We start from the raw sequence: 55,749 nt of genomic DNA, 5'->3' as shown, positions 1-55,749 counted from the left end.
GTCATCGTCGAAGCCACCGGCGTCACCCCAGAAGCACGGATCTCCGAGAAGGACCTGGGCCTGTGGAACGATGAACAGCGCGACGCGCTGATCCCGGTCGTCGACTTCATGCACTCCCAGGGCGCGGCCGCGGGAATCCAGCTCGCCCACGCCGGCCGCAAGGCCTCGACCTACCCCGAGTGGGGTACTGACTTCGAGGGCAGCCTGCCCGAGAGCGAGGGCGGCTGGCAGACATCGGCCCCCTCGGCGGAGGCCTTCCCCGGTTTGGAAGCCCCGCGCGAACTGAGCGAAGCAGAGATCGGCGAGATCGTATCGGCGTTCGCCGCCTCGGCCCGCAGGTCGATGGAAGCCGGCTTCGACTTCGTCGAGATCCACGGAGCCCACGGCTACCTGCTCCACGAATTCCTCTCCCCGCTGTCCAACACTCGCACCGACTCCTACGGCGGATCCCCGGAGAACCGTGCCCGTTTCCTCCTCGAGGTCGTCGATGCCACCCGCGCCGAGGTGGGTGAGGACGTTCCCGTGCTCGTGCGCCTGTCCGCCACGGATTGGACCGAGGGCGGACTGAGTCTCGATGACACGGCACAGTTGTCCGCGTGGCTGAAGGACCACAGTGTCGACCTCGTCGATGTCTCCACCGGCGGCAACGTCATGGCCACAATCCCCGTTGGCCCCGGTTACCAGACGACCTTCGCCGAAGGAATCCGCAAGCAGGCGAGAATCCCGACCGCCGCCGTCGGACTCTTGACTGAGCCCTTCCAGGCCGAGCACATCCTCGCGACCGAACAGGCGGATGTCGTTCTCTTGGGTCGTGAGTCGCTGCGCGATCCGAACTTCCCGATCCGGGCAGCGGATGCTCTGCGGCATCAGATCGACTACAAGCCGGCGCAGTACCACCGCGCCTACAAGTAGGTCGGTCGGGAACCGGTAATAGGTGCCGGTGCGGGTGGAGGGGCAGCTCTGCCCGCACCTGTCACGTCAGCCCGCCGGCCCACAGCCCCAGCCCGGCTGCCGCGGTCGCGAGGACGAGCGTGCCCAGGGCGCTGACGAGGCCGGCGGCCCATCTCCGCTCCTGGATGAGGCGGATGGTCTCGAAGCTCGCGGTCGAGAACGTCGTATAGCCGCCGAGAAACCCCGTGCCGACGATCAGCTGCCACGCCTCGGGCAGGAGCTGAGCGCTCGCCAACCCGGTGAGCAGGCCGAGCACGAGTGAGCCGCTGACGTTGATGGTGATCGTCCCCCACGGCACGGCGCCGCTTACACGCGATTTGATGAGCCCGTCGAGCAGCATTCTTGCCGAGGCCCCGATGCCCCCGGCCAGTGCCAGGGCTATGAAGACCAGTGGAGTCATCGCGAATCACCACTCCGGGGTGCATCCAACGTTCGTCGCCTCGCCACCGCGCGGGATCTGCCATGCAGTACAGTCGCCGTGGCGATGCCCGCCCACGTGGCGAGACCGCCGACGAGAACTGTACCCAGGCCATAGGCGATCCCGACACCGACACGCCCTCCCCCGAGGAGGCCCGCCGTATCCGCAGCCAGTGCACTGTAGGTAGTGAACCCGCCCATGAACCCGGTCCCGACCATGATCCGCATCCTGCGCCTGCGACCCTCGTCGGGGCCCATGCGTGCCAGTGAGTCGAGAAGCAGGCCGAGCAGGAACGCACCGAGGACGTTGACGGCGAAGATCGCGTAGGGGATGTCGCCTGTCGACGTGAACGTGAGTGTCAGACCTTCGCGCACGGCAGTGCCGAAGGTGCCGCCGAGGAGGGCCAATCCCAGATAGGGCAGGCGCAGGTGAACGGGGCGGCTCACTTCCCGTCCCCGATCTCCGGCGACTCTGCTCGCAGGGGAACGACGACCAACGGTCGATGCTGTTGGCGGGCCAGTTGGATGGCGACCGAACCGTTGAAGAACTCGTGGAGGGAGCCTCTGATCCCCGCCCGACGGACTCCGACGACGATCATCTGTGCATCAAGCGCCTCGGCGAGGTCGGTCAGCTCCCGTGCGGGCGCACCAGCCAATGCACGGACCGACCATTCGACGTCGGAGCTCTCCAGCGCGGAGGCGATACGGGTCCGCAGTTCGGGATCGAACTCGGCGCTCGCCTCGGCGGTGGTGTCGGGATCGATGGGCATCGACACGGCCGTCCCGTCGGAACCGGCACTGACGGTGTACCGGGATTCATCGACGTGGGCGCAGAGGAGCTCGGCACCGAATCTCTTCGCGTAGACGGCAGCGGTGGACAGCACCTCCGCGGGCTGATCGGGGACGACGCCGACGATGATGGAGGCGTGCGCTGGCGACTCCGGGCGCGCGGGCATTGTGTCGGGGGCACTGGTCATGGTCACTCCTACCTTCTGGGCATGCTGACGCCGGTCGAGGTAGGGACTGTTGTCGGAGAACCGAGGTTGGGAACGGCGAGCCCCACCGCCGTGACACCTGAGGCGTCTGCGGTCATTCTGCCACAGAGGGCATGATGCCAGACAGTGTTCATCAGGTGGACCGGTTGCGCGCTGACTTAGAGTTGAGTCCATGGAATCCCCGATCCAGAGCTACCTTGAGCAGCTGCTCGCTGACGTCAGCGGCGAGACCATGGGCACGCCCTACCCGATCCATCCATCAGGCAGTGCACCGGACCCGCAGGACTTCGGAATCTGCCTGGCCACCGTCGACGGGTACGTGTATTCGGTCGGCGCCTCGGACAAGCGCTTCTCGATCCAATCGATCTCCAAACCCTTCAGCTACGGTCTGGCGATGGCCGACCACGGAATCGAGGCAGTCGACGAGAAGGTCGACGTCGAACCCTCGGGGGACCCTTTCAACGAGATCTCGCTGGCGCCGGGCACGGGACGGCCCGCCAACGCGATGATCAACGCGGGAGCACTGGCGGTCGTGTCGATGATCAAAGGCAGCGGAGGGAAGACCGCTCCACGGCGCATCATGGACTTCTACTCCAAATGTGCCGGTCGACGACTGGCCGGAAGCAAAGCTGTCTTCGACGTCGAGATGCGCAACAGCGACCGCAACCACTCGCTGGCCTACCTGCTGAGCTCGTTCGGGGTCATCGACGACGATCCGACTCGGGCGCTGGAGAACTATCTGCGTCAATGTTCGGCGCAGGTCACGTGCCGGGACCTGGCGATGATGGCGGGGACCCTCGCCAACGCCGGCACCAACCCGCGCACCGGTGAGACCGCACTCGAGATCGAACAGGTCGAGCGGGTGCTGTCGGTGATGATGACCTCGGGCATGTACGACGATGCCGGTTCCTGGGTCAGCAGCGTAGGCATGCCGGCCAAATCGGGCGTCGGCGGCGGCACCCTCGCCGTTCTGCCGGGACAGGCCGGGCTGGCCGTGTTCTCACCGCCGCTGGATGCCCATGGCAGCAGCGTGCGTGGAGTCGAGACGTGCCGCCGGCTCTCCTCCGATATGGAGATGCATTTCGTCCGCGCCGCGACCGGCGGCAACTCGACGGTGAAGACCGGAGTGGGAATCACCCAGCTGCCTTCGCGGATCCGTCGCACCGAGGAGCAGGCCGAAGTGATCGAGCGCTTCAACGGGAGATGCCGCATCATCGAGGTCACCGGCGACCTGGCCTTCGCCGGCACGGAATCGTTGGTCCGCGCCGTCAGCGATCTGGACGAGGAGGTGACACTCGTGGTGCTGGACATGCAGCAGGTCAACGAAGTCAGCAGCCTGGCCGTGCAGATGCTCGACGACCTCGAGAGGCGACTGGCCGCGAACAGCCGACAGATGATTCTCATCGAAGGCAAGGGCCTCCTCGACGATACGCGACTGTCTGCCGACCCCGGAGTCCCGATCTTCCTCAGCAGAGGCGGAGCGGTCGAATACTGCGAGAATCGGCTTCTCGTGGCCCTGGGAGCGGACATCGGCGAGCCGGACCGCGTTGTGGTCCCGGACAGTCCCGCGCTTTCACCGTTGGACGAGTGGCAGCGAACCCGGCTGGTCGGTTATATGGAACCCCGGAACCACGAGGACGGCGACATCATCCGCCGCGTCGGACAGCGATTCGGCGGAGTCCACTTCATCGTCTCCGGTCAGGTCAACACGATCGCGTCTGACCCGCAGGGCGACCGGGTGCGGCTGAACACCTTGAGCGCCGGAATGACCTTCGGCGAACTGGCCCTGGGCAGCGACGACCGCCAGGAGACCACGGAGAAGGCCGTCGGCTCCGTCGAGCTCATGGTGCTCACCCCCGAGGCGATCGAGGATCTCGAGGCCGCTGACCCGCAGCTGGCCCTGCTGCTGTGGCGGGCGCTCACACGAGACGCGTACCTGCTGGTGGATCGCTATCTGCGTGAGACGGCGGTGCGCTTGATCTACTGACCGGAGTCTGGTCGGGGCTGCGACAAGCCTGGACAATGCGTTGGGCTCGGCTGGGAAGTTCGTGAACTACACTGTCATGCAGTGCCGTGTGCCCGGCTGTCCGTGTCGTCGATGAGGAAGGTAGACCTATGGGGTTCTTCGAATTTCTCGTCAAACGTGCCGATGACATGCTCGAGCTCGGGCTCGCCCACGCGATCGTCGTCGGCGCTGCGGTGATCATCGCCACCGTCCTCGGCGTGGCCATCGGTGTGCTGACCTATCGGAACGAGCGCGCCCGCGATCTGGCCCTGGCTCTGACCGGTTCCTTCCTCACCATCCCGTCGTTCGCGCTCTTCATCCTGCTGCTCAGTCCCCTCGGTCTGGGCTGGCGTCCTGTCCTTCTGGCGCTCGTCCTCTACGGGCTGCTGCCGGTGGTGCGCAACACCATCACCGGCCTGCGAGGAGTCGACCCGGCGATCATCGAATCGGCCAAAGGCATGGGGCTCAATCGCCGCCAGCGCCTGATGCGCATCGAACTGCCACTGGCCTGGCCGGTCATCATCACCGGCGTGAGAGTGGCGACGCTGGTCCTGCTCGGCATCGCCGCCATCGGCGCGATCGTCAACGGTCCCGGCTACGGCGAGCTGATCTTCACCGGTCTGGCCCGAGTCGGCACACCGGTCGCTGTCAATCTGGTGCTGTGCGGAGCAGTCGGTGTGATGATCCTGGCGGTTCTGTTCGACCTCATCTTCTACGCAGTTCAGAGACTCACCACTTCGCGAGGTATCCGATGACTCAGACCACGAATTCCACGCCCGGTTCCGGCACCGACTCCAGTGTCATGATCCGTCTCGAAGGGCTGACCAAGCGCTTCCCCGGACAGAAGGTCAATGCCGTCGACGCGCTCACCATGGACATCCACGAAGGGGAGATCGTCGTTCTCGTCGGCCCGTCCGGCTGCGGCAAGACCACCACGATGAAGATGATCAACCGGATCATCGAACCCTCGTCGGGGCACATCATCCTCAAGGATCAGGACGTGACGACGACCAACGCCGACGATCTGCGTCGGCAGATCGGCTACGTCATCCAACAGGTCGGCCTGTTTCCCCATATGACCATCGGCGAGAACATCGCCACCGTCCCCAAGCTTCTCGGCTGGAGTGCCGAACGCGTCCGCACCCGTGTCGACGAACTCATGTCGATGGTGAACATGGACCCGGACGAGTACCGCGACCGATACCCCAAGCAGCTCTCCGGCGGTCAGCAGCAGCGCATCGGCGTTGCCCGCGCACTCGGCGCCGACCCGTCCGTGATGCTCATGGACGAGCCCTTCGGGGCGATCGACCCGATCACCCGTGACCGGCTGCAGAACGAGTTCCTGCGTCTGCAGTCCGAAGTCCGCAAAACGATCGTGTTCGTCACCCACGACATCGACGAGGCGATCAAGATGGGGGACCGGATCGCGATCCTGCAGGAAGGCTCCCGGATCGCCCAGTACGATACACCCGAACGGATCCTCACAGCTCCGGCGAACGACTTCGTCAAAGACTTCATCGGATCCGGTGCCTCGCTGAAACGGCTCAACCTCTCACGGGTCGGCGAGATCGAATTGGGCAGCTGGCCGACAGTGACCAACGAGGACACTCATGAGCGGGCCCATGAACTGCTCGCCAACTCCAAGCACAGCGCGGTCCTCGTTCTCGACGAGGAGCGCCGGCCCGTGCGGTGGGCCGGAGCCGACGACCTTCGCCGCGGCGCGGGGGAGCGGCTCGACCAGGTCGGCTCCGTGCCCCAGGCCGTGATCGAACCGCGAGCCACTCTCAGCGACGCGCTCAATGAACTGGTAGCCGCCCGCTACGCCGTCACGGTGGTCGTCGACGAACACGGCCGCTATCAGGGTGTGGTCGATATCGACCAGATCAACGAGGCGATCCGCACGATGCGCAGCTCCGCCGTCGCCGAGGCGCGCACGGAGTTCACATCGGATGACGCCGCAACTGCTGCACCCGTGAAGGACGGCTCTTCGGGGGCCGGCCCCGCGGAGGGATCCTCATGAGTTCCTCGGCAGCTGAGAACAGGACACCCGAGAACAGCGTCGACGGCGGAGTCGTCACCCAAACCCCGTCGGCATCCCACCGCCGGACCTGGATGGGCTACCTCACCATCCCCGTGATCCTCGGACTCGTCTGCCTCGGCCTGTTCCTCTACGTGCAGAGCAGGGAGCTCGACTCGATCGAGCAGCGGTCCCTCAACGTCGGTGCGATCACCGCGGCCCTGCAGGAGCACGTCGTACTCACTGCTGTGTCCACCATTGTCACGCTGATCATCGCTGTGCCACTGGGGATCCTGCTGACCCGACCGCTGACCCGTCGGATCCGCCCATTCATCATCGGCGTGCTGACCATTCTGCAGGCCGTTCCCACCATCGCCATCCTGGTGCTGCTGGCGGTGGCGTTCCTGTTCCTCGGGTTCCAGGCGGCCATCGTCGGTCTGGTGCTCTATGCGATCATCCCGGTGCTGCTCAACACCATGGTCGGTCTCGAACAGGTCGATGGGAATGTGCTGGAGGCCGGACGGGGAATGGGCCTGTCGCGGATGCAGGTGCTGCGTCGGCTCGAGCTGCCTCTGGCTGTGCCGGTCATCTTGGCCGGAGTGCGCACCGCACTGGTGATCAACGTCGGCACCGCAACGCTGGTGACCTACATCAACGCCGGTGGTCTGGGTGACATCATCGTCGCCGGTCTGTCGACCAACCGTGTTCTCGTCCAGATCGTCGGTGCGGCGCTGACTGCGGTGCTCGCGCTGCTCATCGACTACATCGCCGGCATCGCCGAGGACTTCCTGCGTCCCAAGGGCCTATGAGGAATCCGACGCAGTCAATCGCCCACTCCGTGGCGCTATCCGAGAAGACAATGTAGAGAGGGAACTTCATGTTCAGGAAATCGATGTGGGGCACCGTGGTCGGCACGGCCGCCGCGGCCACGCTGCTGCTCAGCGCCTGCGGGGACGGAGGCGGCGAGAGCCCGAACGCAGGACTGCTCGACGGAGCCGAGCTCACCGCGGGATCGAAGGAATTCACCGAATCGATCGTATTGTCGCAGATCACCTCGAAGGCTCTCGAGGATGCCGGCGCATCCATCGAGGACCAGACCGGCATCTCCGGCAGCGCCACTGTGCGAGAGGCCCTGGAGAGCGACGAGGTCGACTTCTACTGGGACTACACCGGCACCGGTTGGGTGAACATCTTGGGACACACCACCAAGGACGCGCCAAAGGATCTGTTCAAAGCCGTGTCCGAGGCCGATGCGAAGAACGGCATCTCGTGGTTGGATCCGGCACCGTTCGAGAACACCTATCGGATCGCGGTCAAGAGCGACTTCGCGGAGAAGAACGGTCTGGAGACGATGTCTGATGCCGCCAAGTTCATCGGTGCCAACGAGGACCAGGGCAAGGTGTGCGCAGCCAGCGAGTTCATCAACCGCGACGACGGTCTGCCCGGTCTTGAACAGGCCTATGGGTTCGAATTCTCCGATGTCGTGGAACTCGACCTCAATCTCATCTACCCGCAGGTCGGCGAGAAGTGCCAGTTCGGCGAGGTGTTCTCCACCGATGCCCGGGTCAAAGCGAACGACATGAAGGTGCTCGAAGATGACAAGGACTTCTTCGTCCAGTACCAGGGTGCGATGACCCTGCGCCAGGAGACTCTGGACGAATACCCGGAGATCGCGAAGATCATGGCCCCGATCTCGGAAAAGCTGACCGATGAAGTGGTGATGGAGCTCAACGGCCGAGTCGACACGGAAGGCGAGATGCCCGAAGACGTCGCTGAGGAATGGCTCGAGGACGAGGGGCTCATCGCCAGCTGAACCCCGCCCGAATCAGTAGAACCCCAGGCCCGTGATGTGCGGACCTGGGGATTCTATTCGGTAGGCAGCAGGATCAGGCGTCGACGAATCTGCCGACCGTGGCCTGCGCATCGACTCCCGGCAGCGAGGCAGCGAATATCCTGTAATAGGCGAGTTCCTCGAGGGTGCGCAGCCGCGGCTGCAGCACATCGGCCTCCGCGTCGAAATCTTCAGGGGCCACCGTGTCTTCGAAGTGATCACACAGCACGGTGTTCATTCCCGTGCCTTCACCGAACTGCTCCTTCCGTCGCCACAGCACCTCGTCGGGCAGCCAGCCGTCGAAGGCGCGGCGCAGCAGCCACTTGGCCGGGCGGTCTCCGGTGACGAGCTTCCACTCCGGTGCCAGCGCCATAGCCAACTCCACCATGTCGAGGTCCAGGAACGGCAGTCGGGGTTCGACGCCGAGAGCGCCGGCCACCCGGTCCACCCGCTGCAGTCCGCCGATGTGCATGCCCTTGAGCGTCTCGAGCAGCTCGGCATGCAGCTCTTCGCCCACATCGTGACGACCGTAGTGTGTGTATCCGGCGAAGAGCTCATCGGCCCCCTCGCCGACCAGCACGATCTTGACATGACGTGCCGCCAGCCGGGAGACGAAGTAGTTGGGAACTGCCGAGTGGACGAGAGTCGGGTCGAAGGACTCGAGACCGGCGATCACCTCGGGCACCACTTCGATGGCATCCTCGGCCGTGTAGACGAGCTCACGGTGATCGGTGCCGCAGTGTTCGGCCACCGACCGGGCCGCGAGCAGATCGCCGCTGCCTGCCAGTCCGACGGCGAAAGTCTTGAGCCTGCGGCCCGCGTTGGCACTGTGGCGAGCGGCGATCGCCGTGATGATGGATGAATCGACCCCGCCGGAGAGCAGCACACCGACCGACTGCCGGCTGGTCACCGACCGTTCGACGGCCCGGATCAGAGTCTCGCGGACGGCATCGAAGATCCACTCCGGTGGGTCTTCGTGCGGGGCGCGACTCTGCAGGAGGACGGGTGAGGCACCGGGGAACTCCCGGAAGGCTTCGAGCCCTCGTTCCGGGGTCCAGACATGTCCGGGAGGGAAGGGTTCGACGTGTGTGCGCAGGCTCTTGTCGAAGGCCTTGAGCTCCGAGGCGAAGAGGACCGAGTCGCCAGCCTTCGCCCAGTACAGGGGCGACAGGCCCAGCACATCCCGGCCCACAGCGAACCGACCGCGAGTATCGGCGATGGCCAATGCGAATGGGCCCCACAGTCGTTCGAAGGCGGCAGGCCCGTGGTCTTCGAAGAGGACGATGGCAGCCTCGAGGTCGGAGTCGGTGTAGAAGCGCTCGTCGCCCAACTCGGCGCGGATGCGGCGATGATTGTGGATCATTCCGTCTCCGACGAGCCAGATGTCGCGATTCGCACCGCCCGACAACGGCTGGTCCCCGGCCTGCGGATCGACGATCGACAGGTAGCGGTTGCCCAGCCACGCCTCATCCAGCTCCTTGTGGCCCGAACCATGAGGGCCACGATGGACGAGCCTCTCCACCATGCGCGAACCCATTTTCGAGTCGAACCGACCGTGAGCCGCAACCAAACCTGACATGACCGTCCTCTCGTTCGACTTCCAGTCTATGTCCTCTGCCGCCGGGGTCGGACCTGGGGAGCCCCGCCTCAGCGCCAGGCGGCGATTTAGCGCCGAGCCCCGCCTCAGCGCCGAACCTCGCCTCGGCGCCGGGCGGCGACTCAGCGCCGGGCGAGGCCTCAGCCCTCGCGGATGGTCATTCGGCTCAGCCTGTCTCCGGCAATCGCGAAGGTGAACGAGGACCGGCCGTTCGCGTGGGTTGAGCGCCAGTCGCCGACGACGGTGACCTCATCGCCGTCGACCGAGACCTCTTCGGGCGTGAGGACGCCGGTCGCGCCGATGAATTCCTTGTCGCTCCAGGCTTTGATGGCGTCGCGGCCGGTGAACTCGCGTCCCCAGTCGTCGACGGTGGCGTCGGCGGTGAATGCGTCGAGGAAACCCTGATCGTCGTGGGCATTGACGATGTCGATGAAGCCGGCGACCGGTTCGGGGATCTGCAGATCTGACATGGTTGCTCTCCTTGCTGGTGAACTCTGTGATGTGCGATTGACGTGCGTGCTGCTCGGGCGCGCGATCCGCGGCGCGGGACCTCGGCTCAGCGGGTGGTGTACCCGCCGTTGGCGAAGATCGTCTGGCCTGTGATCCACCAGCCCTCGGTCGCGAGGAACCGCACGATGGGAGCGATGTCCTCGATCTGGGTGAGCTGATTGCCCATCGCCTGCGATTTGTGGAACTCTACCCGCTCGGGCGTCTCCTGCCCATAGAAGAAGGGCGTATCCATGGGGCCGGGAGCGATGGCCGTGACCGAGATTCCACGCTCCGCATTTTCCTTCGCTGCGGCCCGGGTGAAGTGCTCGACCGGGCTCTTCCCTCCGGCGTAGGTCGAGTAGCCGTCCGTGAACGCCGCGAGCAGCGCGGTCACGATCGTGATGATCTTGCCGTTGTCGGCAATGTGCTTCCCAGCCTCCTTGATGAAGAAGAACGCTGCTTTGGAGTTGATGTCGAACATCGCGTCGTACTCGTCCTCGGTGGTCTCCGCCATGGGTTTGCGCAGCACCTTCCCCGTTGTGTTGATCGCAATGTCGATCGTCCCCAGCGCCGAGGTGGCATCGGCGAACAGTTTCTCGACGTTGGCGGGCCTGGTGAGGTCCCCGGTCAAGAGCACCGCCTTCGCCCCGCTGGCTTCGACCGTGGCGAGGGTCTGTTCGGCCTCGGCACGGGAGGAGTCGGAATTGTAGTGGATAGCGATATCGGCTCCCGCCTCGGCAGCCTGCCTGGCGATGAGTCCGCCGAGGTTCTTGCCGCCTCCGGCGATGAGAACAGTCTTGCCCTGAAGTGTGCGTTCGGTCATGACATCTCCTTATGTAGCGGTGGTACATCTGACTATAGCGACAATACACGATAGTATAGCGATATGACAGAGACGGTGTCGCACGATACACGGACCCGGCTGCTCAACGCGGCCGCGGACCTCATCGCCGCGGCTCCCGGCGAGGACTTCTCGCTGCGGGCGGTCTGTGACGCCGCGGGCGTGAAGATGCCCACCCTCTACCACTTCTTCGGCAACAAACAGGGGCTCATCGAGGCCGTCATCGAACGCGGCTTCGACATGTACCTCTCGGCGAAGTCCTCGTCGGAGTCCAGCGGTGATCCGATTCATGACCTGCGGATGGGCTGGGACGCCCACGTCGCATTCGGTCTGGAGAACCCCGGCTTCTACACGCTCATGTACGGCAAGGTCCGACCCGGGTATTCACCCGAGGCGCAGTCGAAGCCCAGCGAGATCCTCCGCTCTCTGACCTCTCGGGCAGAGGCTGAGGGCCGCCTCGTCGTCGACCATGAGCAGGCCGCGGCCCATATTCTGGCGACGAATATCGGTGTGACTCTGCGACTGATCATCCAGGGCAGGGACGATCCCGAACTTTCGGCGGGGGTCCGCGAAGGAGTGCTCGCGGCGATCACCGGCACAGCGCGGGCCGACGACTATCGAGAGCGCTTGGGGCACTCGGTCATCGAACGCGCAGCCGCGCACCCGGAGATCCTCGGGGCAGCCGAAACTGCGCTGCTCATCGAATGGATCGGCCGCCTCGGCGAAGGCAAGCGATAGCACGCCGGACCTCGGCGTGCTGCACACGACTGCCTAGTGGTGGGCGCGTGAATGTGGCGTCCGGTGCTTGTCGACGGCGGAGCGCAGACGCTGCAGGCCCTCGTCGATCCGATCCGGGGCATTGGAGGCGAAGCATAGCCTCAGGGCGTTCGTGAAGGCTCCCGCAGGCGAGAATGCGGGCCCCGGGATATAGGCGACCCCCTCGTCCAGGGCCGCCGGCAGAAGGTTCTCGGTGTTGATCGAATCGTCTTCGAAGGTCACCCACAAGAAGAATCCGCCGTCGGGGTCGGTTGACCTGACCTCATCGCCGAAGAGCTGGTCAAGGCCCGTGGCCATGGTCTTCTTGCGTTCCAGGTAGGCGTCACGCAGGTGATCGACGTGGTCGTTCGCACCGCCCTCGCTCAGCCACTGGGCGACCATGTGCTGGGTGGGGACGCTCGTGCAGGTGTCCATGGTCTGCTTGGCATTGATGGCGAGCCCGCGGATCTCGGGGTCGACGTCGATCCAGCCGATGCGCAGGCCCGGTGCGACGAATTTGGAGAAGGTGCGGACGCCGAAGATGAGCGGATCGTTGGGGCTGAGCTGGCTGAGAGTGGGGATCGACTCCCCGGAGAAGCGCAGAGTGCCGTACGGGTTGTCCTCGAGGATGACGGAGTTGTGCCGGTGGGCGAACTCGAGGAGTTCCTTGCGGCGCTCGAGCGACATCGTCACTCCAGCCGGGTTCTGGAAGGTCGGGATCGTGTAGATCACCGCAGGTGAGCGACCGGCCTGCGCGACGAGTCCCTCGAGCGCGTCGACCTGCATGCCTTCGTGATCGACGGGGACCTCGACGACCTCGGCCTCATAGCTCATGGCCGTGGCCGAACCGTTCGTATAGGTCGGCGATTCGCAGAACACGAGGTCGCCCGGGCTGACGAAGAGCTTGAAACCCAGGTCGAGGCCCTGCATGCCGCCCGAGGTGATGACGAGGCGCTCACGCTGACCGAAGTGCTCCTCCGGGATCTGGGACGTGTCCTCGAGGTATTTCAGCAGAGCGTCGATGAGGACCGGCTCGCCCTGGGTCTCGCCGTAGGTGAAGCTCTCCGGGGAGAAGACGCTCTTCGCGATCCGGGCGAATTCGCTGGAGGGAAGCATATCCGGGGCTGGGGCACCCATCCCGAACTTCACGATGTCGTGGGTATAGGAGGCCAGCAGACTGGTCGAGGAATCGATGACCGATCCGACGAGGCTGTCGGCGCGAGTGGCCAGCGGCAGGGTCGGACTTGTCGGGGATGATGCTGACGAGCTCACGGTGGACATGGCAACCTCCAGCAGGCGTGTGCCCCCGGACCTCGACGTCACCGGCGATGTTCAGGAGCATGATGCCCGAACGACGGTACTAATGGTGACCTCAGCATAAGTACCACTAGCTCAGCGGGGCAAGGGTCGTGGTCCGGTGGGTGAGTCGAGGCAGATCTCGCCGGTGTCGGATTCTGTGCGTCGACGGTTGTCGACCCTGCGTCTATGGCGCCGGGACGGGTGAGCCGGGTGCGCCCGCGATGAAACCGTGTTGGATTCCGGCAATGCGCCACTCGTCGTTGACGCGCACCAGATGGAATGTGCTCCGAGTGGTCGGCAGCGGATTGCCACGGGCCGATCCGCGCGTGTTCAGCCGAGCAACGGCGAGCGCTGAGTCGGAGTACTCGCGGGTGCTGACGTCGGTGAGCGAGAGCTCCTCGTAGTGCAGCTGAGCGTCAGTGAGCCGCTGGAGCCAGGCACCCTTCGGGAGTTGGAAGCCCACCGGTCCGATGCCGAGGAAGTCCTCGGTCAGGAGCTCGTCCGTCGTTGCCGCATCGCAGCGTCGTTCCGCGTCGGCCCATGTGGTCAGGGTGTCGTTGATGGTGTTCATGACTTCTCCTTCGGTGTGTTCGTGTGCTGGCGAGTGCGGGGCAGGAGGAAGCCTGTGGCCACGATCCAGGCGAGGGCCGTGAAGCGACCGATCGGGATGAGGACCATGAGCGGCTCGAGAGCCATGGTGAGGATGCTGAGTTCGCAGATCGCGGCGATCGCGAGACCGGCCCAGGCCAGGGGAGCCGGCAGCAGTCGCAGGATCAGACTCGGTACTGCGATTCCGGCGACGAGCAGCCCCAGGCCGAGCAGGTGAGCGAAGCCGCCGGTCCCGAACGCGAGGAATCCCAAGGCGCGGGTCAGCTCGGGATTTGCGGCGATGACGTCTTGGCCGGCTGTCCACGTGACAACAGCCGAGATCGCCAGCAGCAATGAGGCGCTGGCGCCGCCGACGAGAGCTATCACGGGTCCGGGCACTCGTACGCCGAGCCGCTGGAGGCGGGCGTACATGGTGGCGGCGTAGATGCCCAGGGGCACAGATGACCCCAACTGCAGCAATGCAGACAGCCGTGCCGCGAGACCGTGCTGTGAGAAGAAGTCCGCTGAGTCGTCGGCAAACGGGGAGATGATGGTGCCTCCATTGCTGAGGGCTGCCATCAGTACGAGGCTTACCACGAAGAGACCGATGCAGACGGTGCCGACGATTCCAGGGTGGGGCCCGTCTGGTCGACGTCGCTGCCCGTCGGATCGGTTGACTCGTGAGGTCGCATTTTCATTCATGGGAAATATGATACACCCTATGAATGGTTTAGCAAGAGGTCTATTATGGGACAATGACATCCATGTCGCAGCCCCATCATCGAATCGCCTTCCTGCTCTCTCAACTCGGTGCCGATGCCGCCAGCGGTTTCGAACAGGCATTGCAGTCGTTGCATATCACCCCTTCAGATGCAGGTCTGCTCCGACTGATCGGCCGCACTCCCGGAGTCAGTCAACGCGTACTCAGTCAGCAGATCGGGGTCGGGCCCAGCCGGATCGTTGCGGTGCTCGATCGCCTCGAACGGCGTGAGCTGATCGAGCGCCGTCGCAGCAGGAGCGATCGACGCAGTCACGAGGTCAGTCTGACCGCAAACGGTCAGGAGGTCCTCGCCGAGATCAGGCCGCTGGCGGAGGCTCACGAGCAGGCATACACCGATTGCCTGAGTCTCGACGAAGCCGACCTTCTGCGCAGCCTGCTGGGGCGGATCGCGGACTCTCGCGGACTCTCGTCCGAAATCCATCGCGGCACCGCGGTTGGCTGACCGATTCTAGGAGGCCGCTATGAGCTCGTTCATGGCTGCGGGGTAGGCCGGGCTCTCGAGGTCCGCCCCATGGAGAAGGCCCGGGGCCCCGACATATCTGGCATGGGAGATGGCGGCAGCCATCTGCTGTTGCAGCCCACTTGCGAAGATGGGATCTCGAGTCCCGCCGAAGACCAGTGTCGGGCACGAGATGTCTTCGAGGACGCTGCTGTTGTCGACCGAGAGCAGCCCCTCGAGGAGTCGTTTGAATCGCTCAGGGTTCTTGGGGCGAGACAGCGCACCGAGGATCGGCTTCAGTAAGGGGCCCGCCCACTGGGCGCGCAGTGCCGAACGGTAAGTCCTGACGGTGGTGTCCCATGTGAGTTCCGCCCACTGCCCGCTGTCGACCATCGTCAACCAACTGGTGAAGACCTCGTGGGCGCGGGCATCGATCCTGGGGGCGGTCGACGCCAACACAAGGGCGCGCACCAGGTCCGGTCTATGAGCAGCAATGAGCTGTCCGATCGGGCCACCCGCGGAATTGCACTCGAGGACGACCGGCCCGAACCGTAACCGGTCAAGCGTTTCGGAATAGTCTCGAGCATGGTCAGCGATGTCGTATCGGCCGGGAATGTCTTCCCGGCGGCTGATGATGTGCAGCCGCTGACGCGGTGTGCGTGAGCGAAAGAACCATGCCATATTCCATGCTGCATCATAGGCGGTCGACAAGCCGTCGCCTGCCCCAGGGATATAGACGACCGGCGTGCGACCGTGTCCTATGGTGACGATGGGCATGAGCGCCCCATTGCTCAGTCGCAGCTTGGTTCTGTCGAAGCTGGGCAGCATTCCTTGTCCCTCCTGTGATTCTGCGGTCGCCGTCCAGTCGGCTCATCGGCCGCAAGTTCATGCATTCCGCAGTTGGCTTGAACCGGCGGTGCTGAGTTCGGTGATCGAGCGAGACCCCTTGGGAAAGAGTGAGCCGGTCATCACCCGACTCATGCCGGGGATGCGCATGGCGCGGAAGCCCCAGCGTCGCAGCAGCAGCGTGCGTTTGGAGCGCGGAAGGAAGACTTCGATGACCTGGTTGCGGGCCGCGCTCTGGATCTGAGTGGCCGTGGGCCGCCACCGGCGTTCGTATTCCGCGAGGGCTTCAGGGACAGAGCGGTCCGAGGCGAGCATCTCTGCGAGGATGTACGCTCCGGCGATTCCGAGCGAGGCGCCCTGCCCGGCGACCAGCGAGACCGCGTAGGCTGCGTCGCCGACCAAGGCGACCCGGGAGGTCGTCCAGTGCGGCATCACGATCTGCGCGACTCGATCGGAATACATCTCCTCAGACGGGGGACAGTTGGCCAGTGCGCGATCGACCAGAGGACCGACTCCGGAGAAGGCCGCACGCACTTCCTGCCGGGCGTTGTCGGACGAGGCCGGTTCATCGCAGCGATGGACGGTGAATGCCGCCACTCGTCCGTCGTCGAGACCATAGAGGCCCATCTGCCGGTTGAGTGTTTCGGTGAGCACGAACTGGTCGCGCACCTCGTCGAAGATCGCCTGGTCCTCGAAGACGAAGGCGCTGGTGTTCATTCCGAGGTCCCGCAGGTAGTCCGCTTCGGAGCCGAAGGTCAGTGACCGGATGCGAGAGTGGATGCCATCGGCTCCCACGATGAGGTCGGCGTCGATGGCGGTTCCGTCCGAGAGCACCGCCGTGCTGTCAGTCACCAGATCGACCGTGAGTTCGTATCGGAGATCGACGCCGTCCCCGAGCGCTTCCCGAAGCATCTGTTCGAGGTCCGGGCGCATGATGCTGACGATCTGACCGCCCAGAGCCTTGACGAAGCGATCATAGTCGAGACTGACGGTCGTGCGCCCCGCGTCGTCGATATACCGGAATCTCTCCACCGAACTTGCCATCTGTCGCAGCCGGGATTCGAGCCCCATGGCGGTGACAGCTTCGAATCCTGGGCCGGAGAAGTCGATCATGTACCCGTGGCGACGCGGGCCTGGTGAGTTGTCGACGAGAGTGACGTTCCAGCCGTGGTGTTCGAGCCGCCCTGCCAGCGTCAGACCGGCGATTCCGGCTCCGCATATCAGTGCTCTCATGAGTGCTGCCCTGACTGTGGGGCTGAGGTGAAGGTGCGCAGAAGCGCGACGGCGTCGCCGATGTCGAGTTCGTCGTCGAGGCCCTTCTGAAGCGTGAGTCCATCGAGCGCGGCCAGGATCACCAGTGCTGCCGCTTCCGGGTGGGGGACCCCTTGATGGGCCAACGCGGATATCAGTGCGCGACGAAATCTGTCGACGTTCTGCGCCAGCTGATCCTTGAGCAGCGGATCCCGAGCAGCGGAGAGGTAGGTCTCGATCATCAGCACCGACTTCGCATCGGAGCCAGCAAAGTCCTCGGTGATGGCCAGCAGCGCTGCGGGCCCGCCCCTGATATTCGCCTCCTCGTCGAGGAGCGCATCGACGACCGACTTGAACTGCGCCAATGCCGCTTTCCTCAGCAGGTCCTGCAGCGAGTCGAAGTGGTAGTGCACCAGACCGGAGCGAACTCCTGCGCGATCCGCCAGGCCACGCGTGGTCACCGCGTTCCACCCGATCTCGCTGATGAGTTCGGTCGCGGCCGACTGCAGCTTCGCGCGAACTGCTCGTCCGCGTTCGGTGCCGGAACTCGGACGGAAAGATTGGTCATCTGCATTGGTCATATGGCCAAGTTTGCGGTGATGTTCTTCGCCTGTCAAGAGCCGAGGAGAGGCGCTGGCCGTGGGAGGTGCCGAGGGGAGGGAGGACATGAGGCGATCTGCCCGGTTCCGATCCGACCTGCTCGCTGTGGCGTCACGGTGACGCAGTAGACTAATGCGGTAATGACATCCCCTCCTTTCACTTCGAGGTGAACAACTCTCATGCCAGCAATCGTTGTCGTCGGCGCTCAATGGGGCGACGAAGGTAAAGGTAAAACGACCGATATCCTCGGCACCAGCGTCGACTACGTGGTCAAGCCCAACGGTGGGAACAACGCAGGCCACACGGTTGTCGTCGGCGGTGAGAAGTACGAACTCAAACTCCTGCCGGCGGGCATCCTCTCGCCGAACGTCACCCCGGTCATCGGCAACGGCGTCGTCGTCAACCTCGAGGCGCTCTTCGAGGAGATCGAGACCCTGGAATCGCGTGGGGCAGACACCTCGAAGCTGCGGATCTCGGCCAACGCCCACCTCGTCGCGCCCTATCACCAGACCCTGGACAAGGTGACCGAACGATTCTTGGGCAAGCGCGCCATCGGCACCACCGGCCGCGGCATCGGCCCGGCCTACATGGACAAGATCGGGCGTCTGGGCATCCGTGTCCAGGACATCTTCGACGAATCGATCCTGCGGCAGAAAATCGAAGGGTCGCTGCGGCAGAAGAACGAACTCCTCGTCAAGGTCTACAACCGCAGGGCCGTCGATGTCGAAGAGATCGTCGAATACTTCGAGCCCTTCATCGAGCGCCTGCGCCCCTATGTCGCAGAGACCGAGCAGCTGCTCAACGACGCCCTCGACCGTGACGAGGTCATCGTCATGGAGGGCGGTCAGGCCACGATGCTCGACGTCGACCACGGCACCTACCCGTTCGTGACCTCGTCGAACCCGACCGCCGGCGGATCCTGCGTCGGCTCGGGCGTCGGCCCCACCCGCATCGATCGCGTCGTCGGCATCGTCAAGGCCTACACCACGCGTGTGGGCGCAGGCCCGTTCCCGACCGAGCTCTTCGACGAGATGGGCGAGCTCCTGCAGAAGGCCGGCGGTGAGGTCGGCGTCAACACCGGGCGCCCGCGTCGCTGCGGCTGGTACGACGCCGTCATCGCCCGCTACGCCTCACGCGTCAACGGCTTCACCGACTACGTGCTGACGAAGCTCGACGTGCTCTCCAACATCGAACGCATCCCCGTCTGCGTGGCATACGAGGTCGACGGCGTCCGGCAGAACGAGATGCCGGTCTCCCAGACCGAGTTCCATCACGCCGAGCCCGTCTTCGAGTACTTCGACGGCTGGACCGAAGACATCACCAATGCCCGGACCTTCGAGGATCTGCCGGTCAACGCACAGAAGTACGTCCTCGCCCTCGAGGAGCTCTCGGGCTGCCGGATGTCGGTCATCGGCGTCGGTCCTGACCGTGAGCAGTCCATCGTCAGGCACGATCTGTTGGACTGATCCAGGCGTGCCGGCGGCTCAGTCCAGTCGCTGATGTGTGCTCACAGCGAGCCGGTTCCAGACATTGATTGCTGAAATCGCCATGAGCAGCTCGACCATCTCCTGGTCGTTGAAGGCGGTTGAGGCGTCGTTCCAGGTTTCGTCGGAGACGCCCTCGCCGATCTCGGTGACCTCTTCGGTCAGCCGGATCGCGGCGCGCTCTCGGTCACTGTAAACCTCGGCGGCTTCATCCCAGCCTGCCAGAACATCGACCTTGACCTGGTCGACGCCTGCTTTCCTGGCCTCCTTGGCATGCATGTTCAAACAGAACGCGCATCCGTTGAGCTGCGAAGCGCGCAGTTTCACCAACGCCAGAAGACCTTCGCCGAGGCTGCCGCCATGGATGTACTTCTCCATGTCCAGCAGCGGCGCATAGGCCCGCTTGTCGACCGCTGAGATATCGAGACGCTGAGTCGTAGACACTGTCATCATCTTCTTCCTGTCGATGAGTTTCACTTGCTTGGCCCGGAGAGTTCTCCGGCGGCCGATGTCATTGGCGTAGATCGCGGATGGACTCGATCGCACCCTCATAAGCGGCATCGAGGTCGGTGATGTCGATGCGTTCCGGGAGGTCGGACGAAACCTGGTGCTTGAGCATGAATTCCACGACCGCACGGGCGGTGGCTTCATCGTTGGCGAGGACACCGTCCGTTGCGTCTTCGGCATCGGAGAGCATGAGCACCAATTCGCTCGTTCCCGAATCCGTGTGGATGAGAGCGAGGAACTCGCCCGTGTCCTGCATTTCGATATCGATCCGATCTGCTGCCATGATCCGACTGCCTTTCTCACGTGACGTCTCTCAGAGGCTTCTTCAATCAGCATAGACCTGACACCGAGGTGAACCGAAGGGCAGAGATCCGCACCACCGAAGAGTTTCCAGGCACTGCGACCTCAGCGAACTCATCTCATATTCGCAAGAAATGTTGAGAGCGTGTCCTGCTGACTGCTAGCGTCGAACGCTATGTTCACTACCCTGTTCGCGCCGAAGCGAACATCGGCCCCGTCGTCGGTGACGTGCACTCTGCGAAGGCCCCTGGCAGGCGCCGTCGCGGTGCTGATCGCCATGTCGACAACGGCCTGCATGCCCGACATCAACCGGAACGAGGGGTTTCCTCCACCGCGAGTCACGGCCATTGCGGCGGGATCGCCGGGAGGCGGACTGGATCTGGCCGCTCGGATGACCAAGGACGGCCTCGAAGCCGCCGGCGTCGAGAGTCTGATGACGATCGAGAATATGGGAGGAGGCGGTGGCAACCCCGCGCGGGCGGCAGTCCTCCAACGTGAGAACGACGGGACGAGCGTGGTCGTCGAATCCAACCGCGTCTTCCTGTCCCACATCACCGGCACGACCGACATGTCGCTGGAGAACTTCACACCGGTCGCGCAGCTGACCACCGACTACGAAGTCTGGCTGGCCAAACCCGGATCGGAGTTCGACTCGGCGCAGAAGGTCCTCGACAGCGTCAAAGACGATCCGAAATCGGTGAAGTTCGGGATCGGCACGGTCCCCAGCGACGATCAGCTCAATGTCCTCCGCCCGGCCAGCGAATATGGAATCAACGACCTCGAGTCGCTGAACCTCGTCGCGTTCTCCGACGGTGGCGACCTCAACAACGAGCTGCTGGGCGGTCGCGTCGACGTCGCCTCGACAGGACTCTCGGAAGCGATGGAACTCGTCGAATCCGGAGACGTCGAGATCATCGCGGTCTCAGCACCCGAGCCGCTCACGGAGGGCCCGGCCAAGGGTGCACCGACCTGGCACGACCTCGGCATGGACATCACCATCAACCACTGGCGCGGAGTCTTCGGACCCGCAGGCATGTCCGATGAGGCCGTCCGCTGGTGGCAGGACTCCCTCGAAAAGAGCGTCGAATCCGAAGAATTCGCAGATCAGGCAGACGCGCTGGGCATCGATCCCGCATATATGCCAGGCGATGAATGGTTGGAGTCGGTCATTCTGCCGGAGAAGGAAGAGTCGACCGAGGTGCTCGAGAAGGTGGGACTGGCGAAATGACATCCGATCCGACACAGACAGATGCCCAGCGAGCAGACCACGCCGCGGAATCCGGCCGCGCAGGACCCGGCCCCGCAGGGCCCGGCACTACAGCACCCGGCACTGCAGGACCTGAGGCTGAGAGCACCAGAGCCTCGACCGGCATCGCATCCGTCATCCTCGTGGTCCTTGCCGTCTTCTACCTGATCAACGCGCTGCTTCTGCCCAACGCCGAAACCGACGAGGGCATGGGGCCCAGGACCTTTCCCATCGTCGTCGCCGTCGTTCTGACCTGCACCACCGCACTCGGCGTGCTCACATTGCTGCGCGGTCGGGTCGAGGTGCGGGCCGTATCGGGGAAGGAACTGCTGCGAGTCGCGATCTGCATCGTCCTCTTCGCGCTCTTCACCGCTTCGATCTTCCTCATCGGATTCGCCGAGGCGGCGGCGATCTTCTCCGTCCTCACCACCGTTCTCGTGTTCGGGGTCCGAGTCTCCCCCACACGTGCGGCGTGGCTGCTCTTCGTCGGGCTCGTCATCGGATTGGTGCTCTTCCTCGTCTTCGACGTCTGGCTGAACGTGCTCCTGCCCGTCGGCTGGATCGAATACCTGCTCTTCGGAGGACTGAACCTATGAACACCTGGACCGAACTGCTGGGCGCGCTGGGCACGATCACCACCTCGCCGACCCTGCTTCTCGTCATCTTCGGCGGCGTGATCCTCGGGACCGTCGCCGGGCTGCTGCCGGGCGTCGGACCGTCGACGGCGATCGCACTGCTCCTGCCGGTGGCGATCACCATGCCGGCCGAACTGTCTCTGCCGCTGATGGTCTCCCTGTACCTGGGTGCTGAGTACGGAGGTCGCATCTCGGCGATCCTGCTCAACATACCGGGTGATCCGGGGGCGATCATGACCACCCTCGACGGTCACCCCATGGCGCTCAAGGGCAAGGCCGCCACCGCCCTGTCGATCTCGGCCCTTGCCTCATTCGTGGGCAGCATCATCGCGTTCCTGGGATTGGCCTTCATCGCCGGGCCGATGTCCGAACTCGGTCTGGCCTTCGGCCCCGCCGCGTACTTCGCCGTCGTCGTCATGGCACTCGTGCTCAGCGCCACCCTGGTCGGGAATGCGCCGATGCTCGGTCTGACCGCTGTGGTGCTGGGCGTCGCGATCTCCACCGTCGGCATCGAACTCCAGTCCGGCCTGCCGCGCTTCACCTTCGGAACGTTCACCCTGCTCGAGGGCATCGACCCGATCGTGGCGATCATCGGCGTCTTCGGCGTCGGTGAGATCCTCGCCAGCACCATGATGGGAAGCTCCGGCCAGAGCCTGTCCCGCCTCACCGGTCGCTTCTTCCCGACCAAGGCGGAGATCAAGCAGGGGACTCTGCCGGGGCTGCGAGGCTCGGTCATCGGGTTCATCGCCGGAGTTCTCCCCGGTGCGGGCACGACGATCGCCGCGTTCTTCTCCTACGGTCTGGAGAAACGACTCGCGCCCGCCTCGGCGGGAATGGGCAGAGGAGCGGTGCGTGGACTCGTCGCACCCGAGTCCGCGAACAACGCTGCGGTGTCCGGGTCGATGGTTCCGCTGCTGACACTGGGCATTCCGGGGTCGGGAACGACCGCCGTGCTGCTGGCCTATCTGATGATGTACGGGCTCAACCCCGGGCCCGGATTCTTCGACGCCAACCCGGCCCTGGGGTGGTCGATCATCGGCGCGCTTCTCATCAGCGCCGTCCTCGGCGTCGTCATCAACATCACGGCCTCACCGCTGCTGGCCAAAATCCTGGCGATCCCGATGCCCTACATGGCACCGGTGATCCTGATGCTGGCGCTCATCTCGTGCTACAGCATCCACAACTCCGCGACCGACGTCTACATCGCCCTGGGCTTCGGCGTGCTCGGCTATGTGATGCGCTTGGTCGGAATGTCACCGGCGCTGCTGGTGATCGGACTGGTCCTGGGCGAGATGCTCGAACGCAACCTGCAGCAGGCACTCGGACTGACCGGTGGCGACTTCGCAGCAGTGATCTCCCAGCCGATCGTCATCGTGTTCCTGGCCATCGCCGCGCTGTCCCTGCTGACTGCGCTGCCGTGGAAGCGGATGTTGGGCAGGCAGGACGCTGTGGGCGAGAAGGCGTCAGTGAGTAAGTAGATCATCGTGTCCCGGCAGTGATACGGATGGATGGCACCCTGGAGCAGACGGAAGGACACCACATGTCGCCCGAACCGCGATTGACCGAAGCCGCCTATCAGGGGCCTGCTCTCGAAGCCGATCGTGACTTCTACTCAGCGCTCGGGGAGGATGCCGAGAATCGTCACGTCGTCGACGAGTTCACCATCCCGATCCGCTCGGGACAGGCATGGGACGTGCCTGCCGGGCACATCTGCCGGATCTCGACCGTCGAGGGCCCGCAGGTCGGCGATCTCAACCTCTGGAACCGTCACGACCCCCGGGAGAGGTTCTGGGCGTCGCGGACCCGCCAGCTCCAGGCCGCACACCTGTCGACGTTCGACCGCCTGTGGTCGACTCTGCCCTTCCTCCGTCCGATGGCCACGATCGTCGGCGACACGTTGGCCGACTACGGGACGGATGCCGAAGGCGGACGCCTCCACGACACCTTGGGCACACGGTGCGACCCTTATGTCTCCACGATGCTCAATGGCGTCGACTTCGACTACCACTGTCATTCGAACCTTGTCCGCGCCATCCTCCCGTTCGGCCTGACGGAGTTCGACGTCCACGACGTCCTCAACGTGTTCCAATGCACGGGACTCAACGACAACGACGAATACTTCATGAAGACCTGCCCTGCCAGGCCGGGCGATCACTTCGAGTTCTTCGCAGAACAGGACCTGCTCGCAGCCCTGTCGACCTGTCCCGGCGGAGACCTGTCTGCGCCGTTGTTCGGCGAGAACAGCGACGACCCGGTCGGCAACTGCCACCCACTCAAGGTCACCGTCTATGCGCTCGAGGAGAACCTCCTCGGCGATTGGAGCGAACCGGCATCACCGAACTACCGGGGGCAGCACGGGCTGACTCCCCAGACCTGGGGCTCGACCCCATGACGCAGCATTCGCTCCTCAGCCGCTATGCGGATCGGCTCGGGTTCGGTGGTTCCGTCCTCGACCTGCACCGACGTGCTCAGGGGACGCGCGAGCAGGTTCTCGGACTGCTCGACGAGATCCTTCTCGCGCACACGCACGCGATCTGCTTCGAGAATCTCGACGTCGTCGCCTACCGTGCCCGAGGGGACCTCAGAGCCGTTTCCATCGATGTCGACGGAGTTGCCGAGAAGCTGCTCGACGCCGGCCGAGGCGGTTACTGTCACGAGCACGCGGTGCTCATCCGAGCGGCCGTCACCGAGTTGGGGCTGACTGCGCATCCGGTCCTTGCGCGGGTCCACCTCGGCGGCCCCGGCGACGCACCGGGAGGACTGACGCATCAGGCGACGATCGTCGAACTCGATGGGCGTCGGTATCTCATCGACCCGGGATTCGGCGGCGGCACACCTGAAGCCGCCCTCGAACTGTCCGGGTCCGCCGAAGCCAGGACGACTCCGCACGGAGAGCATCGTCTGGTCCCGGCCACGACGGCTCTGGAACCACAGCTGCGTGCCGACAGTGACTGGGTGCTCCAATCGCGGACCCGCAGTGACCAGGACTTCCGCACTGTCTATGCGTTCAGCGAGGCCCGACGTGCGCAGGCGGATCTCGAGCTGGCGAACTGGTTCACCTCGACCCACCCGGGGAGCCGGTTCACCGGTCCTCCGATTCTCGCTCGGCCGCTCCCAGACGGCGGCAGGAACACGCTGGAAGGGCGTCGGCTGCGTCGTGCGATCGGCGTTGCGCAGACGGAATCCGACGAACGATCACTGGCCGACGCCACGGAGTTCGCCGAAGTGCTCTCGACCGACTTCGGGCTCGACCTCGACACGGGGTTCTCGGATCTGGTGTGGAGCATGACCGCGGAAGGTTGAGGATCGTGTCCTGAGCGGCCGAGGAGTGACCTGGGCGTCGCCGGACGGCCCGGGCTCATGCCAGACCGCAGGTTTAGACTGCTGTCATGCCTGCGGCGACCACCGATGATCTGATTCGCAGCCCACATCCGCGGCTGCGTGCCTTCGTCGGTGACTACGTCGGCTACGACATCTCGGGCGTCCCCGCGGGGACGCATCTGGGCCTGCCGTCCGGCGCGCTGACATTCATCGTCGCGATCGACCGGCCGCTGCAGCAGTACGACGCGGTCACCGACACCGCCGAGTCTTTCGACGTGCTCTTGGCCGGCCTCCACCTGAAGCCCACGCTCATCCGCCACAACGGGACGCTGGCCGGAATCCAGATCAACTTCACCCCATTCGCCCCGCGAGCATTCTTCGCAATCCCGGCCGTCGAGCTCGCTCATCGCACACACGACCTCGGAGAGATCTCACGCCCGGTCGCCGCCGAACTCCATGAACGGGTCAACGAGGCCCCCACCTGGTCGGCGAGATTCGACGCCATCGACCAGGTGCTCCTGCGTGCCATCGACGATGGGGCCGGACCGAGACGCGAGGTGACCGACTCGTGGAGGCAGATCGCGCGCAGCCACGGCGAGGTTCCGGTCTCACGGGTCGCCGAGGAGGTCGGATGGAGCAGGCGATATCTCAACGGGCAGTTCCGAGCAGAATTCGGCATCGGCCCCAAGGAGGCGGCACGGGTCATGAGGTTCGACCGTGCCCGGCGGATGATCTCGACACAGACTCGGACACTGGCCGACATCGCTGCGATCTGCGGCTATTCGGATCAGTCTCACCTCAACCGTGACTTCCGTGCGCTGACGGGGACCAGCCCGAGAGGGTGGCTGAGCGAAGATCCCGTGGTGCGGCAGGATCGGGACCGGCGCTCGCCGGAATAGGGAGGGCCGCCTCGGCGAACTTCTGTGATGGCTCTTGCAGTTCCCATTTGTCCAAGCTCCCGAGGTGCTTGTCGGCCCATGATGGTGTGTACCGGAAAAACGATGAAAGGACACGATATGTCGAACAGCACTGGAGCCAACGTCTGGCCCACTTTCCGTTATCGGGATGCGAAGGCCGCGATCGCCTTCCTGCATGAAGCCCTCGGGTTCGAAATCGCGGCCGAATACACCAACGCCGATGATCCGCAGCGCGTCGACCATGCCGAGCTGTCATGGCCCGACGGCGGGGGAGTCATGCTCGGCTCGGTCCGCGATGACCAGGGCGTGATGACGAAGACCGGGATCGCCGCCGGATCGGTCTATCTCGCTGCGACGAACGTCGAGGAACTCTACCACCGAGCGATCGACGCCGGTGCCACCGAGGTCATGGGCCTGACCGAACAGGACTACGGCTCGCTCGACTTCAGCATCCAGGATCCCGAAGGTGTGCTGTGGTCGATCGGCACCTACCGAGGAGCAGGTCGGGGCTGAGGATTGAGCACCGCGTCCGCGGCCACGTAGAGCGTCTCGGTCTCCAGCTGCGCGAGTGAATCCTCCGCCGGAAGAGCTCGTTCGAGGGAGATGCCGTCGAGGACCGAGCAGAGAAAGCGCGCCAGCTGAGGGATCCGGCTCTTGTCAGTCAGCGCTCCCTCCTCGGCGAGCACGCGCAGCCACTCCTCCACCCGGCGCTGCCCATCACGCTGCATGGCCAAGTACGATTCACGGACCTGCTCGGTCTGTTCGACGGCGATGAACGTGGCGGTGACTGTGTCCATCGCGGCCCGTGCTTCGGGTCCGGCACCAGTCATAGCCAGCACCTGGCGGAGACAATCGACCAGACGGTCGCGGGGCGGGACCGCTGAGTTGCCGATCTCGGAGTCCGGAAGCACCCAGTCATAGACACGCTGCATAACCTCGTCCCGCAGCATCTGCTGGGTGGGGAAGTGGTGGCGCAGCGAGCCGGTGCTGACCCCCACCCGTGAAGCGACTGCCCTCACGCTCAGCTTCGCGGTCACGCCGTCTTCGGCAATGATCTCCGCTGCCGCTGCGAGGATCCGCTCACGGGTGCTCTGACTGTCACTGGTGGTCTCGCTGTCATGAGTGCTCATTCGCGCGATCGCCCCCTTTGCATCTTTTACTTACCAACACACCGTGTTAGTCTACTGGTGATCGTGCCAACACACTGTGTTGGTCCTATGGCGAGTGCCGAGGAGGCAGCCCGATGTTCCAGCAATGGCGAAGGCGTCGAGCGCTCAATCGAGTCGAGCTTGGGGACGGTAGGCCGCTGCCGAGGTTCCGTTGGTGGCAGCTGTTGGGCAGATCACTGCTTCACCTTGAACTCGTCGACTTCGGGGGCAGGCCCGTGAGATACGCAGTGGATGTGCGGCAGTGGAAGACAGACGAGAACGGCTATATGAAGGTCTTCCTCTACCGCAATGATCGACAGCATGAAGTCTCGAGGGTTCCTGCCGTTTTTTCAGTCGAGGGTGGGAACATCGAAGTCGCTTCCAGCAACTTCGGGCTGAAGCGCTGTCACTTCGTCGCCGACGCTGGAGTTGAACGGCAGATGCGGCCCGATCCCCGATCGGCGGAGGGCCGCAGAGCCAGATTGGACGAGAGCCGTCCGCTGTTGAGTCGTGTGGTCGGTGCGATCTCTGTTGTGCTGTTGCTGGTGGGCGTCGTGCTGCTGCTTCAGCAGATCGCCGTGCCGATATTGCAGATCCCACCCATTGCTGAGCAGATCGGTCCTGTCGAACCGCTGATCGACCTGCCCCTGTGGCTCAGCATCAGCCTGGGTGCAGCTGCCGCGGTCGCCAGCACGGAGAGAGCGCTGCGCATGCGCTATCGCTGGTGGCTCGATGCTGCGGGAAACTGATCGTCCGTGTCACTCCACTCGTGCACTGACGCCTTCGGCCCACCGATAAGGCTGCGTCGCAAGGAGTGCGCCGATCGAGCGTCGCAGTCGGGACACCTCGGCGCGCACCGTAACCAGATGCTCGGCGTCGCCGTACAGTGTCCGGCTGAGCTCGGCAGCACTGATCCCGGCTGCCCCCGCCGAGGTGATCGCTGCGAGGATCTGCGTACGGCGCGGAGTGAGCGGAACGTTGAGGGGCTCGGCTCCGGACATGATCTCAAGCACCGCGGGCTGAACAGTCCGCCGGAGTGTCACCGAGACTTGGGAGCCCTCGGCGTCGCCTGATGGTCTCAGCAGCCACCCTCCGGTGACCTTCTCCGGCAGGCACAGTCCCGCCCCGGGGACGAGGATCGTACGGTCGGGCACCGGCACCTCGATCCGGTCCCGGCTGCGGACTCCCTGCTGGTAGGCGACCCAGCCATCGTCATCGACGACCAGTGCCGGACCCGTGCTGCCGCTGAGGACGGTCGACATGCGATTGCGCAGACTGTTCAGCTGCTCCTGCTGGATGAGCGAGAGCCGAGCCTGGGCCAAGTGGACAGCCGTCGTCACGAGCGACTGGACGGCAGGATGGAGGGTGAGCGCCGGCCCGCTGATGTCGACGACGCCCAGGAGGCCGCCGTCGATGGGGTCGTGGATGGGCACAGCACTGCAGTACCAGGGGTGTTGCGAGGTTTCGAAGTGCTCGGCGGAGAACAGCTGGACCGGGGCCTCTTCGGCCAGTGCCGTGCCGATGGCGTTGGTGCCGACCGTGGGCTCGGACCAGTGCGCGCCTTCGACGAACCCGAGACCGTCTGCCTGATGTCGGGCGGCAGCAGCGCCGTCGCGCCACAGGATCACACCCTCGGCATCGGCGACGACGAGGATGAACGTCGCCGCATCGGGCATCTGCAGCAGCACGGATCTCAGCTCTTCGACGATGAGGCGCAGCTTCGACCGGCGCCTGCGGAACTCGACGTCCGCCTCGGCGGCCACGACTCGACGATTGCCTCCCGAGGGATCAAGACCCAAACGCAGCATTCGATGCCACGAGCGCGCGACGAGCGCTCGCGGCTGCTCCGGCGGCGAACCGCCGGTGATCACGGCATCGTGAATGCGTGTCAGATCTCTGGCGAGATGCACCAGATCGGGCTGAGGCATATGACGAGTATAGGCACGGGTGATCGAGCCTGGCCATGCAACATGATGCAACTCTTTCGGGCCGGGATCGGGCGGCATAGCGTGGGACCACACAGCTCAAAGAAGAGGAGTGACATGACAACGACAATTGACCGTACTCAGCTCACCGCCGACGACATCGCAACCCAATGGCTGGGCACCTTCGAAGCTGCCATGCGCAGCCGCGACGTCGAAGCAGCGGTGGAGCTCTTCGCCACGACCAGCTACTGGAGAGACCTCGTGGGCTTCTCCTGGAATCTCGCAACGGTGGAGAACCACGACGGGATCAGGGATCTGCTGACGGAGGTCATCGAACGGGTCTCTGCCTCGGAGTTCGAACTCAGCGAACCGGCGGCCTCGGCCGACGGAGTCACAGAAGCCTGGTTCACATACTCCACAGCGGTGGGCAGGGGCAAGGGCATGGTCCGGCTGATCGACGAGGACGGCACGAAGGCGTGGACGCTGCTGACCACCCTGCAGGAGCTCAAGGGCCACGAAGAGCCGCAGGGGACGCGTCGGCCCAAGGGTGCCGAGCATGGGGTCGACCCCGATCGCAAGAGTTGGTCGGAGAAGCTCGCGGACGAAGATGCGGCCTGGGGCGAGACGGCTCAGCCCTACACGCTCGTCGTGGGCGGGGGCCAGGGCGGAATCGCGTTGGGCGCTCGCCTGCGCCAGCTCGGGGTTCCGGCCCTCGTCATCGACCGGTGGAACCGCCCGGGTGACCAGTGGCGCTCACGCTACAAGTCGCTGTGTCTGCACGACCCGGTCTGGTACGACCACCTGCCCTACCTGAAATTCCCCGAGAACTGGCCGGTGTTCGCGCCCAAGGACAAGATCGCCGACTGGCTGGAGTTCTACACCAAGGTGATGGAGATTCCGTACTGGTCAGCCACGGCAGCCACCTCGGCGACGTTCGACGAGACGTCGAAGCGGTGGACGGTCGAGATCGACCGCGACGGCGAGAAGATGACGCTCAAACCCACCCATCTGGTGATGGCGACCGGGATGTCCGGAAAGCCGAACGTCCCCTCGTTCCCGGGATCCGAGGTCTTCCAAGGCGAGCAGCAGCACTCCTCGCAGCACCCTGGACCGGACGCCTACCGGGGCAAGAAGGTCATCGTCATCGGCAGCAACAACTCCGCGTTCGACATCTGCGGGGCACTGTATGAGAACGACGCCGACGTGACGATGGTGCAGCGCTCGAGCACGCACATCGTCAAGAGTGACTCGCTCATGGAGATCGGCCTCGGCGACCTCTATTCGGAGAGGGCGCTCGCCAATGGGGTGACCACGGAGAAGGCCGATCTCACATTCGCGTCCCTGCCGTACCGGATCATGCACGAGTTCCAGATTCCGCTCTACGACCAGATGAGGGAACGCGACAAGGACTTCTACCAGAGGATGGAGGACGCAGGCTTCGACCTCGACTTCGGAGACGACGAATCCGGGATGTTCCTCAAGTATCTGCGGCGAGGCTCCGGCTACTACATCGACGTCGGTTCCGCAGAACTCGTCGCCGACGGCAAGGTGAAGCTGGCCAAAGGCGAAGTCGACCACCTGACCTCGGACTCCGTAGTGCTGGCCGACGGCACCGAGCTGCCGGCCGACCTCGTCGTCTACGCGACCGGCTACGGTTCGATGAACGGCTGGGTCGCCGACCTCGTCGACCAGGAGACCGCTGACAAGGTGGGCAAGTGCTGGGGACTGGGCTCCGATACCACGAAGGACCCGGGACCGTGGGAAGGCGAGCAGCGCAATATGTGGAAGCCGACCCAGCAGGAGAACCTATGGTTCCAGGGAGGCAATCTGCACCAGTCACGTCACTACTCGCTGTACCTGGCTCTACAGCTCAAGGCCCGCTACGAGGGCATCGACACCCCGGTGTACGGCCTCCAGGAGGTGCACCACCTGAGCTGAGGTGGTGGCCCCGCCGCCAGCACGGCCCCGCGGCCCCGCGGCCCCGCCGCCGGCCGCCGGCCCAAGCGATCCGGCAGTCTTAGCTGGACGTTTTGGGCTGACGAGAGGTGAAAATGTCAGCCCAAAACGTCCAGCTAAGTGGAGCTGAGCGCCAAGTGTGGCATCACAATAGGTCGAGGTGGTCGCGGATCTTTGCCTCGAGCTGTTGCATGTCGGTTCTGCTGGTCACTTTGAGGACGGTCCAACCCGCGTAGACCATTGCTTCATCGCGATCGATGTCACTGATCCATTGGTCTTTGGATCTCAGATGCTGTTCGCCCTCGTATTCCAACGCGAGCTTCTTGTCCGGGTACCCCAGGTCTGGTTCGATCACTCGTGTCAACAGGCGGCTGCGGATCTGTGGGTGAACGACCGGTTCAGGCAACCCGACAGCTCTGGCCCACAAGCGCAGTTTGGTCTCCGCTGGAGAGTCGACTTTGGGGCGTATCAATTCCAGTGCCTCGAGCAGATGCCGACGTCCGCGGACTCGAGGGTAACCGTCCAAGCGTCTGCGCAGGTCAGCGATGTTTGTCTGGGGCGGACCGTGCCACTTGCCGATTGCGGCGTCACCAAGCATCACCAGATCATGCACCGATAGTTCAGTGGCAAGGCTGATGAAGACGTCCTCCGGCTTCAGTACGGGCAGATCGAGCCACCTCCACTTGGAGAAGTGCGGAGTCCGGTGAAGTGTGACTTGAGGCATCCGAATGCGGGTGTCTATGTCGTTGGTCGAGACGTGCAGGCGGTTGGTCATCAGTCGTGGTGGCAGGGGCCAGCCGTAGACTCTTGCGGCGCTCGCATGACTGGCGACAACGTGGGGGAACTTGAGCACAGCGGCACGAAGCCTCAAGGTTTCGCTTTCCCAGCTCTGATCGGCCCATCGAGGTGTGCGGAAGCGATCGAAGGACTCCCGGTCCATCCTGATGCCCGGCAGTACCACCGGGTAGCGGTCAGTGTGGAACAGCCCGTGGCGCGTAATTCCCAACGATTCGGCACTCTGCGCGTGGAAAAGTCGCGGGTAGCTGCGGATCTCCCACTTCGAATCGTTGAACATGGAGATCATGGTGGTGCAGTGGTGCTGGGATGGGAAGGTCGAAAATCGGACCTGTGGATGGAGGCCCGTCATCCACAGCAAATCGAACTTAAGTGCAAGGCCGTTTCACCACGACCCCGGGTACCAAACAACCCTTGCCGCAGAGGGCGCAATCATGTTTCCTCGTCCTTAGCTGGACGTTTTGGGCTGATAACCGGCAGAAAAGTCGGCCCAAAACGTCCAGCTAAGAATGAACTGACGGGGTGCTGCTTGTGAAGCGGGGCGCTTGATGGCGGCTGACGGTTCACAGCCCGAGGCGGGCGAGTACGTTCTTCACATGGGCCAGTGCGTCGTCCTGGGAGAGCCCGAAGTTCTGGTTGAAGTACATGCCGTCGCCGATGAGCTGGACCGTCATGGCCAGATGTGGGTCGCCGAGGTGTTCGTTGAGCACGTCGAACCAGGCTTCCCGGGTCTTCCGCAACGCGGTCTTCGCTTCCTCGTTCTCCTGGGCCAGGCGGCCGGCGGCGATGAGACTGCGATCGAGTGGCGTGCCGACCTCCGCCGAGGTCTCGAGATAGTACGAATGCAGACGGTCGCCGGCGGCCTTCATCTCTTCGACGTCTTCCACGACGAGTCTGCCGAGGCGTTCGAGGCTGCCCTTGACCAGCTCTGCCTTCGACCCGAAGTGATAGAGCAGACCACCCTTGGACACGCCTGCCTTCGCTGCGACGGCATCCAGGGTGGCACCCGCTGCGCCGTGTTCATCGAGGAGAGTCTCGAACGAATCGAGCAGTCTCTCTTTCGTGTCGGAGGAGTTTCGTGCCATGACCATGAGCCTAGTCGAACTCTGGTGCGGGCGCGGTAGGGGGAGCATGTCGCGCAATCGAGGTGACGGCTGACCTTGAGTTGAGCATTCCGGCATTCGACTTTTCAACTATACCGTCTAGACGGTATAGTGGGGTCCATGTTCACATCACAGACACCACACGTGCGCGCCGGCCGGCGCGAATGGGCTGGCCTGGCTGTGCTGATGATCCCCGTTCTGCTCATCTCGATCGACAACACGGTCTTGGGATTCGCGATACCGGCCATCAGCACCGGCCTGCATCCCACCGGCACCCAGCTGCTCTGGATCGTCGACATCTATGCGCTCATGCTCGCCGGCCTGCTCGTGGCCATGGGCAGCATCGGTGACCGGGTCGGTCGCCGCAAACTCCTGGTCATCGGGGCCTCAGGCTTCGGCCTGGCCTCGCTTCTGGCTGCGTTCTCCACCTCGGCGGAGATGCTCATCCTCGCCCGCGCACTGTTGGGTCTCTTCGGCGCTACGCTGATGCCCTCGACCCTGTCGCTGATCCGCAATATCTTCGCCGACGACAAGGACCGTCGCATCGCGATCGCCACCTGGGCCGCCATGTTCAGTGGCGGTGCGGCGCTGGGCCCCATCGTCGGCGGTGTCCTGCTCGAACACTTCCACTGGAGCTCCGTCTTCTTCATCAACCTGCCGCTGATCGCGATCTTCATCCCCGCAGCGATCCTCCTGCTGCCGGAATCGCGGGACCCGAACCCTGGCCGGATCGACCCCTTGTCGATCGGATTGTCGATGCTCATGCTCGCCCCACTCGTCTTCGCCATCAAACACGTCATGGCCGTCGGTGCGGATCTGCCGTTCTGGGTCAGCATCGTCGTCGCGGCAGCTGCCGGAGTCGGATTCGTGACTCGTCAGCTCGCTTCGTCGAACCCGATGCTCGACGTCAGACTCTTCGCGAACAAGGTCTTCACCTCCGCAGTGCTGTCCAACCTGCTCAGCGTCATGGGCCTGGCCGGATTCCTCTACTTCGGCACGCAGCTGCTCCAGCTGGTGCTCGGACTCTCACCGGTCGAGGCCGCTCTGGTGCTGGTGCCCGGGCTGGCCACCTCCATCGCCGCGGGCTATGCGGCGGTGCCGATCATCGCCCGCCTGCAGCCGCGCGTGGTCGTTCCCTGCGCTTTGGTCCTCAACGCGATCGGACTGGGCATCATCGCGTTCTCACCCGAGCACTCGGTGGCGGGCGTGATCATCTCGTTCCTGATCCTCGGCATGGGCATCGGGACGGCCGAGGTCATCACGAACGACCTCATCCTGGCTGCGGTGCCCGCGAACAAGGCCGGAGCCGCCTCGGCGATCTCCGAAACCGCCTACGAGTTCGGTTCGGTCATGGGCACCGCCGTCCTCGGCGGTCTCTCGACGATGGTCTACGGCGCCCACCTGCAGACGATTCTCGGCGCCGGAGCCACCGGGCCCGATTTCGAGACGCTCGGCTCGGCGCTCGAATCCGCGGGTGCACAGGGCGGTCGCGTCGGTGAGCAGATCGCCGAGGCGGCGGTGACGTCCTTCGACCTCGGCGTGCAGTGGGCCGCCGGTGCAGCGGTCGTCCTCGCGCTGACTGCGGCGGTGCTCACGAGCTTCGGACTCAAGGGCGCTGGGAGACTGCTGCCCGGCAGCGCCGAGGCCGATGGGGTCGACTCTCAGGCACCCATCGAGGCGGAGATCGCCGGCCCCTGATCGTGCAGTGGAGGCGGCGCACGCTCGGTCGATGGGACGAAGCGGCCCCGCAGACGATTCGAATGAATCATCCTCGGGGCCGCTTCTCTTCTGGTCTCGAGCAGTGCGACCGTCGTCAGCTGCCGATCAGCTCAGCTCACGAGCCGACGGTCTCACTCTTCGCCGCAGTCACAGCCTGCTTCTGCCGACGGCGTGCCAGCACGCGACCGACGCCTGTGTAGAGCAGTGCGCCGATGAGGATGATGTAGAGGACGATCGTGATCGGCGAGGACACGAGCACGGTCACATCGTTGCCCGAGGCCAGCAGGGCATCGCGCAGACTCGACTCGGCCAGCGGACCCAGGACCATGCCGATCATCAGCGGAGCCAGCGGCACACCGTAGCGCTTGAGCACGAAGCTGATGATGCCGATTCCCAGCAGGATCAAGAGCTCGAACTGCGACGCCGAGGTGGCGTAGATGCCCAACCCGCAGAACACCGCGATGCCGCCGTAGAGGTAGGGATCCGGGATCTTGAGCAGCTTCGCCCACAGGGGAGCGAAGGGCAGGTTGATGATCAGCAGGACGATCATGGCGATGAAGAAGCTCGCCAGCAGACCCCAGACGAGCTCCGGGGACCGGTCGAAGAGCAGCGGTCCCGGCTGCAGACCGTACTGCCGGAAAGCCGCCAGCATGATCGCGGCCGTCGCGGAGATCGGCAGCCCCAGGGCCAGCAGGGCGCCCATGGCGATGCCGGTCGTGGCGGAGCCCGCCGACTCGGGCCCGGCCAGGCCGCGGATGGCACCCTTGTCGCCGAACTTCGGATGCTTGCGGCGGGAGTCGAGCTTGCGTTCGAGACCGTAGGACATGAACGTCGGCACATCGGCACCGCCGACGGGAATGACGCCGAAGGGCAGACCGATCGCGGTGCCGCGCAGCCAGGCGGGCAGCGCCTCGGCGACTTCCCCGCGCGAGAGGAAGGGCCGACCCGAGGAGTTGATCGTATTGTCGTTGACCTTGCGGCGGATCCGCGAGGCGATGAAGAAGACCTCGCCCAGCGCCAGGATCGCCACGGTCACGGTGACAAGTGAGACGCCGTCGAAGAGCTCGGGCACGCCGAAAGTGAAGCGCTCCGTGCCCGAGACCGAATCGATGCCGATGACCGAGAATCCGATGCCGAGCACCAGCGCCATGAGGCCCTTGAGCACGGAGTCTGCGACGACCGAGGACGTGGCGACGAAGGCGAAGAGCGCGAGGGCGAAGAATTCGGCGGGGCCGAAGTTCGTCGAGAAGTCCGCCAGGGCAGGGGCGATGAACACGACGAGGAAGCAGGAGACGAAACCGCCGATGAACGCGCCGATCGCGGCCGTGGCCAGGGCCTGCGGCGCTCGCCCGTTGCGGGCCATCTTGTGGCCTTCGAACGTCGAGGCGATCGCCGACGCCTGACCGGGAGTGTTCATCAGGATGGCCATGGTGGAGTCACCGAAGAGACCACCGAAATAGACGCCGGCGAACATGATGAATGCGCCGGTCGGGTCGAGGGCGAAGGTCATCGGCAGCAGCAGTGCCACGGCCATCGATGACCCCAGGCCCGGCAGCACGCCGACGGCGGTGCCGAGGAAGCAGCCGACGAGAACCCAGAGCAGGTTCATCGGCGTCAGAGCGTGCGCGAAGCCTTCGAAGAGGGACATGAGAGAGTCCATATCAGAAGCCACCTCCCAGAATTCCCGAAGGAAGATTGAGCCCCAGCAGCACCGAGAACGCAATGTAGACCAGGGACGAGAACGTCAGTGCCACGGTGAGGTCGAACAGGGGCCGCTTCGAACCCATCGACCGGGCCACACACCAGAACAGAAGCGCCGCGGCGAGGATCCACCCGGCGAACTCGAGGATCAGTGCGAACGCCGCAAAGCCGCCCGCACCCCAGGCCAGGGACACGAAGTCACTGTGGGTCCGATGCCGCGAATCGGCGGCCCTGGCCCGGGCGAGTGCCGTGCGGTCGGCGGCCGGTTCGTCCTCTTCGTGCGGGTCCAGGTGCGAGGCCGACACCGCCGAGGTGACAGGAGTCGAGAACGCCTTGTCCTCGGCCGCCTCGGCGGGGATGTCGTCATCGACGTCGACGGGTTCGGGGTTGCGGATATAGGCGATCGTCAGCAGGATCGTGAGGATGTAGCCGACGATCATGATGATCATGGGAAAGAACTGCGGCCCCGGCTGCTCCGCGTCCTCGGCGACTTCCATCGTGATGATGCCGATGAGCAGGTAGGTCGAGAAACCGGCCATGATGAGCGGGACCAGGAGCCCCGATCGTCCCTGCCACCAGGTGCCGGCGCCGAGGTGGCCCGTCCTGGTGCTCTTCCGCGGTGCCGTCTCCGTGCTCACAGTCCCAACTCCTTCAGCAGCGTCTCGACTCGAGAGGTGTCCTCCTTGATGAATTCCGCGAACTCATCACCGGTCAGCCACACATCCGTCCATTTGTTGCGTTCGAGGGCGTTCGCCCATTCCGGGCTGTCGCGGGTCTGTCTGAGGACGTCGAGAAGCTGTGACGTCTCGTCCTCGCCGATGCCGGGAGCGCCGAGCCAGCCGCGCCAGTTCGTCAGCGTCACCTCGTATCCCTGTTCGGTCATCGTGGGGACGTCCTCGTAGCCGGCGATGCGCTGTGGTGCGGCCACGCCGATCGCTTTGACCCTGCCGGCTTCGATCTGGTCCGAGACTTCGTTGAAACCGCACGAGGCGAAGTCGGTGGTCCCCGAGAGCAGCGTTTGGATGGCCTCGCCGCCCCCGGCCTTCGGAATGTAGGTGATGCCCGAGGCGGAGACGCCGGACAGCAGCGCCAACTGGGCGATCGTGAGGTGATCGACGGAGCCGGCGGATCCGCCCGTCCAGACGAAGCCCTCGGGGTCCTTCTTCCACTGGCCGATGACGTCATCGAGAGTGTTGTAGGGGGAGTCGGCGGCGGCGATGAGCACATCGTAATCCTCGGCCACGCGGGCGAGCAGCGTCGTATCATCGAAGCCGACGGGTGAATCGTTGAGCGCAATGCCGCCGACCATCGCGGTGCCTGTGGCCAGCATCGTGTCGGCCCGGCCGTGCATGGTGGAGAACTTGCCGAGGCCGATGGTGCCGCCGGCCCCGGGGATGTTGACGACCTGGGCATTGTTGGCCAGCTTGTTCACACGCATGGCCTGCTGGGTCTCTCGGGAGAATCCGTCCCAGCCGCCGCCGGCTCCGGCAGGTGCGATGAGCGTGAGGTTCGAAGAGAGATCACCCTTGGCCGAGGCCGCTTTGACGGAGTAGGTCGAGGCCGTGCCAATGGCTGCCACGGCGAGGGCGCCGTAGGCGATTCGACCGAACATGCGTCGCGTCGGATGCGGCGGCCCGGACCGTGAATCTGCGCCAGGATCTGAGGCGGATTGGTTCGTCATTGACCAAACTTTCATATCTGTTGTGAGTTACATGTGAGGCTCGTCATAGCCTATGTTGATCAAGGTCACATTACGTGCTTGTGCGCACTGATTGCGTTCTGCTCGTTCTTCCCCTTCTGCGCATTGTGCTCATTCGAGTGCTGTGTGCAGTCAACGCCGAGGTGGCTAGGCTGGGAGACATGAATGACTCTGCTCCCGAAGCCACCGAGCCCGGCCCCTCTGCAGGCGCCGCCACGGTCGGCGCTCCCACCACTACGGTCGGCGCTCCCGTCGCCCAGAAGATCCCGTACGAACGGACGCACCACGGTCATACCTTCGTCGACGACTACGAGTGGATGCGCGACAAGGACTCCCCGGACGTCATCGCCCACCTCGAGGCCGAGAACGAGTGGACGGAGGCACAGACCTCTCAGCTCGAGCCGCTGCGCGAATCGATCTTCACCGAGATCAGAACTCGCATCAAGGAGACCGACATGTCCGTGCCGACCCGGCGCGGGAACTACTGGTACTTCTCGCGGACGAAGGCGGGGCTCGACTACGGCATCAGCGTCCGTGTGCCCATCGCCGACGCCGAGGACTGGACTCCGCCCGAGGTCGGTGAGGAGCCGCTGCCCGGCGAGGAGGTCGTCTTCGACTCGAACGTCGCGGCCGAGGGCCAGGAGTTCTTCTCTCTGGGGACCTTCTCGCTGACCGACGACGGCAGATACCTGCTTGTCGGCATCGACACCTCCGGCGATGAGCGCTACACCTTGCGACTTCGCGACCTCAGCCGCGGTGAGGACCTGCCGGACACCGTCGAAGGCACCTTCGCAGGAGCATCGATCGACCCCACCGGACGATTCCTCTTCTACACGACCGTCGACGATGCCTGGCGCCCGGAGAAGGTCTGGCGCCATGCCGTCGGCACCGACAGCGGCGAGGACGTGTGCATCTTCCATGAACCCGACGAGCGCTTCTTCGTCGGCTCGGGATTCTCCCGGTCCGGTGAGTACATGTTCGTCGTCACCGGGTCGAAGACGACCACGGGCTTCTGGTTTCTCGAAGCCGAGGACCTGGAAGCGGCACCGCAGGTGGTCTGGCCCCGGGTCGAGGGTGTCGAGTATTCCGTCGAGCACGCGATCATCGCCGACGAGGACCGGTTCCTCATCACCCACAACCAGGATCGCGCCGACTTCGACATCATCGACGTGTCCGTCACCGACCCCGCCGGCACCGCCCGCGAAACCGCCGACGCGGTCGACGACCCCGGAACTGTCGCCGATCCGCTGGCCATCGGACGTCCCCTGCTCGAGGACGTCGAGGGTCTGCGCATCGAAGACGTCGACGCCTTCGCGGACTTCATCGTCGTCAGCTATCGTCGCGGCGGCTTCGCCCGCGTCGGCATCGTCGAGCTGACGCCAGGGCCCGAGCCGGCGACGGATAGAATCGAGGCGGCGCCAGGGAGGCGGGCCGCCTCGGCGGAAGCGTCCGCCGCTGAAGGCGGGGGTGTCGGCTCGCCGTATGGCCGACTGCAGGAACTTCCCTTCTCTCGTGAGACCGGAACCCTGGGATTCGCCGGCAACCCCGAGTTCACACAGACGAGCATCCGACTGCTCTTCACCTCCATGTCCACGCCCGCTGTGATCTATCAGCACAGCGTGGCAGACGGCACTGACACCATCCTCAAACGCCAGCCGGTCCTCGGGTCCGTCGACCTCGAGCGCTACGCCGAGTCCCTCGTCTGGGCCGGCGCCGAGGACGGAACGCAGATCCCGATCTCCCTGGTCTATCGCACCGACCTCGTCTCGCCCGCCCACGGCACGACCGCCTCGGCGGGGGAGGTCGCCTCGGCGAGGGAACCGGAGTCTCAAGGCACAGCCCCGACCGAGCCCGCCCCACTGGTGCTCTACGGCTACGGCTCCTACGAGATGAGCATGGACCCGTACTTCTCCGTCTCCCGGCTCTCCCTGCTCGACCGCGGGGTCGTCTTCGCGATCGCCCATGTGCGCGGCGGCGGCGAAATGGGACGCCACTGGTACGACCAGGGCAAGACCTCGGCGAAGAGGAACACGTTCACGGACTACATCGCAGCCGGACGCCACCTCGTCGCCGAAGGGTGGACGGCACCTGAGAAGCTCGTGGCCACCGGGGGATCGGCCGGCGGGCTGCTCATGGGTGCGGTGACGAACATGGCACCGGACCTCTTCGCCGGCGTCAGTGCCCATGTGCCCTTCGTCGATGCGCTGACCTCGATCCTCATGCCCGAACTCCCGCTGACCGTCATCGAATGGGAGGAATGGGGCGATCCCCTCCACGATGTGCACGTGTATGAGTACATGCGCTCGTACTCGCCGTATGAGAACGTCGCCGAGGCGGATCATCCGAAGATCTTGGCCGTAACCTCACTCAACGACACCCGGGTCCTCTACGTCGAACCAGCGAAATGGGTCGCCCGCCTGCGCGAGGTCGGCGCCGATGCGCTGCTGAGGACCGAAATGGCCGCCGGCCATGGAGGCGCTTCGGGCCGCTACGACTCGTGGCGGGAGACCGCGTTCGATTTCGCCTGGATCCTCGACGTGCTGGGCAGGTCGGACGTCGAGATCGAGGCCTGACGCCGTCGGGGCGTCCCGCGAGGGCGCACGGGACACCTGGGCGGCTGGTCGACCCGGCCGCGGGACGTTTGTCGCGATAGATAACGATACTGGGACGATTGTCTCCAAAACCCCGAATCGGTCACCCGTGTCAGCGGCGCCCAATAGAGTGGTGACCATCACAGCCGTACCCGTCGCGTCTGCGGAACCAGAATGAACTGAGCCGCGGGCCGCGTGTGGTCCGTCTGCAGTTCCACGGCGGTCCCATCGACGGGACCGTACGGGAACGGCGACAGTGTTCGTTCCGGTTCTGGACGGTTGAACCGGTTTTTCAAAGGGGAGAAGAATGCGTCTCAAACGTCTGGCCACGGCGATCGTGGCAGTGAGTTCGGTAATTGCGGTGTCAGCATGTTCGGGCGGAGACGGCGCCGGCGGCGAGGGCGACGGCGGCGATTCCTACTCGATCGGCATCTCCCAGCTGGTTCAGCACCCGGCCCTCGACGCGGCCAGCGAAGGCTTCAAGAAATCCTTCGAGGACGCCGACGTCACCGTCGAATGGGACGAGCAGAACGCACAGGGCGAGCAGGCCAACGCCACCTCCATCGCACAGACGTTCGCGAACCAGGACCTTGACCTCGTGCTCGCGGTCGCCACCCCTGCGGCCCAGGCCGCAGCACAGGCCATCACGAGCATGCCGGTCCTCTTCACCGCCGTCACCGACGCCGAAGAGGCCGGTCTCGTGAAATCGAACGACGCACCCGGCGGCAACGTCACCGGAACCTCCGACCTCAACCCGGTCGCCGAGCAGGTCCAGCTGGTCAAGGACCTCAAACCCGATGCGAAGACCGTCGGCATCGTCTACAGCTCCGGTGAGGTCAACTCGCAGGTGCAGGTGGATCTGGCGAAAGAAGCCGCGAAGGACCTCGACGTCGAGATCAAGGAAGCCACGATCGCCAACTCCGGCGAACTCGCGCAGGCCGTGAACTCCCTCGGCGATGTCGACGCCTACTACGTGCCCACCGACAACAACGTCGTCTCCGCGGTCACGACCATGGTCCAGGCCGCCGAGAAGCACAAGGCGCTGCTGGTCGGTTCGGAAGCGGGCCAGGTGGAGCAGGGTGCGGCGATCACCCGCGGCATCGACTATACGAAGCTCGGCGAGCAGACCGGCACGATGGCGCTGAAGATCCTCCAGGACGGGGAGAAGCCGGCCGACATGCCTGTCGAGACCAGCTCCGACCTCGAGCTCGTCGTCAACCCGGATGCCGCGAAGAGACAGGGTGTGGAGATCCCACAGGACATCATCGATGAGGCCGACAGCGTCATCGAATGAGCGGATCCCGATCGCCGGTCGGAACTCTCGTGACCGGCCGGCGGTCCGCACCAACTCGACACCTCACCACCTGATCGGAATCACATGTTCGGAGCACTGGAACTCGGGCTCATCTACGCAGCGATGGCGCTCGGGGTCTATCTGACCTTCAAAGTCCTCAACTTCCCCGACCTCACCGTCGACGGAAGCTTCACCACCGGCGGCGCCACAGCCGCATCGCTGATCATCGCCGGGGTCAACCCCTTCCTGGCGACCTTGGCCGCCATCGGCGCCGGGCTCATCGCCGGCTACATCACCGGTCTCCTCCACACCAAGGGCGGCATCGACGGCCTCCTCGCGGGTATCCTCACGATGATCGGCCTGTGGTCGATCAACCTGCGGATCATGGGCAAGGCGAACCTTCCGCTCCTGCGAGAGGACACCGTGTTCACCCCTCTGCGGGAGAACATGTGGCTGGGCACCTGGATCTCCATCTCCGTGCTTCTCGTCTTCACCCTGATCCTCAAATTCGCCATCGACTGGTTCCTCACCACCGACCTGGGGCTGGCGATCCAGGCCAATGGCAACAATCGGCAGATGATCCGCAGCCTCGGCGTCAACACCGACAACACGACGATGCTGACCCTGGCCCTGTCCAACGGCTTCGTCGCACTCTGCGGAGCACTGGTCGCCCAGTACCAGGGCTTCTCCGACATCAGCATGGGCATCGGCCTCATCCTCGTCGGACTGGCCTCGGTCATCCTGGGTCAGGCCGTCTTCGGCAGCCGCAACATCTTCATGGCCAGCCTCGGCGCCATGCTCGGCTCGGTCATCTACCGACTCATCATCTTCCTCGCGCTGCGCGCTGGACTCGACACCAATGACATGAAGCTCACGACGGCGCTCCTCGTCGTCCTCGCTCTGCTGCTGCCCCGTTGGGGATTCCTCAGGCGAATACCGTCGCTGAGGTCACGCGGCAATCGGGCGGCACCAGCGGTTCCGGACGACGAAACGGCCGACGACCCCGCGAACGAAGCGGGAACACAGGTGCCCGCCGGCACCACCGACACACCGTCCGAGGGCACCGACGTCCCCGCGGAGACGTCGGCGACACCCGCCGGAACGACGGTCGGAACAGCACCCGCCGGAACGACGACGGCCGGTACCACGGCGGCCCCGGAACAGAAGGAGCGCTGAGTCCGATGCTGAAGATCGATTCCATCTCGAAGACCTTCTTCCCCGGCACCGTCAACGAGCGCAAGGCCCTGCAGAACCTCTCGCTCGAACTCGACGAGTCCGATTTCGTCACCGTCATCGGATCCAACGGAGCCGGAAAGTCGACCCTGCTCAACACGGTCTCGGGCCGCCTGCCCATCGACACCGGGTCGATCACGATCGACGGCGCCGAGGTGTCCCGGATGCCCGAATACAAGCGCGCCAAATATCTGGGTCGTGTGTTCCAGGATCCCATGGCCGGAACCGCACCCGACCTCACGATCGAACAGAACCTGTCCCTGGCCCTCAAACGCGGAAAGTCGCGCGGGCTGGGACGGGGAACCACCTCGGCGAGGCGGGAGAGATTCCGAGGCGAGCTCGCCACCTTGGAACTCGGTCTGGAGAACCGGCTGAAGACCAAGGTCGGTCTGCTCTCCGGGGGACAGCGGCAGGCCCTGAGCCTGCTCATGGCCGGCTTCACCCAGCCGCGCATCCTGCTGCTCGACGAGCACACTGCGGCCCTCGATCCGCAGCGAGCCGCCCTCGTGACGGAGCTGACGAACAAGATCGTGTCGAATGACGGGCTGACCACGCTCATGGTCACCCACAATATGGAACAGGCGATCACACTGGGCAACCGCCTGATCATGATGCACGAGGGCGAGATCATCTACCAGGCATCGGCCGAGGAGAAGAAGACGCTGACGGTGGAGACGCTGCTGGACGAATTCTCGAAGCTCAAGGGCGCAACGCTGGGCGATCGCGCCCTGCTGAACTGACCTGCGGCTGTGTTGTTCGCCTGTCGTACTCCATCATCCGGAGGACCTCCGAGCACCGTCTGTGATGAGCTGTTCGATGTCGGCAGCCATCTCCTCGGGATATTCTCCGTTGACGGCATGCGACGCATCTTCGTAGACACGGACGGTGCGAGAGGCCGCCCCGGAGTCCCTCCCCGCTGAAGCACCCAGAGCTCGTTTCGCAGTGGCCGCAGCCGTCGGCGGGTCATGCATCACCGAGTCGCCGGCGATGAGCGCGAGCACCGGCATCGTCAGACCCGACAGCTGCTGCTCGGTGATCCGAACAGGCTGGGGCTTCTTCATGGAGTAGTGCTGCATCCCCGCCTCGATCATGTCCGCGACCGGCACATCCTCGACAGGAGCACCGCCGGCGGTATAGGAATTGAACGCATCTCGACCTGCTCGGGGAAACCACGGCACGGAGGCGGGAACGGCACGCAGGACCGTCTCCAGCGGAATGCTGTCGAAGGTGTTGACGGGATCGATCAGGGTCAGCGACCGCACGTGCTCCGGATGATGGATGGCGAGGTTGGCGGCGGTCCATCCTCCGAGTGAGAGGCCGACCAGGTTCAGCGAGTCCTCGGGAAGCGCGGCGACCGTCTGGGCGAGCCATTCGGCCTCGTCCTCCGGCCCGGAGATCGGTGAGGACTGCACGCTTCGGCCCGGTTCGCCGAGGAGGTCGAGCGCGTAGACGTCACCGACCTCGAGCAGCGACGGCATATTGCCTGCCCAGATCGGAGTCGACGCAGCAGTCCCGGGCAGAAGCATCATCGGCGCCGCCTCGCCGGCACCTTCGAACCGGTAGACCCGGACGATGCCGAAATCCGTGCGGACGTCCCTGGACTCGGCGGGATCCGGCATGCTCGCGAATGCCTTGTCGTAGGCCGAGAAGAACTTCTCCTCTCCCTCGGCACTGTTCCAATGCCCCACGGGAGACGTGGGCCGGAGGAAGAACCCGACGAGCCCCGCGATGACGAGGGCAGAGGCCGCCGGGACAATCACTCCACGGCGCGGCAGCCATGGTCTCTGAGGTGCAGCGGGAGCAGGGTTCACGAAAAATCCTCTACCGATCGGTCAGTGATTCAACCATAAAGTAGCATTGCGTCATGGCACAAGACCTCGCGGAGGAGAAGTCGTACGACCGTCGACCGAGTTTCACACAGCGAGCCAGGAGAGCTCAGATCATCGAGTCCACGATCGAACTCCTCGCCGAGCACGGATTCTCCGGTGTTTCGCTGTCGCAGATCGCCGACCGCGCAGGTGTGACCAAGCCGACCGTGCTCTATCACTTCACGGACAAAGCCAATCTGGTCAGCTGCACATATCGAAGCGTCCTGGACGCGATGGTCGAATCGGTCGGCAATGCGATCGACGCCGCCGAGGTGGCCGACCGTCCGAGTGTCTATGTGCGGGCGATGGTCGCTCATTTCGTCAACCGTCCCAGCCACGCCCGCCTGACCATCGAGGCGCTGACCCATGGTGAGGGAGGGACCGGGAGTTCGGAGAGGTGGAAGCCCGTGGCCGAACTCATCGACGCAGCTCGACGCACCCGCGGAGCCGAGGCAGCATCCGAATCGCGGACGGCCGCACTCATCATCGGAGGCGCTATCGACGCTGTCGTCGCGGAAGCTCTCGAGGACCCGGACTTCGACGCGATTGCGGCGAGTGAGGAGATCGTATCCCTCGTCGAGCAGCGATTCCTCACCGGCTGACGTCCGCAGCACGGTGTCCGCAGAGCGGCTCTGGGCGATACCAGGTCTTCTTTGAGAAGCTCACAGGAAGCTGTTAGGGTCCGAAGCTATGGCACAGACAGGTATCTTCCGGGCATTCCTCTGTGCCCGGACCGTCTCTGCGACTCGCACCGCGCCCCGCCCCACGGCAGGCTATGCCAATGATTCCTGGGAACGCGCGGCCATCGGGTGGTGTGGCTCGGAGCCGTAGATCGGTTCAGCGATTTTCGATCATCTGCAACCTCGACGATTGAGAAAGGGCCATCGCTGAATGTCCGATGACTCCACACCCACATCGGAGAACCTCAACTCCGATGACACCGCACCGCACGAACCCGCAACGCCCGACACCGCTTCTTCCGACACGGCTGCCTCCGACACGGCAGCCTCTGAGACCGCCTCTTCCGGCGGCGTGACGACCGAGCGCCGAGTCTCACGCGAGAAGCTCAAAGCCGATGCCCGGCGAATGAGCCGCGAGACCCGCAAGGGCCTGGGCAAGCTGGACTACAGCCGCCCCCGCCGCCCCGACGACGAGCCGGCGAACAACACCCAATACCCGCACAACACCCACCCGATCCTGGTCCCGGGCATCGCGATCGACGAACAGCGTCGCCGCTACTCCCTCGACAAGATCATCTTCGCCATCGCCGGCACCCTCACGGTGGCATTCGTGATCTGGGGGATCACGAATCCCGGCGGCGTCGCCTCGGTGGCGCAGACCGCCTACGACTGGGCGACGATGAACGTCGGCTGGTTCTTCAACGTGGTCGCCATCGTCGTGCTCGTCGCCCTTCTCATCCTCGCGTTCTCCTCCTACGGCAGGATCCCGCTGGGCAAGGACGATGAGAAGGCGGAATTCAGCACCTTCTCCTGGGTGGCGATGCTCTTCGCCGCCGGCATCGGCATCGGCGTGCTGTTCTTCGGCCCGTCCGAGCCTCTGACATACTTCATCAGCCCACCACCGCTGACGAACGATCCCGAAACGATCGAGGCCCTGCACGGGGCGATGGCTCAGACCTACTTCCACTGGGGCTTCCATGCCTGGGCGATGTACGCCCTCGTCGGCGGCGCGATCGCCTATGCCGCCTACCGTCGCGGGCGTTCGCTGCTGCTGTCCTCGATCTTCCAGTCCCTGTTCGGCAAACGCCGGACCGAGGGCTACGCCGGCAAACTCGTCGACATCTTCGCGATCGTCGCGACACTCTTCGGCACCGCGGCCGCCCTGGGCATTGCGGCGATGCAGATCGGCACGGGTGTGAGCATCGTCAGCGGCGCAGGACCGATGACGAACAACATGCTCGTCGTCATCATCTGCGTGCTCACCATCGGATTCATCATCTCCGCGGTCTCCGGGGTCTCGAAGGGCATCCGCTACCTGTCGAGCATCAACATCGTCCTCACCGTCGGCATCGTCGCACTCGTGCTGTTCCTCGGCCCGACCCTGTTCCTGCTCAACCTGCTGCCCTCGGCGATGATGGAATACTTCGGCTCGCTCTTCGAGATGATGGGCAAGTCCCTGTCCTGGGGTGCCGAGACCCAGGAGTTCCAGTCCGTGTGGACCGTCTACTACTGGGCCTGGTGGATCTCCTGGTCACCGTTCGTCGGCACCTTCATCGCCCGCATCTCCCGCGGGCGCAGCATCCGCCAGTTCATCCTCGGCACGATCTTCATCCCCTCGGCCCTGCTCTTCGTCGCCTACGGCATCATGGGCGGAACGTCCATCTGGATGTACCGCGAGGGCGCCTCCGGGTTCGACGGAAGCATGGAGGCCCCCGAAGTGTTCTTCACCCTCATCGGCAACCTGCCCTTCGTCGAATGGCTGCCTGCGGTCGCGATCGTCGTGCTCGCGATCTTCTTCATCACCTCGGCCGACTCCGCCTCCGTGGTCATGGGCATGCTCGCCAGCCGCGGCGACCAGGAACCCAAGAAGTGGGTCGTCGTGTTCTGGGGCCTCGTGATGTCCGGGATCGCGGTCGTCATGCTCCTCCTCGGCGATGCGAGTGCGCTCGAGGGGCTGCAGCAGCTCGTCATCGTCACTGCGGTGCCGTTCGCGATCATCATGCTCTTCATCATCCTCGCGTGGTACAAGGAGCTGCGCACCGATCCCTTGGCGCTGCGTCGTCAGTACGCGCAGAACGCGGTGGACAATGCTGTGGTCGCCGGTGCCGATCGCTTCGGTGACGACTTCGCCCTCCAGGTCGTGCAGACCGAACCGGGCGACGGCGCCAACTGCGGAATCGACTCGGAACACGAGGACTACACCGACTGGTACCAGCGCACCGATGAGTTCGGCGAACCCGTCGGCTTCGATTACGAGACCGGTGAGTGGGCCGACGGGTGGACTCCCGAATCAGACACCTCCGAGGCGGACGAACCCCAAACCACCACCGCCGAGGCCGACGCCACCGAGGCCTCGGAATCCGACGAATACGTTCGCGCCGCCTCGGCGGGGGCCGGCACATCCTCGGCGTCGTCGGGAAGCCCTGCGGCGGACTCAGAGGCTGATGGCCAGTCGGAATCCCGTGTGACCGAGTGATGTGTCCGGTGTCGCGGCCGTGCGCGCCGAGGTCCGATACCTCCGGCAATACGAGTCATGGCACATATAGGACCCGCCGCGCAGGACGGGGCGATGGTCCTCGGCGCTGAACTCGCCGGCAGTCCACTCCCAGACATTGCCGGTCGTATTGTGCAGGCCGAAGCCGTTGGGAGGAAACGAGTCGGCGGGGACGGTGCCCACCGGTCCCGTCGGCCCATCGGGGAAGACGCCGGGGAAGGTGTTCATTCGCGCCTCTCCGTCCGGCTCGCGGACCGAACCCCAGGGAAACGGCTGCTGTTCGAGCCCGCCGCGGGAGGCGAACTCCCACTCGGCCTCGGTCGGCAGGCGGGCGCCCACCCACCGCGCATACGCCTCGGCGTCGGTGCGGGAGACGTGAGTGACGGGATGTCTCGCCCACTGTGCGAGGGTGGATCCTGCGAGCGTGGAGCCCGGAACGCCGGCAACCGGATTCGGCCCCTCGGCCCCGGTGGGCGTCGGCCCACCGGGCCGGAACCAGGCCGCACCTGGGACCTGACGCCACCAGGGGGTAGCCTGCACAGCAGGGGAGATCTCGTCCAGCCCCTCGGCCAGCAGGCCGCTGAAGACCAAGGAGTCACCATGAGTTTCGGCATCAGTGCGATGACCCGTCGACGCGACGAATGCGGCGAACTGCGCGACCGTGACCGTCGTTGCCGCGATCGCGAAGCCTGTGACTGCGACCTCACGAACAGGCCCCTCGCCATCGGCGGGGTAGGCCGACGGATCCTCGCTGCCCATGAGGAACGTGCCGCCGGCCAGCCCGATCATCTGCAGATCCTGCGAGGCCAGGGCCGCGAGCTCGGTCAGCAGCTGAGCATCGGGACCGGGCGCTGCGGTCGATTCCCGGCCCGACGTTCGCACCTGGGTGGGGGATTCTTCTTCCTCAACACCCACCTCGGCGGGCCGAGGATCGCTCTGGCTCGCTCCGACGGGAGAGTTCCGTGCCGGGCCGCAGCATGAGGCCATCGTTGCCACCTTCAATCCATCGGTGAGACTCGGTCTCACACGAATCAGTTCCATCTCCACACCTGCGCAGCTTCGCAACGCAGCTGACTTCGCAGACCATGCTTTCACAGAGAGCAGACCTGACGTTCCCAGAAAGGACGTGACCAGCATATGCAACCGCCGAACATCATTGTGATCCAGGCCGATCAGATGGCCGCACAGGCATTGGGGGCCTACGGCGACACCGCCGCACTGACCCCGAACATGGACTCCCTGGCCGAGGACGGGGCCGTCTTCGATCGCGCGTACTGCAACACCCCGCTGTGCGCACCTTCGCGGGCATCGATGATGACGGGTCGGATGCCCTCCGACGTCGACTGCCTGGACAACGGCGACGACTTCGCCGCCTCGGTGCCGACCTTCGCCCACCGGCTGCGCAAGCTCGGCTACCACACCGCGCTCATCGGTCGGATGCACTTCATCGGCCCCGACCAGCACCACGGGTTCGAAGAGCGCCTGACCACCGACGTCTACCCGGCCGACCTCGACATGGTCCCCGACTGGCAGCGTCCCCTCGACCAGAAGCTGCAGTGGTATCACGAGGCCGACCCCGTCTTCACCGCCGGTGCAGCGAAGGCCAACGTCCAGCAGGACTTCGACGACGAGGTGAGCTTCCGGACCCTGCGCCACCTCAACGACAGGGTGCGGGCCAACCAGGCCGCCGGTGAGGACCAGCCGTTCCTCATGGTCACCTCGTTCATCCACCCGCACGACCCGTACGAGCCGCCGCGGGAGAACTGGGACAGGTTCGCCGAGGTGGACATTCCCGGACCGGCCCACCCCGAGGTCCCCGACATCGCCGTCGACCCGCACAGCCACCGGCTGCGCACGATGAGCGGGCTGGACAAACGCGAACCGGGAACCGAGGACATCCGGCGGGCCCGCCGTGCCTACTATGCGGCCGTGAGCTACATCGACGACCACATCGGCAAGGTCCGCAAACGCCTGCGGGAGCTCGAACTCGAGGACAACACGGTCATCATCGTCACCAGCGACCACGGAGACATGCTGGGGGAGAAGGGCCTGTGGTACAAGATGTCCCCGTACGAGCAGTCCTCCCGCGTCCCGATCATCATCAACGGCCCCGCCGAGGCGGTCACCCCGGGCCGGTACGCGAACCCCGTCAGCCTCGTCGACCTCATGCCGACGCTGCTCGACCTGGCCGGATCGCCGGATCCGACGGCGACCGGAATCTCCCTGTTCGAATCCGCCCGCCAGGAAGCTGCGGGGGAGAAGGGGCCGGAAGATCGCGACGTCATCATCGAGTACTTCGCGGAAGGCACGTACCGTCCGCAGGTGACGCTCATCCGCGGCCAGTACAAGCTCACGATCTGCCCGGGCGACCCCGAGCTGCTCTTCGACCTGGCCTCCGATCCGGAGGAGCTGGTCAATCGGGCAGGTGAGGCCGCATATGCGGAGATCGTGGCGACAATGCGGGCAGAACTCGACGCGCGGTACGACCTCGACCACCTCGAGGAGCACGTGCTCGGCAGCCAGTCGAGCCGGCAGCTCGTCGCCGATGCGCTCAAGGTCGGCAAGGTCCGACACTGGGACTTCGAGCCGGACCCCGAGGGCGGCTACGTCCGCGGAGACTTCTGGACCTCCTTCCGCTACGGGAAGATCCCCGACACGAACGCCTGAGTGTCACGCCTCAGGCGTGAAGTTTCATCGAGCGCCGACCGCAGCGCCGAGAGCAGACCGTATACCCTATGCTCTCCGCGCTGCGGTCGTCTTTCGGTGAAGTCGAGACGAGGGAGCGGGGAGGTCCACCCTCGGCGGGGATAATTCATCTGGCAGTGGGCGAGTTGCGGGTCACACTTTCAGGCTCGGGTGGCATCATCTGGAGTAGGAGGGATGTCATGACCAACTTCGAGTGGACATCAGAAGTCCCGCTGGCCGCCGAGACGACCTATCTCTGGCACGCACAGCCCGGAGCACTGACCCGACTGTCCCCGCACTGGGCCCAGGAGATCGTCGAGGAGAGCTACCCTCCGATCGCACCCGGCGCGGTCGCCCAGGTCAAGACCAGTGTGCCCGGCAGCTACGGCCTCGTGCGGCGACCATTCAATTCGGTGCATTCCGAGGGCCCCTCCCGGTTCTCCTTCGTCGACGAACTCAAGAAGGGCCCGCTGAGCCAGTGGAAGCACACCCACGAGTTCTCCTCGGTCGCCGGCGGCACCAAGATCGACGACCACATCGAATTCTCCATGGCCCCGGCCGGCTTCGACTCGATCGATCGCAGTCTCATCCACAACCTCGAAGCGACCTTCGAGGCCCGCCACAAGCGCATGCTCATGGACATCGAGTTCCTCGAACGCATGAACGCACCGATGCTGACCAGGACGAAGGGCAAGCGGATCCTCATCGCCGGCGGCAGCGGTCTCGTAGGCCAACAGGTCGCGGCCCTGTTCTCCACCGCGGGCCACTTCGTGCGGATGCTCGTGCGACGGACCCCGAAGGTCGAATACGAGTCGCATTGGAATCCCGACCTGGGCATCATCAACCCGCGTGACCTCGCGTGGGCGGACGCCGTCGTCCACCTCGGCGGTCGGTCCATCGCCACCCGGTTCACGAAGAAGGCGAAGGAGGAGATCCGCTCCTCACGCATCGACTCGACGACGCTGCTGGCCGAGACCATGCGCAAGCTGCCCGAGGCGAAGCGACCCGAGGTGTTCGTGTGCGCATCCGCGGTCGGGATCTACGGCTCCCACGCTGAGACACCCGTGGACGAGACCGCTCCCGTCGGCGAAGGATTCCTCGCCGAGCTGTGTCAGGAGTGGGAAGCCGCAGCAGCACGAGTCGAAGACGCGGGCATCCGTCGGGTGTCGATCCGCTCGGGCATTGCGCTGACCTCGCTGAGCGGATTCCTCAAACTCCAGACGCCCCTGTACCTGGCTGGTGCCGGTGGTCGGCTGGGAAGCGGCGAACAGGGTCTGGCCTGGGTCTCCCTCGACGATCTGGCCCGGTCCTATGTGCACGCGGTGCTCACCTCCTATGTGCGCGGTCCGGTCAACGCGGTGGCCCCGGAGCTGGATTCGCAGCAGGAGTTCGCCGAGGCGCTCGCCGCCCACCTGAGGCGACCGGCCCGCGTCCCGACGCCCGGTTTCGTCACCGAGCTGGTGCTCGGTGCCGACGGAGCCAAGGAACTCGCGCTGGCAGATCAGAAGGTGCGTCCGGAGAGGCTCGAGGAGACCGGATACCAATTCGCCCACCCCACGCTGTCGGCCTGCCTCGAGGAGGAACTCGGCTGGGGAGCGTGAAGTGGGCGAACAGTCTCAGGTGAGGCTCACGGGCCTCACATCATTGTGAGTTCAGAGTCGCTTTCCGGCGATCTCGGCACCGGCGGTCAGCGACTGCAGCTTCGCGACGGCGATCTCCGGGTGGACGCGTCCGCCCAGACCGCAGTCGGTCGAGGCCACGACATTCTCGGGGCCGACGAGCTTCGCGAAGCGTTCGATGCGGTCGGCGACGAGTTCCGGGTGTTCGACGACGTTCGTCGAGTGGGAGACGATGCCCGGGATGATGTACTTGCCCTCGGGCAGCTTCGTGTCCTCCCAGATCCGCCACTCGTGTTCGTGGCGGACGTTGGCGGCCTCGAAGGTGATGCCGGCCGCGTTGAGCGTGAGCACCTGGTCGACGATCTCCTTGAACGGCAGGTCCGTCACGTGGGGTCCGTGCCAGGAGCCCCAGCAGGTGTGGACGCGCACCTGGGCCGGGTCGATGCCGCGCAGGGCATGATTGAGTGCATCGATGCGGACCTGGATGAACGACCGGTAGTCGGCGAAGGACGGTTCGGGGTTGATCTGGTCGAAGTTCTCCGCCAGGGAAGGATCGTCGATCTGGACGGTCAGGCCCGCCTCGGTGATGGCGAGGTACTCCTCACGCAGAACATCCGCCCACGCCCAGATGAACTCCTCATCGCTTGCGTAGAACTCATTGGCGATGCGCGACGCCGACCCGGGGGACAAAGCGTTGATGTAGCCGTCGTGCTCGCCATAGCCGGCGGCCGCCAGACCGGCCTTGAGGTTGGCGATGTCGCCGGCGACCTGGTCATGCCCGACATAGCTGATGGCGCTCGTGGCCTTGGGGAACTGGGGCTGGTGGCCGGTGTCCGTGCCCGCGTTGGCATCGCCGTAGACACCGGGGAAGAGATTGCGGTCGCGCCGGTCGCCGAAGCTGGTCAGAACCGTGTTGCCGGGCTCTGAGCGGACTGCCGGGGCATCCCATTTGTCGACGTCATCGAGTTCGAGGCCGCCGGTGCGGGCGAAGGAGTAGTGCCACCAGGCGCCGTAGTCGAAGTCTGCGGCCATCGAGTGGCCGTACTCTCCATCGTTGGGCAGTGAGATGCCCAGATCCTTCTGGCGTTTGACGAGGTCGATGACGCTTGCGGAGAGCAGCTCGTCGAACTCCTGCGTCGCGGCGTCTGTGACTGTTTCGCCGGCGAGGCGAGCGGTGTTCTGAGCCTGCTTGACCTTGTTGGCCTCGATGAGCTCAGGGGTGCGGGGTAAGGATCCTGCGTGCGAGGTGCGGATCGTGGCCATGGGTGACTCCTCTGTGTGGTGGACTGTCTGTGCAATGGTGTTCTGGACGTAGTCTTCCATTTCAGGCAATCACATCAGCAAGGGTGCATGCGAGGGGGTCGTCATCTTCGGTCACGTAGCCGGCTCGAACAGCTTGGCGCCTCGGCACGGCAACGGTTCCAGCTTCGCCACAACACTCTCACGGTCCGCCGCATCCCGGCGCTCACGGTGTGCCCCGGGCACAACCCTGACAACCACGCACCGCGGAACCGACCTTAGAGTGGAGAGATGACTCAGCAGTCCTCCTGTGGTGACCCGGGCACGCTAAGGAGAAACGATCGGTCTCCCTGGCTGGAGTCACCGGGGCTGCCGCCACCTGCTCGTCCGGTCACGCGTCGCGGACCGGGATGGGCAGCGCGCATCATGTTCTGGGCCGCCCTGGTCATCGGCTCATCGCCGGAGCTCGTGATGCCGTTGACGATCCGCGGGATGCGGGCAGAGTTCTTCACCCCTTATACGTTCATGATGGTCATGGTGGTGACCCTCGAACTCGTCCTCGGCCTCATCGCGCTGCTCATCGTGAAGGCCAGCCCGATGACGATGCGACTGTTCGCTATGGGACTGCTCCTCTTCGGCGCCATCTACCCATTGGTTCTGCGGTACCTGATGCCGATCGTCGTGAACCGTGCCCTCGAAAGCTTCGGCAGCTACGATCTGGCGATGCACATCCAGAGCATCATCTGGACCTTCCACGGCGGTGTCGTGCTGGCCGGAACACTCATTGCCTGGAACCTCGTCCGGAACAGAGCCTGGTGGACCAACCTCGTGGCAGCAGGTTATGCGATGTTCTCAGGGCTCGTCGTGTCGTTCGTCGAATGGGGCATGAATGTGCTCGGCTCCTCATTCATGACGGCGATCGTCCTCACACAGTTCCTCGCGCTCGGCCTGACCTTCGCTGGACTCGGACTCCTGCACCTGATCGGTTCACTGCCCAGCGGGTCCGTCACGGGCCCGCGACATTGCCGGATCATGTTGGCCTGACCGCAGGAAAGGGCCGGACAGCTAGGCCGGGTTCACAGCACGTTCGATCGCCGAGGCGGCGACGAGCAGGCGAGTTCCGTAGAGCTCGCCGAGGTCACTGGTGACTCTGGCCACCGGTGCCACGATGCACACGGCGCCGACCAACTCGTCCTTGGTCTCGACGGGAGCGCTGATGCTGGTGAGTCCAGCGGTCCGTTCCGACACGGTCAGCACCCAGCTCGAATCGGAACGTTCGCCCTCGATGACCCTGGCCGCAGTGCCGCCGTCAGCAAGCGGCAGCTGGGTGCCTTCCCGGAGTTCGACATGAAGCTCTTGAGGCATCGCCTCGCTGACCAGGCACAATCTGTTCGACCCGCGAGGCACCCAGAGCTGGCACGCTTCGCCCGTGGCCTCTGCCAATGTGCGCAGCGGTCCACGCGCAATCTGACCGAGCCCGAAGCTGATGAAGCGTGCGCCGAGCCTGAACGCTCCAGTGGGTTCGCGAACGAGGAGGCCGTGCGTCACAAGTGCACGGGCGAGGCGATGGACTGTGGGGACGGACAGATCCAGGGTCTCGGCGATGTCGGCGGCCATTCTCGGTGAGGCTTCGCATGTCGAAATGATGGCCATGCTCTTGTCAAGGACTCCGACGTCGGTTATGTTGTGGTCGATCATAACGTGATCGTACGTTATCAAATAATGATAATCAAAGGATTGGAGAGCGCCGTTGACCGACAACGATGCCGTCGGCCCCTCGCCGGAGAACGCCCCTCGAGCGGACGAAGCTCTGCTCGACGGGGTACGAGTGCTCGAATTGGGCAATTTCATCGCGGCGCCATTCGCCACACGCCTCCTCGCCGACTT

General features: G+C 64.7%; 54 protein-coding genes (2 of these 54 running past the window's edge). 29 read left to right on the top strand and 25 right to left on the bottom strand.

The genetic code is table 11. The features are described from left to right. A protein-coding gene (locus tag BKA07_RS18860; RefSeq protein ID WP_167952673.1) for an NADH:flavin oxidoreductase/NADH oxidase crosses the window boundary here: on the top strand, positions 1-912 show its 3' portion. It extends 165 nt beyond the left edge of the window; the window shows 912 of its 1,077 coding nt (coding positions 166-1,077); the start codon falls outside the window, past its left edge; its stop codon occupies positions 910-912. 61 nt (positions 913-973) lie between these two features. On the opposite strand, the gene crcB is transcribed toward BKA07_RS18860, so the two are convergent. Genes crcB through BKA07_RS18845 form a run of 3 tightly spaced genes read right to left on the bottom strand, consistent with a single transcriptional unit; the run spans position 974 to position 2,345 of the window. Next, positions 974-1,351: a fluoride efflux transporter CrcB gene (gene crcB, locus BKA07_RS18855; protein WP_167952672.1), complete on the bottom strand. Its 378-nt coding sequence runs from the start codon at positions 1,349-1,351 to the stop codon at positions 974-976. Further along, positions 1,348-1,815 (bottom strand): fluoride efflux transporter FluC, encoded by a 468-nt coding sequence (locus tag BKA07_RS18850; RefSeq protein WP_342449129.1) that lies wholly within the window; start codon positions 1,813-1,815, stop codon positions 1,348-1,350. Before BKA07_RS18850 ends, crcB begins: the two co-directional genes overlap by 4 nt. After that, positions 1,812-2,345: a universal stress protein gene (locus BKA07_RS18845; RefSeq protein WP_245162016.1), complete on the bottom strand. Its 534-nt coding sequence runs from the start codon at positions 2,343-2,345 to the stop codon at positions 1,812-1,814. The genes BKA07_RS18850 and BKA07_RS18845 overlap by 4 nt, the downstream gene beginning before the upstream one ends. Before the next feature lie 190 nt (positions 2,346-2,535). On the opposite strand from BKA07_RS18845, the gene glsA reads away from it, so the two are divergent. The 5 genes from glsA (at position 2,536) to BKA07_RS18820 (ending at position 8,198) form a co-directional block, all read left to right on the top strand. Then, the gene (glsA, locus tag BKA07_RS18840; protein WP_167952671.1) at positions 2,536-4,350 is read left to right on the top strand and encodes a glutaminase A; all 1,815 of its coding nucleotides are present in this window, start codon (positions 2,536-2,538) and stop codon (positions 4,348-4,350) included. Positions 4,351-4,478: 128 nt separating this feature from the next. Continuing rightward, on the top strand, positions 4,479-5,123 hold the full coding sequence (locus BKA07_RS18835) for an ABC transporter permease (protein ID WP_167952670.1): 645 nt from the start codon (positions 4,479-4,481) through the stop codon (positions 5,121-5,123). Further along, the gene (locus BKA07_RS18830; RefSeq protein WP_167952669.1) at positions 5,120-6,388 is read left to right on the top strand and encodes an ABC transporter ATP-binding protein; all 1,269 of its coding nucleotides are present in this window, start codon (positions 5,120-5,122) and stop codon (positions 6,386-6,388) included. The genes BKA07_RS18835 and BKA07_RS18830 overlap by 4 nt, the downstream gene beginning before the upstream one ends. Next, the gene (locus BKA07_RS18825) at positions 6,385-7,194 is read left to right on the top strand and encodes an ABC transporter permease (protein WP_167952668.1); all 810 of its coding nucleotides are present in this window, start codon (positions 6,385-6,387) and stop codon (positions 7,192-7,194) included. Before BKA07_RS18830 ends, BKA07_RS18825 begins: the two co-directional genes overlap by 4 nt. Before the next feature lie 68 nt (positions 7,195-7,262). Next, the gene (locus BKA07_RS18820; RefSeq protein ID WP_167952667.1) at positions 7,263-8,198 is read left to right on the top strand and encodes a glycine betaine ABC transporter substrate-binding protein; all 936 of its coding nucleotides are present in this window, start codon (positions 7,263-7,265) and stop codon (positions 8,196-8,198) included. A gap of 73 nt (positions 8,199-8,271) precedes the next feature. On the opposite strand, the gene BKA07_RS18815 is transcribed toward BKA07_RS18820, so the two are convergent. The 3 genes from BKA07_RS18815 to BKA07_RS18805 form a co-directional block, all read right to left on the bottom strand. Then, positions 8,272-9,753, bottom strand: a complete 1,482-nt coding sequence (locus BKA07_RS18815) for an asparagine synthase-related protein (RefSeq protein WP_280712947.1) — start codon at positions 9,751-9,753, stop codon at positions 8,272-8,274. A 200-nt stretch (positions 9,754-9,953) separates the two neighbouring features. Then, positions 9,954-10,283: a nuclear transport factor 2 family protein gene (locus tag BKA07_RS18810; RefSeq protein WP_167952663.1), complete on the bottom strand. Its 330-nt coding sequence runs from the start codon at positions 10,281-10,283 to the stop codon at positions 9,954-9,956. 86 nt (positions 10,284-10,369) lie between these two features. Then, entirely contained in the window at positions 10,370-11,125 is a 756-nt protein-coding gene (locus BKA07_RS18805; protein ID WP_167952661.1) for an SDR family oxidoreductase, read from the bottom strand. A gap of 63 nt (positions 11,126-11,188) precedes the next feature. On the opposite strand from BKA07_RS18805, the gene BKA07_RS18800 reads away from it, so the two are divergent. Then, on the top strand, positions 11,189-11,881 hold the full coding sequence (locus tag BKA07_RS18800; RefSeq protein ID WP_167952659.1) for a TetR/AcrR family transcriptional regulator: 693 nt from the start codon (positions 11,189-11,191) through the stop codon (positions 11,879-11,881). A gap of 33 nt (positions 11,882-11,914) precedes the next feature. On the opposite strand, the gene BKA07_RS18795 is transcribed toward BKA07_RS18800, so the two are convergent. From BKA07_RS18795 to BKA07_RS19085, 3 genes are all read right to left on the bottom strand, one after another. Next, a complete protein-coding gene (locus BKA07_RS18795) occupies positions 11,915-13,180 on the bottom strand; it encodes an aminotransferase-like domain-containing protein (RefSeq protein ID WP_167952657.1) in 1,266 nt (421 codons plus the stop codon). 202 nt (positions 13,181-13,382) lie between these two features. Further along, positions 13,383-13,769 (bottom strand): nuclear transport factor 2 family protein, encoded by a 387-nt coding sequence (locus BKA07_RS18790; RefSeq protein ID WP_167952655.1) that lies wholly within the window; start codon positions 13,767-13,769, stop codon positions 13,383-13,385. Further along, positions 13,766-14,488 (bottom strand): hypothetical protein, encoded by a 723-nt coding sequence (locus BKA07_RS19085; protein ID WP_209044031.1) that lies wholly within the window; start codon positions 14,486-14,488, stop codon positions 13,766-13,768. Before BKA07_RS19085 ends, BKA07_RS18790 begins: the two co-directional genes overlap by 4 nt. Positions 14,489-14,541: 53 nt before the next feature. On the opposite strand from BKA07_RS19085, the gene BKA07_RS18780 reads away from it, so the two are divergent. Beyond that, positions 14,542-15,009, top strand: a complete 468-nt coding sequence (locus tag BKA07_RS18780) for a MarR family winged helix-turn-helix transcriptional regulator (protein ID WP_167952653.1) — start codon at positions 14,542-14,544, stop codon at positions 15,007-15,009. A gap of 6 nt (positions 15,010-15,015) precedes the next feature. Here the strand turns inward: BKA07_RS18780 and BKA07_RS18775 are convergent, their stop codons facing one another. Genes BKA07_RS18775 through BKA07_RS18765 form a run of 3 tightly spaced genes read right to left on the bottom strand, consistent with a single transcriptional unit; the run spans position 15,016 to position 17,684 of the window. Beyond that, entirely contained in the window at positions 15,016-15,834 is an 819-nt protein-coding gene (locus BKA07_RS18775) for an alpha/beta fold hydrolase (protein ID WP_167952651.1), read from the bottom strand. A gap of 57 nt (positions 15,835-15,891) precedes the next feature. Further along, on the bottom strand, positions 15,892-17,085 hold the full coding sequence (locus tag BKA07_RS18770; protein WP_167952649.1) for an FAD-dependent monooxygenase: 1,194 nt from the start codon (positions 17,083-17,085) through the stop codon (positions 15,892-15,894). Continuing rightward, positions 17,082-17,684, bottom strand: a complete 603-nt coding sequence (locus BKA07_RS18765; protein WP_167952647.1) for a TetR/AcrR family transcriptional regulator — start codon at positions 17,682-17,684, stop codon at positions 17,082-17,084. The genes BKA07_RS18770 and BKA07_RS18765 overlap by 4 nt, the downstream gene beginning before the upstream one ends. Positions 17,685-17,882: 198 nt before the next feature. Here BKA07_RS18765 and BKA07_RS18760 point away from each other — a divergent pair, with 198 nt between their 5' ends. Next, a complete protein-coding gene (locus tag BKA07_RS18760) occupies positions 17,883-19,169 on the top strand; it encodes an adenylosuccinate synthase (RefSeq protein ID WP_167952645.1) in 1,287 nt (428 codons plus the stop codon). 18 nt (positions 19,170-19,187) lie between these two features. On the opposite strand, the gene BKA07_RS18755 is transcribed toward BKA07_RS18760, so the two are convergent. Together BKA07_RS18755 and BKA07_RS18750 are read right to left on the bottom strand one after the other, a co-directional pair. Further along, complete coding sequence (locus BKA07_RS18755) at positions 19,188-19,640, bottom strand: carboxymuconolactone decarboxylase family protein (RefSeq protein ID WP_209044030.1); 453 nt, start codon at positions 19,638-19,640, stop codon at positions 19,188-19,190. A gap of 58 nt (positions 19,641-19,698) precedes the next feature. Continuing rightward, positions 19,699-19,977 (bottom strand): hypothetical protein, encoded by a 279-nt coding sequence (locus tag BKA07_RS18750; RefSeq protein ID WP_167952643.1) that lies wholly within the window; start codon positions 19,975-19,977, stop codon positions 19,699-19,701. A gap of 192 nt (positions 19,978-20,169) precedes the next feature. Here BKA07_RS18750 and BKA07_RS18745 point away from each other — a divergent pair, with 192 nt between their 5' ends. The 7 genes from BKA07_RS18745 to BKA07_RS18715 all read left to right on the top strand — a co-directional run bounded on the left by BKA07_RS18745 (position 20,170) and on the right by BKA07_RS18715 (position 26,626). Continuing rightward, positions 20,170-21,222, top strand: a complete 1,053-nt coding sequence (locus BKA07_RS18745) for a Bug family tripartite tricarboxylate transporter substrate binding protein (RefSeq protein ID WP_167952641.1) — start codon at positions 20,170-20,172, stop codon at positions 21,220-21,222. Continuing rightward, the gene (locus BKA07_RS18740; RefSeq protein WP_167953401.1) at positions 21,219-21,836 is read left to right on the top strand and encodes a tripartite tricarboxylate transporter TctB family protein; all 618 of its coding nucleotides are present in this window, start codon (positions 21,219-21,221) and stop codon (positions 21,834-21,836) included. Before BKA07_RS18745 ends, BKA07_RS18740 begins: the two co-directional genes overlap by 4 nt. After that, entirely contained in the window at positions 21,833-23,353 is a 1,521-nt protein-coding gene (locus tag BKA07_RS18735) for a tripartite tricarboxylate transporter permease (protein ID WP_167952640.1), read from the top strand. Before BKA07_RS18740 ends, BKA07_RS18735 begins: the two co-directional genes overlap by 4 nt. Before the next feature lie 62 nt (positions 23,354-23,415). Beyond that, complete coding sequence (locus BKA07_RS18730) at positions 23,416-24,267, top strand: urea carboxylase-associated family protein (RefSeq protein WP_167952638.1); 852 nt, start codon at positions 23,416-23,418, stop codon at positions 24,265-24,267. After that, positions 24,264-25,178 (top strand): arylamine N-acetyltransferase family protein, encoded by a 915-nt coding sequence (locus tag BKA07_RS18725; RefSeq protein ID WP_167952637.1) that lies wholly within the window; start codon positions 24,264-24,266, stop codon positions 25,176-25,178. The genes BKA07_RS18730 and BKA07_RS18725 overlap by 4 nt, the downstream gene beginning before the upstream one ends. Before the next feature lie 86 nt (positions 25,179-25,264). After that, on the top strand, positions 25,265-26,095 hold the full coding sequence (locus BKA07_RS18720) for a helix-turn-helix transcriptional regulator (protein ID WP_167952636.1): 831 nt from the start codon (positions 25,265-25,267) through the stop codon (positions 26,093-26,095). 117 nt (positions 26,096-26,212) lie between these two features. After that, positions 26,213-26,626, top strand: coding sequence for a VOC family protein (locus BKA07_RS18715; protein ID WP_167952635.1), 414 nt, complete (start codon positions 26,213-26,215; stop codon positions 26,624-26,626). Here the strand turns inward: BKA07_RS18715 and BKA07_RS18710 are convergent. After that, positions 26,602-27,243 (bottom strand): TetR/AcrR family transcriptional regulator, encoded by a 642-nt coding sequence (locus BKA07_RS18710; RefSeq protein ID WP_167952633.1) that lies wholly within the window; start codon positions 27,241-27,243, stop codon positions 26,602-26,604. The genes BKA07_RS18715 and BKA07_RS18710 overlap by 25 nt on opposite strands. Before the next feature lie 305 nt (positions 27,244-27,548). On the opposite strand from BKA07_RS18710, the gene BKA07_RS18705 reads away from it, so the two are divergent. Next, positions 27,549-28,010 carry a hypothetical protein gene (locus BKA07_RS18705; protein ID WP_245162014.1) on the top strand — a complete coding sequence of 154 codons (462 nt, stop codon included), beginning with the start codon at positions 27,549-27,551 and terminating at the stop codon, positions 28,008-28,010. Between the two features lie 9 nt (positions 28,011-28,019). Here BKA07_RS18705 and BKA07_RS18700 read toward each other — a convergent pair whose 3' ends face one another. After that, the gene (locus BKA07_RS18700) at positions 28,020-29,189 is read right to left on the bottom strand and encodes a GAF domain-containing protein (RefSeq protein WP_167952630.1); all 1,170 of its coding nucleotides are present in this window, start codon (positions 29,187-29,189) and stop codon (positions 28,020-28,022) included. Positions 29,190-29,303: 114 nt separating this feature from the next. On the opposite strand from BKA07_RS18700, the gene BKA07_RS18695 reads away from it, so the two are divergent. Beyond that, positions 29,304-31,124, top strand: coding sequence for an NAD(P)/FAD-dependent oxidoreductase (locus BKA07_RS18695; protein WP_167952628.1), 1,821 nt, complete (start codon positions 29,304-29,306; stop codon positions 31,122-31,124). Positions 31,125-31,287: 163 nt separating this feature from the next. Here the strand turns inward: BKA07_RS18695 and BKA07_RS19450 are convergent, their stop codons facing one another. Beyond that, positions 31,288-32,217: a hypothetical protein gene (locus tag BKA07_RS19450; RefSeq protein WP_245162013.1), complete on the bottom strand. Its 930-nt coding sequence runs from the start codon at positions 32,215-32,217 to the stop codon at positions 31,288-31,290. A 283-nt stretch (positions 32,218-32,500) separates the two neighbouring features. Next, positions 32,501-33,022 carry a TetR/AcrR family transcriptional regulator gene (locus BKA07_RS18685; protein WP_167952625.1) on the bottom strand — a complete coding sequence of 174 codons (522 nt, stop codon included), beginning with the start codon at positions 33,020-33,022 and terminating at the stop codon, positions 32,501-32,503. A gap of 138 nt (positions 33,023-33,160) precedes the next feature. Between BKA07_RS18685 and BKA07_RS18680 the strand changes: the two genes are divergently transcribed. Continuing rightward, positions 33,161-34,738, top strand: a complete 1,578-nt coding sequence (locus BKA07_RS18680) for an MFS transporter (RefSeq protein ID WP_167952624.1) — start codon at positions 33,161-33,163, stop codon at positions 34,736-34,738. Positions 34,739-34,874: 136 nt separating this feature from the next. Here BKA07_RS18680 and BKA07_RS18675 read toward each other — a convergent pair whose 3' ends face one another. From BKA07_RS18675 to BKA07_RS18665, 3 genes are read right to left on the bottom strand one after another with little or no spacing between them, the layout of a single operon-like run. Next, the gene (locus BKA07_RS18675; RefSeq protein ID WP_167952622.1) at positions 34,875-36,419 is read right to left on the bottom strand and encodes a tripartite tricarboxylate transporter permease; all 1,545 of its coding nucleotides are present in this window, start codon (positions 36,417-36,419) and stop codon (positions 34,875-34,877) included. 1 nt (position 36,420) lies between these two features. Then, positions 36,421-37,098 carry a tripartite tricarboxylate transporter TctB family protein gene (locus BKA07_RS18670; RefSeq protein ID WP_167952620.1) on the bottom strand — a complete coding sequence of 226 codons (678 nt, stop codon included), beginning with the start codon at positions 37,096-37,098 and terminating at the stop codon, positions 36,421-36,423. Beyond that, the gene (locus BKA07_RS18665; protein ID WP_167952618.1) at positions 37,095-38,141 is read right to left on the bottom strand and encodes a Bug family tripartite tricarboxylate transporter substrate binding protein; all 1,047 of its coding nucleotides are present in this window, start codon (positions 38,139-38,141) and stop codon (positions 37,095-37,097) included. Before BKA07_RS18665 ends, BKA07_RS18670 begins: the two co-directional genes overlap by 4 nt. Before the next feature lie 179 nt (positions 38,142-38,320). On the opposite strand from BKA07_RS18665, the gene BKA07_RS18660 reads away from it, so the two are divergent. The 4 genes from BKA07_RS18660 to BKA07_RS18645 all read left to right on the top strand — a co-directional run bounded on the left by BKA07_RS18660 (position 38,321) and on the right by BKA07_RS18645 (position 44,017). Continuing rightward, complete coding sequence (locus tag BKA07_RS18660; protein ID WP_167952616.1) at positions 38,321-40,732, top strand: S9 family peptidase; 2,412 nt, start codon at positions 38,321-38,323, stop codon at positions 40,730-40,732. Positions 40,733-41,057: 325 nt separating this feature from the next. Beyond that, positions 41,058-42,044, top strand: a complete 987-nt coding sequence (locus BKA07_RS18655) for an ABC transporter substrate-binding protein (RefSeq protein ID WP_167952614.1) — start codon at positions 41,058-41,060, stop codon at positions 42,042-42,044. 84 nt (positions 42,045-42,128) lie between these two features. Next, positions 42,129-43,220: an ABC transporter permease gene (locus tag BKA07_RS18650; protein ID WP_167952612.1), complete on the top strand. Its 1,092-nt coding sequence runs from the start codon at positions 42,129-42,131 to the stop codon at positions 43,218-43,220. 5 nt (positions 43,221-43,225) lie between these two features. After that, the gene (locus tag BKA07_RS18645; RefSeq protein WP_167952610.1) at positions 43,226-44,017 is read left to right on the top strand and encodes an ABC transporter ATP-binding protein; all 792 of its coding nucleotides are present in this window, start codon (positions 43,226-43,228) and stop codon (positions 44,015-44,017) included. 33 nt (positions 44,018-44,050) lie between these two features. Here the strand turns inward: BKA07_RS18645 and BKA07_RS18640 are convergent, their stop codons facing one another. Further along, positions 44,051-45,088: an alpha/beta fold hydrolase gene (locus tag BKA07_RS18640; RefSeq protein ID WP_167952608.1), complete on the bottom strand. Its 1,038-nt coding sequence runs from the start codon at positions 45,086-45,088 to the stop codon at positions 44,051-44,053. A gap of 53 nt (positions 45,089-45,141) precedes the next feature. Between BKA07_RS18640 and BKA07_RS18635 the strand changes: the two genes are divergently transcribed. Together BKA07_RS18635 and BKA07_RS18630 are read left to right on the top strand one after the other, a co-directional pair. After that, on the top strand, positions 45,142-45,747 hold the full coding sequence (locus tag BKA07_RS18635; protein WP_167952606.1) for a TetR/AcrR family transcriptional regulator: 606 nt from the start codon (positions 45,142-45,144) through the stop codon (positions 45,745-45,747). Positions 45,748-46,036: 289 nt separating this feature from the next. After that, positions 46,037-48,301, top strand: a complete 2,265-nt coding sequence (locus BKA07_RS18630) for a BCCT family transporter (protein ID WP_245162012.1) — start codon at positions 46,037-46,039, stop codon at positions 48,299-48,301. On the opposite strand, the gene BKA07_RS18625 is transcribed toward BKA07_RS18630, so the two are convergent. Continuing rightward, entirely contained in the window at positions 48,260-49,306 is a 1,047-nt protein-coding gene (locus tag BKA07_RS18625; protein WP_167953399.1) for a formylglycine-generating enzyme family protein, read from the bottom strand. The two genes, BKA07_RS18630 and BKA07_RS18625, sit on opposite strands and share 42 nt — an antisense overlap. 150 nt (positions 49,307-49,456) lie before the next feature. Between BKA07_RS18625 and betC the strand changes: the two genes are divergently transcribed. Beyond that, positions 49,457-50,986, top strand: a complete 1,530-nt coding sequence (gene betC, locus BKA07_RS18620) for a choline-sulfatase (protein WP_167952604.1) — start codon at positions 49,457-49,459, stop codon at positions 50,984-50,986. 218 nt (positions 50,987-51,204) lie between these two features. Then, entirely contained in the window at positions 51,205-52,605 is a 1,401-nt protein-coding gene (locus tag BKA07_RS18615; RefSeq protein WP_167952602.1) for a TIGR01777 family oxidoreductase, read from the top strand. 51 nt (positions 52,606-52,656) lie between these two features. On the opposite strand, the gene BKA07_RS18610 is transcribed toward BKA07_RS18615, so the two are convergent. After that, a complete protein-coding gene (locus BKA07_RS18610) occupies positions 52,657-53,886 on the bottom strand; it encodes a cobalamin-independent methionine synthase II family protein (RefSeq protein WP_167952600.1) in 1,230 nt (409 codons plus the stop codon). A 267-nt stretch (positions 53,887-54,153) separates the two neighbouring features. Between BKA07_RS18610 and BKA07_RS18605 the strand changes: the two genes are divergently transcribed. Next, the gene (locus BKA07_RS18605; RefSeq protein ID WP_167952598.1) at positions 54,154-54,906 is read left to right on the top strand and encodes a hypothetical protein; all 753 of its coding nucleotides are present in this window, start codon (positions 54,154-54,156) and stop codon (positions 54,904-54,906) included. A gap of 21 nt (positions 54,907-54,927) precedes the next feature. On the opposite strand, the gene BKA07_RS18600 is transcribed toward BKA07_RS18605, so the two are convergent. Beyond that, complete coding sequence (locus BKA07_RS18600; protein ID WP_167952596.1) at positions 54,928-55,560, bottom strand: IclR family transcriptional regulator; 633 nt, start codon at positions 55,558-55,560, stop codon at positions 54,928-54,930. Positions 55,561-55,612: 52 nt separating this feature from the next. Between BKA07_RS18600 and BKA07_RS18595 the strand changes: the two genes are divergently transcribed. After that, positions 55,613-55,749 carry the beginning of a CaiB/BaiF CoA transferase family protein gene (locus BKA07_RS18595; RefSeq protein WP_167952594.1) on the top strand. 1,126 nt of this gene lie beyond the right edge of the window, so 137 of the gene's 1,263 nt are visible here — the first part of the coding sequence; it begins with the start codon at positions 55,613-55,615; its stop codon lies off the right edge, out of view.

The sequence above is a fragment of the Brevibacterium marinum genome (genome assembly GCF_011927955.1).
GTDB classification, from domain to species: Bacteria; Actinomycetota; Actinomycetes; order Actinomycetales; family Brevibacteriaceae; genus Brevibacterium; species Brevibacterium marinum.
The sequence above is the reverse complement of the archived record's forward strand: the minus strand, read 5'-3'. Positions and strand labels throughout refer to the sequence as shown.

Coding starts and splice junctions, on each gene's coding strand:
- BKA07_RS18820 (WP_167952667.1), top strand. CDS start 7,263: ATGTTCAGGAAATCGATGTGGGGCACCGTGGTCGGCACGGCCGCCGCG.
- BKA07_RS18680 (WP_167952624.1), top strand. CDS start 33,161: ATGTTCACATCACAGACACCACACGTGCGCGCCGGCCGGCGCGAATGG.
- BKA07_RS18790 (WP_167952655.1), bottom strand. CDS start 13,769: ATGAACACCATCAACGACACCCTGACCACATGGGCCGACGCGGAACGA.
- BKA07_RS18630 (WP_245162012.1), top strand. CDS start 46,037: ATGTCCGATGACTCCACACCCACATCGGAGAACCTCAACTCCGATGAC.
- glsA (WP_167952671.1), top strand. CDS start 2,536: ATGGAATCCCCGATCCAGAGCTACCTTGAGCAGCTGCTCGCTGACGTC.
- betC (WP_167952604.1), top strand. CDS start 49,457: ATGCAACCGCCGAACATCATTGTGATCCAGGCCGATCAGATGGCCGCA.
- BKA07_RS18740 (WP_167953401.1), top strand. CDS start 21,219: ATGACATCCGATCCGACACAGACAGATGCCCAGCGAGCAGACCACGCC.
- BKA07_RS18810 (WP_167952663.1), bottom strand. CDS start 10,283: ATGTCAGATCTGCAGATCCCCGAACCGGTCGCCGGCTTCATCGACATC.
- BKA07_RS18615 (WP_167952602.1), top strand. CDS start 51,205: ATGACCAACTTCGAGTGGACATCAGAAGTCCCGCTGGCCGCCGAGACG.
- BKA07_RS18760 (WP_167952645.1), top strand. CDS start 17,883: ATGCCAGCAATCGTTGTCGTCGGCGCTCAATGGGGCGACGAAGGTAAA.
- BKA07_RS18695 (WP_167952628.1), top strand. CDS start 29,304: ATGACAACGACAATTGACCGTACTCAGCTCACCGCCGACGACATCGCA.
- BKA07_RS18765 (WP_167952647.1), bottom strand. CDS start 17,684: ATGACCAATGCAGATGACCAATCTTTCCGTCCGAGTTCCGGCACCGAA.
- BKA07_RS18645 (WP_167952610.1), top strand. CDS start 43,226: ATGCTGAAGATCGATTCCATCTCGAAGACCTTCTTCCCCGGCACCGTC.
- BKA07_RS18730 (WP_167952638.1), top strand. CDS start 23,416: ATGTCGCCCGAACCGCGATTGACCGAAGCCGCCTATCAGGGGCCTGCT.
- BKA07_RS18610 (WP_167952600.1), bottom strand. CDS start 53,886: ATGGCCACGATCCGCACCTCGCACGCAGGATCCTTACCCCGCACCCCT.
- BKA07_RS18815 (WP_280712947.1), bottom strand. CDS start 9,753: ATGGGTTCGCGCATGGTGGAGAGGCTCGTCCATCGTGGCCCTCATGGT.
- BKA07_RS18715 (WP_167952635.1), top strand. CDS start 26,213: ATGTCGAACAGCACTGGAGCCAACGTCTGGCCCACTTTCCGTTATCGG.
- BKA07_RS18750 (WP_167952643.1), bottom strand. CDS start 19,977: ATGGCAGCAGATCGGATCGATATCGAAATGCAGGACACGGGCGAGTTC.
- BKA07_RS18770 (WP_167952649.1), bottom strand. CDS start 17,085: ATGAGAGCACTGATATGCGGAGCCGGAATCGCCGGTCTGACGCTGGCA.
- crcB (WP_167952672.1), bottom strand. CDS start 1,351: ATGACTCCACTGGTCTTCATAGCCCTGGCACTGGCCGGGGGCATCGGG.
- BKA07_RS18705 (WP_245162014.1), top strand. CDS start 27,549: ATGAAGGTCTTCCTCTACCGCAATGATCGACAGCATGAAGTCTCGAGG.
- BKA07_RS18700 (WP_167952630.1), bottom strand. CDS start 29,189: ATGCCTCAGCCCGATCTGGTGCATCTCGCCAGAGATCTGACACGCATT.
- BKA07_RS18660 (WP_167952616.1), top strand. CDS start 38,321: ATGAATGACTCTGCTCCCGAAGCCACCGAGCCCGGCCCCTCTGCAGGC.
- BKA07_RS18830 (WP_167952669.1), top strand. CDS start 5,120: ATGACTCAGACCACGAATTCCACGCCCGGTTCCGGCACCGACTCCAGT.
- BKA07_RS18720 (WP_167952636.1), top strand. CDS start 25,265: ATGCCTGCGGCGACCACCGATGATCTGATTCGCAGCCCACATCCGCGG.
- BKA07_RS18775 (WP_167952651.1), bottom strand. CDS start 15,834: ATGCTGCCCAGCTTCGACAGAACCAAGCTGCGACTGAGCAATGGGGCG.
- BKA07_RS18710 (WP_167952633.1), bottom strand. CDS start 27,243: ATGAGCACTCATGACAGCGAGACCACCAGTGACAGTCAGAGCACCCGT.
- BKA07_RS19450 (WP_245162013.1), bottom strand. CDS start 32,217: ATGTTCAACGATTCGAAGTGGGAGATCCGCAGCTACCCGCGACTTTTC.
- BKA07_RS18685 (WP_167952625.1), bottom strand. CDS start 33,022: ATGGCACGAAACTCCTCCGACACGAAAGAGAGACTGCTCGATTCGTTC.
- BKA07_RS18745 (WP_167952641.1), top strand. CDS start 20,170: ATGTTCACTACCCTGTTCGCGCCGAAGCGAACATCGGCCCCGTCGTCG.
- BKA07_RS18625 (WP_167953399.1), bottom strand. CDS start 49,306: ATGGCCTCATGCTGCGGCCCGGCACGGAACTCTCCCGTCGGAGCGAGC.
- BKA07_RS18655 (WP_167952614.1), top strand. CDS start 41,058: ATGCGTCTCAAACGTCTGGCCACGGCGATCGTGGCAGTGAGTTCGGTA.
- BKA07_RS18825 (WP_167952668.1), top strand. CDS start 6,385: ATGAGTTCCTCGGCAGCTGAGAACAGGACACCCGAGAACAGCGTCGAC.
- BKA07_RS18735 (WP_167952640.1), top strand. CDS start 21,833: ATGAACACCTGGACCGAACTGCTGGGCGCGCTGGGCACGATCACCACC.
- BKA07_RS18725 (WP_167952637.1), top strand. CDS start 24,264: ATGACGCAGCATTCGCTCCTCAGCCGCTATGCGGATCGGCTCGGGTTC.
- BKA07_RS18835 (WP_167952670.1), top strand. CDS start 4,479: ATGGGGTTCTTCGAATTTCTCGTCAAACGTGCCGATGACATGCTCGAG.
- BKA07_RS18600 (WP_167952596.1), bottom strand. CDS start 55,560: ATGATCGACCACAACATAACCGACGTCGGAGTCCTTGACAAGAGCATG.
- BKA07_RS18780 (WP_167952653.1), top strand. CDS start 14,542: ATGACATCCATGTCGCAGCCCCATCATCGAATCGCCTTCCTGCTCTCT.
- BKA07_RS18675 (WP_167952622.1), bottom strand. CDS start 36,419: ATGGACTCTCTCATGTCCCTCTTCGAAGGCTTCGCGCACGCTCTGACG.
- BKA07_RS18795 (WP_167952657.1), bottom strand. CDS start 13,180: ATGTCCACCGTGAGCTCGTCAGCATCATCCCCGACAAGTCCGACCCTG.
- BKA07_RS18805 (WP_167952661.1), bottom strand. CDS start 11,125: ATGACCGAACGCACACTTCAGGGCAAGACTGTTCTCATCGCCGGAGGC.
- BKA07_RS18665 (WP_167952618.1), bottom strand. CDS start 38,141: ATGACGAACCAATCCGCCTCAGATCCTGGCGCAGATTCACGGTCCGGG.
- BKA07_RS18605 (WP_167952598.1), top strand. CDS start 54,154: ATGACTCAGCAGTCCTCCTGTGGTGACCCGGGCACGCTAAGGAGAAAC.
- BKA07_RS18755 (WP_209044030.1), bottom strand. CDS start 19,640: ATGATGACAGTGTCTACGACTCAGCGTCTCGATATCTCAGCGGTCGAC.
- BKA07_RS18800 (WP_167952659.1), top strand. CDS start 11,189: ATGACAGAGACGGTGTCGCACGATACACGGACCCGGCTGCTCAACGCG.
- BKA07_RS18635 (WP_167952606.1), top strand. CDS start 45,142: ATGGCACAAGACCTCGCGGAGGAGAAGTCGTACGACCGTCGACCGAGT.
- BKA07_RS18845 (WP_245162016.1), bottom strand. CDS start 2,345: ATGACCAGTGCCCCCGACACAATGCCCGCGCGCCCGGAGTCGCCAGCG.
- BKA07_RS19085 (WP_209044031.1), bottom strand. CDS start 14,488: ATGAATGAAAATGCGACCTCACGAGTCAACCGATCCGACGGGCAGCGA.
- BKA07_RS18650 (WP_167952612.1), top strand. CDS start 42,129: ATGTTCGGAGCACTGGAACTCGGGCTCATCTACGCAGCGATGGCGCTC.